The organism is Enterococcus gilvus ATCC BAA-350 (assembly GCF_000407545.1).
In the GTDB taxonomy this organism is placed as follows: domain Bacteria; phylum Bacillota; class Bacilli; order Lactobacillales; family Enterococcaceae; genus Enterococcus_A; species Enterococcus_A gilvus.
The window spans coordinates 955,858-1,005,000 of the sequence record NZ_ASWH01000001.1 but is presented as its reverse complement, the minus strand read 5'-3'; the positions used below and the strand labels follow the sequence as shown (position 1 = coordinate 1,005,000).

Annotated in this window: 50 protein-coding genes, 2 rRNA genes and 1 other annotated feature (2 of these 53 cut by a window edge); of the genes, 17 read left to right on the top strand and 35 right to left on the bottom strand. The window is 42.5% G+C overall.

All coding sequences use genetic code 11. The features are described 5' to 3' along the window. The 4 genes from I592_RS04915 to I592_RS04900 form a co-directional block, all read right to left on the bottom strand. Positions 1-710, bottom strand: a 23S ribosomal RNA gene (locus tag I592_RS04915) (it extends 2,203 nt beyond the left edge of the window). 242 nt (positions 711-952) lie between these two features. Then, a 16S ribosomal RNA gene (locus tag I592_RS04910) occupies positions 953-2,511 on the bottom strand. The 16S and 23S rRNA genes sit together here, the layout of an rRNA operon. A 424-nt stretch (positions 2,512-2,935) precedes the next feature. Beyond that, positions 2,936-3,727: an endonuclease/exonuclease/phosphatase family protein gene (locus I592_RS04905; RefSeq protein ID WP_010781324.1), complete on the bottom strand. Its 792-nt coding sequence runs from the start codon at positions 3,725-3,727 to the stop codon at positions 2,936-2,938. 48 nt (positions 3,728-3,775) lie between these two features. Next, positions 3,776-5,959, bottom strand: a complete 2,184-nt coding sequence (locus I592_RS04900) for a PTS transporter subunit IIBC (RefSeq protein ID WP_010781325.1) — start codon at positions 5,957-5,959, stop codon at positions 3,776-3,778. A 325-nt stretch (positions 5,960-6,284) separates the two neighbouring features. Here I592_RS04900 and I592_RS04895 point away from each other — a divergent pair, with 325 nt between their 5' ends. The 4 genes from I592_RS04895 to I592_RS04880 all read left to right on the top strand — a co-directional run bounded on the left by I592_RS04895 (position 6,285) and on the right by I592_RS04880 (position 11,175). Then, positions 6,285-8,570 carry a glycoside hydrolase family 65 protein gene (locus I592_RS04895; protein ID WP_010781326.1) on the top strand — a complete coding sequence of 762 codons (2,286 nt, stop codon included), beginning with the start codon at positions 6,285-6,287 and terminating at the stop codon, positions 8,568-8,570. Beyond that, the gene (gene pgmB / locus I592_RS04890; protein WP_010781327.1) at positions 8,563-9,222 is read left to right on the top strand and encodes a beta-phosphoglucomutase; all 660 of its coding nucleotides are present in this window, start codon (positions 8,563-8,565) and stop codon (positions 9,220-9,222) included. The genes I592_RS04895 and pgmB overlap by 8 nt, the downstream gene beginning before the upstream one ends. Positions 9,223-9,285: 63 nt before the next feature. Then, positions 9,286-10,293 (top strand): LacI family DNA-binding transcriptional regulator, encoded by a 1,008-nt coding sequence (locus I592_RS04885; RefSeq protein ID WP_010781328.1) that lies wholly within the window; start codon positions 9,286-9,288, stop codon positions 10,291-10,293. 87 nt (positions 10,294-10,380) lie between these two features. Next, on the top strand, positions 10,381-11,175 hold the full coding sequence (locus I592_RS04880; protein WP_010781329.1) for a metallophosphoesterase: 795 nt from the start codon (positions 10,381-10,383) through the stop codon (positions 11,173-11,175). A gap of 94 nt (positions 11,176-11,269) precedes the next feature. On the opposite strand, the gene I592_RS04875 is transcribed toward I592_RS04880, so the two are convergent. After that, positions 11,270-11,905 carry a VTT domain-containing protein gene (locus tag I592_RS04875; protein WP_010781330.1) on the bottom strand — a complete coding sequence of 212 codons (636 nt, stop codon included), beginning with the start codon at positions 11,903-11,905 and terminating at the stop codon, positions 11,270-11,272. Between the two features lie 143 nt (positions 11,906-12,048). Between I592_RS04875 and I592_RS04870 the strand changes: the two genes are divergently transcribed. Continuing rightward, positions 12,049-12,900: a MurR/RpiR family transcriptional regulator gene (locus I592_RS04870; protein WP_010781331.1), complete on the top strand. Its 852-nt coding sequence runs from the start codon at positions 12,049-12,051 to the stop codon at positions 12,898-12,900. Positions 12,901-13,049: 149 nt separating this feature from the next. On the opposite strand, the gene I592_RS04865 is transcribed toward I592_RS04870, so the two are convergent. Genes I592_RS04865 through I592_RS04855 form a run of 3 tightly spaced genes read right to left on the bottom strand, consistent with a single transcriptional unit; the run spans position 13,050 to position 16,957 of the window. Further along, positions 13,050-15,002 carry a glucose PTS transporter subunit IIA gene (locus I592_RS04865; RefSeq protein WP_010781332.1) on the bottom strand — a complete coding sequence of 651 codons (1,953 nt, stop codon included), beginning with the start codon at positions 15,000-15,002 and terminating at the stop codon, positions 13,050-13,052. Between the two features lie 12 nt (positions 15,003-15,014). Continuing rightward, complete coding sequence (gene murQ, locus I592_RS04860) at positions 15,015-15,911, bottom strand: N-acetylmuramic acid 6-phosphate etherase (RefSeq protein ID WP_099046851.1); 897 nt, start codon at positions 15,909-15,911, stop codon at positions 15,015-15,017. Then, the gene (locus tag I592_RS04855; protein WP_010781334.1) at positions 15,908-16,957 is read right to left on the bottom strand and encodes a DUF871 domain-containing protein; all 1,050 of its coding nucleotides are present in this window, start codon (positions 16,955-16,957) and stop codon (positions 15,908-15,910) included. The genes murQ and I592_RS04855 overlap by 4 nt, the downstream gene beginning before the upstream one ends. A 413-nt stretch (positions 16,958-17,370) precedes the next feature. Here I592_RS04855 and I592_RS04850 point away from each other — a divergent pair, with 413 nt between their 5' ends. Further along, entirely contained in the window at positions 17,371-18,312 is a 942-nt protein-coding gene (locus I592_RS04850; protein WP_010781335.1) for a 2-dehydropantoate 2-reductase, read from the top strand. Positions 18,313-18,350: 38 nt separating this feature from the next. Here the strand turns inward: I592_RS04850 and I592_RS04845 are convergent, their stop codons facing one another. After that, positions 18,351-18,593 carry a GlsB/YeaQ/YmgE family stress response membrane protein gene (locus I592_RS04845; protein WP_010781336.1) on the bottom strand — a complete coding sequence of 81 codons (243 nt, stop codon included), beginning with the start codon at positions 18,591-18,593 and terminating at the stop codon, positions 18,351-18,353. Between the two features lie 456 nt (positions 18,594-19,049). Between I592_RS04845 and I592_RS04840 the strand changes: the two genes are divergently transcribed. The 3 genes from I592_RS04840 (at position 19,050) to I592_RS04830 (ending at position 21,154) form a co-directional block, all read left to right on the top strand. After that, a complete protein-coding gene (locus I592_RS04840) occupies positions 19,050-20,384 on the top strand; it encodes an amino acid permease (protein ID WP_010781337.1) in 1,335 nt (444 codons plus the stop codon). A gap of 141 nt (positions 20,385-20,525) precedes the next feature. Continuing rightward, complete coding sequence (locus tag I592_RS04835; protein WP_010781338.1) at positions 20,526-20,726, top strand: helix-turn-helix transcriptional regulator; 201 nt, start codon at positions 20,526-20,528, stop codon at positions 20,724-20,726. Continuing rightward, the gene (locus tag I592_RS04830) at positions 20,726-21,154 is read left to right on the top strand and encodes a DUF6442 family protein (RefSeq protein WP_010781339.1); all 429 of its coding nucleotides are present in this window, start codon (positions 20,726-20,728) and stop codon (positions 21,152-21,154) included. Before I592_RS04835 ends, I592_RS04830 begins: the two co-directional genes overlap by 1 nt. A gap of 109 nt (positions 21,155-21,263) precedes the next feature. On the opposite strand, the gene I592_RS04825 is transcribed toward I592_RS04830, so the two are convergent. Both I592_RS04825 and I592_RS04820 read right to left on the bottom strand, forming a co-directional pair. Further along, positions 21,264-21,917 carry an MIP/aquaporin family protein gene (locus I592_RS04825; RefSeq protein ID WP_010781340.1) on the bottom strand — a complete coding sequence of 218 codons (654 nt, stop codon included), beginning with the start codon at positions 21,915-21,917 and terminating at the stop codon, positions 21,264-21,266. Between the two features lie 234 nt (positions 21,918-22,151). Continuing rightward, positions 22,152-22,553, bottom strand: a complete 402-nt coding sequence (locus I592_RS04820) for an organic hydroperoxide resistance protein (RefSeq protein ID WP_044926436.1) — start codon at positions 22,551-22,553, stop codon at positions 22,152-22,154. A gap of 193 nt (positions 22,554-22,746) precedes the next feature. On the opposite strand from I592_RS04820, the gene I592_RS04815 reads away from it, so the two are divergent. Next, positions 22,747-23,370, top strand: coding sequence for a hypothetical protein (locus I592_RS04815; protein ID WP_010781342.1), 624 nt, complete (start codon positions 22,747-22,749; stop codon positions 23,368-23,370). A 72-nt stretch (positions 23,371-23,442) separates the two neighbouring features. On the opposite strand, the gene I592_RS04810 is transcribed toward I592_RS04815, so the two are convergent. The 6 genes from I592_RS04810 to rplK all read right to left on the bottom strand — a co-directional run bounded on the left by I592_RS04810 (position 23,443) and on the right by rplK (position 27,186). After that, on the bottom strand, positions 23,443-24,396 hold the full coding sequence (locus tag I592_RS04810; protein ID WP_010781343.1) for a hypothetical protein: 954 nt from the start codon (positions 24,394-24,396) through the stop codon (positions 23,443-23,445). A 312-nt stretch (positions 24,397-24,708) separates the two neighbouring features. After that, a complete protein-coding gene (gene rplL / locus I592_RS04805; RefSeq protein ID WP_010781344.1) occupies positions 24,709-25,077 on the bottom strand; it encodes a 50S ribosomal protein L7/L12 in 369 nt (122 codons plus the stop codon). Between the two features lie 55 nt (positions 25,078-25,132). Then, positions 25,133-25,633 (bottom strand): 50S ribosomal protein L10, encoded by a 501-nt coding sequence (gene rplJ / locus I592_RS04800; protein ID WP_010781345.1) that lies wholly within the window; start codon positions 25,631-25,633, stop codon positions 25,133-25,135. A gap of 42 nt (positions 25,634-25,675) precedes the next feature. After that, positions 25,676-25,825, bottom strand: coding sequence for a hypothetical protein (locus tag I592_RS21580; protein WP_167540785.1), 150 nt, complete (start codon positions 25,823-25,825; stop codon positions 25,676-25,678). Further along, positions 25,790-25,916, bottom strand: a sequence feature (ribosomal protein L10 leader region). (Overlaps the previous gene by 36 nt.) A 54-nt stretch (positions 25,917-25,970) precedes the next feature. Beyond that, a complete protein-coding gene (rplA, locus tag I592_RS04795) occupies positions 25,971-26,660 on the bottom strand; it encodes a 50S ribosomal protein L1 (protein ID WP_010781346.1) in 690 nt (229 codons plus the stop codon). 103 nt (positions 26,661-26,763) lie between these two features. After that, positions 26,764-27,186, bottom strand: coding sequence for a 50S ribosomal protein L11 (gene rplK / locus I592_RS04790; protein WP_010781347.1), 423 nt, complete (start codon positions 27,184-27,186; stop codon positions 26,764-26,766). A gap of 297 nt (positions 27,187-27,483) precedes the next feature. On the opposite strand from rplK, the gene sdaAB reads away from it, so the two are divergent. Continuing rightward, a complete protein-coding gene (sdaAB, locus tag I592_RS04785; protein WP_010781348.1) occupies positions 27,484-28,158 on the top strand; it encodes an L-serine ammonia-lyase, iron-sulfur-dependent subunit beta in 675 nt (224 codons plus the stop codon). 21 nt (positions 28,159-28,179) lie between these two features. Next, positions 28,180-29,064, top strand: a complete 885-nt coding sequence (gene sdaAA / locus I592_RS04780; RefSeq protein ID WP_010781349.1) for an L-serine ammonia-lyase, iron-sulfur-dependent, subunit alpha — start codon at positions 28,180-28,182, stop codon at positions 29,062-29,064. Between the two features lie 43 nt (positions 29,065-29,107). On the opposite strand, the gene efaA is transcribed toward sdaAA, so the two are convergent. The 9 genes from efaA to I592_RS21365 all read right to left on the bottom strand — a co-directional run bounded on the left by efaA (position 29,108) and on the right by I592_RS21365 (position 35,217). Beyond that, positions 29,108-30,037, bottom strand: coding sequence for an Mn/Fe ABC transporter substrate-binding lipoprotein EfaA (gene efaA / locus I592_RS04775; protein ID WP_010781350.1), 930 nt, complete (start codon positions 30,035-30,037; stop codon positions 29,108-29,110). Continuing rightward, the gene (locus tag I592_RS04770; protein WP_010781351.1) at positions 30,027-30,881 is read right to left on the bottom strand and encodes a metal ABC transporter permease; all 855 of its coding nucleotides are present in this window, start codon (positions 30,879-30,881) and stop codon (positions 30,027-30,029) included. The genes efaA and I592_RS04770 overlap by 11 nt, the downstream gene beginning before the upstream one ends. Beyond that, entirely contained in the window at positions 30,871-31,620 is a 750-nt protein-coding gene (locus tag I592_RS04765; RefSeq protein WP_010781352.1) for a metal ABC transporter ATP-binding protein, read from the bottom strand. The genes I592_RS04770 and I592_RS04765 overlap by 11 nt, the downstream gene beginning before the upstream one ends. A gap of 139 nt (positions 31,621-31,759) precedes the next feature. Then, complete coding sequence (locus I592_RS04760; protein WP_010781353.1) at positions 31,760-32,866, bottom strand: lactate oxidase; 1,107 nt, start codon at positions 32,864-32,866, stop codon at positions 31,760-31,762. 101 nt (positions 32,867-32,967) lie between these two features. Continuing rightward, positions 32,968-33,837 carry an alpha/beta hydrolase gene (locus I592_RS04755; protein WP_010781354.1) on the bottom strand — a complete coding sequence of 290 codons (870 nt, stop codon included), beginning with the start codon at positions 33,835-33,837 and terminating at the stop codon, positions 32,968-32,970. Positions 33,838-33,985: 148 nt separating this feature from the next. Then, positions 33,986-34,528, bottom strand: a complete 543-nt coding sequence (gene nusG / locus I592_RS04750) for a transcription termination/antitermination protein NusG (protein WP_044926432.1) — start codon at positions 34,526-34,528, stop codon at positions 33,986-33,988. A gap of 96 nt (positions 34,529-34,624) precedes the next feature. Further along, on the bottom strand, positions 34,625-34,795 hold the full coding sequence (secE, locus tag I592_RS04745) for a preprotein translocase subunit SecE (protein WP_010781356.1): 171 nt from the start codon (positions 34,793-34,795) through the stop codon (positions 34,625-34,627). 24 nt (positions 34,796-34,819) lie between these two features. Continuing rightward, positions 34,820-34,972, bottom strand: coding sequence for a 50S ribosomal protein L33 (rpmG, locus tag I592_RS04740; RefSeq protein WP_010739830.1), 153 nt, complete (start codon positions 34,970-34,972; stop codon positions 34,820-34,822). Between the two features lie 107 nt (positions 34,973-35,079). Beyond that, positions 35,080-35,217: a hypothetical protein gene (locus tag I592_RS21365; protein ID WP_010781357.1), complete on the bottom strand. Its 138-nt coding sequence runs from the start codon at positions 35,215-35,217 to the stop codon at positions 35,080-35,082. 192 nt (positions 35,218-35,409) lie between these two features. Between I592_RS21365 and cbpA the strand changes: the two genes are divergently transcribed. Then, positions 35,410-36,051, top strand: a complete 642-nt coding sequence (gene cbpA, locus I592_RS04735) for a cyclic di-AMP binding protein CbpA (protein WP_010781358.1) — start codon at positions 35,410-35,412, stop codon at positions 36,049-36,051. 37 nt (positions 36,052-36,088) lie between these two features. On the opposite strand, the gene I592_RS04730 is transcribed toward cbpA, so the two are convergent. Beyond that, a complete protein-coding gene (locus I592_RS04730) occupies positions 36,089-36,589 on the bottom strand; it encodes a QueT transporter family protein (protein ID WP_010781359.1) in 501 nt (166 codons plus the stop codon). A gap of 198 nt (positions 36,590-36,787) precedes the next feature. Here I592_RS04730 and I592_RS04725 point away from each other — a divergent pair, with 198 nt between their 5' ends. Beyond that, on the top strand, positions 36,788-37,084 hold the full coding sequence (locus I592_RS04725; protein WP_010781360.1) for a hypothetical protein: 297 nt from the start codon (positions 36,788-36,790) through the stop codon (positions 37,082-37,084). A gap of 113 nt (positions 37,085-37,197) precedes the next feature. Continuing rightward, positions 37,198-38,187, top strand: coding sequence for a diacylglycerol/lipid kinase family protein (locus tag I592_RS04720; protein WP_010781361.1), 990 nt, complete (start codon positions 37,198-37,200; stop codon positions 38,185-38,187). 31 nt (positions 38,188-38,218) lie between these two features. On the opposite strand, the gene recD2 is transcribed toward I592_RS04720, so the two are convergent. The 4 genes from recD2 to I592_RS04695 form a co-directional block, all read right to left on the bottom strand. Continuing rightward, positions 38,219-40,621: an SF1B family DNA helicase RecD2 gene (gene recD2, locus I592_RS04715; protein ID WP_010781362.1), complete on the bottom strand. Its 2,403-nt coding sequence runs from the start codon at positions 40,619-40,621 to the stop codon at positions 38,219-38,221. A gap of 252 nt (positions 40,622-40,873) precedes the next feature. Next, the gene (locus I592_RS04705) at positions 40,874-41,530 is read right to left on the bottom strand and encodes a histidine phosphatase family protein (protein WP_010781363.1); all 657 of its coding nucleotides are present in this window, start codon (positions 41,528-41,530) and stop codon (positions 40,874-40,876) included. Positions 41,531-41,557: 27 nt separating this feature from the next. Continuing rightward, positions 41,558-42,064 carry a tRNA (uridine(34)/cytosine(34)/5-carboxymethylaminomethyluridine(34)-2'-O)-methyltransferase TrmL gene (gene trmL, locus I592_RS04700; RefSeq protein WP_010781364.1) on the bottom strand — a complete coding sequence of 169 codons (507 nt, stop codon included), beginning with the start codon at positions 42,062-42,064 and terminating at the stop codon, positions 41,558-41,560. Positions 42,065-42,495: 431 nt separating this feature from the next. Then, the gene (locus tag I592_RS04695; RefSeq protein ID WP_010781365.1) at positions 42,496-43,323 is read right to left on the bottom strand and encodes a methyltransferase domain-containing protein; all 828 of its coding nucleotides are present in this window, start codon (positions 43,321-43,323) and stop codon (positions 42,496-42,498) included. Between the two features lie 206 nt (positions 43,324-43,529). Between I592_RS04695 and I592_RS04690 the strand changes: the two genes are divergently transcribed. After that, complete coding sequence (locus tag I592_RS04690; protein WP_044926431.1) at positions 43,530-44,165, top strand: copper homeostasis protein CutC; 636 nt, start codon at positions 43,530-43,532, stop codon at positions 44,163-44,165. A gap of 52 nt (positions 44,166-44,217) precedes the next feature. Here the strand turns inward: I592_RS04690 and I592_RS04685 are convergent, their stop codons facing one another. Beyond that, positions 44,218-45,666, bottom strand: a complete 1,449-nt coding sequence (locus tag I592_RS04685) for a glycoside hydrolase family 1 protein (RefSeq protein ID WP_010781367.1) — start codon at positions 45,664-45,666, stop codon at positions 44,218-44,220. 177 nt (positions 45,667-45,843) lie between these two features. Between I592_RS04685 and I592_RS04680 the strand changes: the two genes are divergently transcribed. After that, positions 45,844-46,644, top strand: coding sequence for a MurR/RpiR family transcriptional regulator (locus I592_RS04680; RefSeq protein WP_010781368.1), 801 nt, complete (start codon positions 45,844-45,846; stop codon positions 46,642-46,644). Between the two features lie 19 nt (positions 46,645-46,663). On the opposite strand, the gene I592_RS04675 is transcribed toward I592_RS04680, so the two are convergent. The 3 genes from I592_RS04675 to I592_RS04665 all read right to left on the bottom strand — a co-directional run. Next, positions 46,664-47,104 carry an NUDIX hydrolase gene (locus I592_RS04675; protein WP_010781369.1) on the bottom strand — a complete coding sequence of 147 codons (441 nt, stop codon included), beginning with the start codon at positions 47,102-47,104 and terminating at the stop codon, positions 46,664-46,666. Positions 47,105-47,143: 39 nt separating this feature from the next. Further along, positions 47,144-48,514 (bottom strand): magnesium transporter, encoded by a 1,371-nt coding sequence (mgtE, locus tag I592_RS04670; protein WP_010781370.1) that lies wholly within the window; start codon positions 48,512-48,514, stop codon positions 47,144-47,146. Positions 48,515-48,640: 126 nt separating this feature from the next. Next, on the bottom strand, positions 48,641-49,143 hold the 3' portion of the coding sequence (locus tag I592_RS04665) for an RluA family pseudouridine synthase (protein WP_010781371.1). Its footprint extends 391 nt past the window's final position; the window shows 503 of its 894 coding nt (coding positions 392-894); its start codon lies beyond the right edge, outside the window; it ends in the stop codon at positions 48,641-48,643.

Sequence of the window (49,143 nt, the reverse complement as noted above, 5' to 3'; positions counted from 1 at the left end):
GTCTACGACCACTTACTCATTCGCCCTATTCAGACTCGCTTTCGCTGCGGCTCCGTCTTTTCAACTTAACCTCGCAAGTAATCGTAACTCGCCGGTTCATTCTACAAAAGGCACGCTATCACCCATTAACGGGCTCTAACTTGTTGTAGGCACACGGTTTCAGGATCTATTTCACTCCCCTTCCGGGGTGCTTTTCACCTTTCCCTCACGGTACTGGTTCACTATCGGTCACTAGGGAGTATTTAGCCTTGGGAGATGGTCCTCCCGGATTCCGACGGAATTCCTCGTGTTCCGCCGTACTCAGGATCCTCCTAGGTGCCAGTCAAATTTTGTCTACGGGGCTTTTACCCTTTCTAGCAGACCTTTCCAGGTCCTTCGACTATCTCACTGAACTACCATATTGGAGTCCTACAACCCCAAGAGGCAAGCCTCTTGGTTTGGGCTTTTCCCGTTTCGCTCGCCGCTACTCAGGGAATCGATTTTTCTTTCTCTTCCTGCAGGTACTTAGATGTTTCAGTTCTCTGCGTCTACCTCTATTCAGCTATGTATTCACTGAAAAGTAACATCCTATAAAAGATGCTGGGTTTCCCCATTCGGAAATCTCCGGATCAAAGCTTACTTACAGCTCCCCGAAGCATATCGGTGTTAGTCCCGTCCTTCATCGGCTCCTAGTGCCAAGGCATCCACCGTGCGCCCTTATTCACTTAACCTTATCTTGACTTGCGTCAAGGGTCTTACTAATTTCCATGAGCGATCATGTTCCTTAGTAATAAATAAGCAATTGAACTTATTAAAAAACTCATTCAACGCGGTGTTCTCGGTTTGTTTAACATTTTGTTTCTGTATCCAGTTTTCAATGAACGATTTGAGAGTAGACCTCTCAAAACTGAACGAATAAAAGCAAGCCTGTGTAGTTTCCGTAACGTTCATCTAAGATGAACTATTTCCTTAGAAAGGAGGTGATCCAGCCGCACCTTCCGATACGGCTACCTTGTTACGACTTCACCCCAATCATCTATCCCACCTTAGGCGGCTGGCTCCAAAAGGTTACCTCACCGACTTCGGGTGTTACAAACTCTCGTGGTGTGACGGGCGGTGTGTACAAGGCCCGGGAACGTATTCACCGCGGCGTGCTGATCCGCGATTACTAGCGATTCCGGCTTCATGTAGGCGAGTTGCAGCCTACAATCCGAACTGAGAGAAGCTTTAAGAGATTAGCTTAGCCTCGCGACTTCGCGACTCGTTGTACTTCCCATTGTAGCACGTGTGTAGCCCAGGTCATAAGGGGCATGATGATTTGACGTCATCCCCACCTTCCTCCGGTTTGTCACCGGCAGTCTCGCTAGAGTGCCCAACTAAATGATGGCAACTAACAATAAGGGTTGCGCTCGTTGCGGGACTTAACCCAACATCTCACGACACGAGCTGACGACAACCATGCACCACCTGTCACTTTGCCCCCGAAGGGGAAGCTCTATCTCTAGAGTGGTCAAAGGATGTCAAGACCTGGTAAGGTTCTTCGCGTTGCTTCGAATTAAACCACATGCTCCACCGCTTGTGCGGGCCCCCGTCAATTCCTTTGAGTTTCAACCTTGCGGTCGTACTCCCCAGGCGGAGTGCTTAATGCGTTAGCTGCAGCACTGAAGGGCGGAAACCCTCCAACACTTAGCACTCATCGTTTACGGCGTGGACTACCAGGGTATCTAATCCTGTTTGCTCCCCACGCTTTCGAGCCTCAGCGTCAGTTACAGACCAGAGAGCCGCCTTCGCCACTGGTGTTCCTCCATATATCTACGCATTTCACCGCTACACATGGAATTCCACTCTCCTCTTCTGCACTCAAGTTTCCCAGTTTCCAATGACCCTCCCCGGTTGAGCCGGGGGCTTTCACATCAGACTTAAGAAACCGCCTGCGCTCGCTTTACGCCCAATAAATCCGGACAACGCTTGCCACCTACGTATTACCGCGGCTGCTGGCACGTAGTTAGCCGTGGCTTTCTGGTTAGATACCGTCAAGGGATGAACATTTTACTCTCATCCTTGTTCTTCTCTAACAACAGAGTTTTACGATCCGAAAACCTTCTTCACTCACGCGGCGTTGCTCGGTCAGACTTCCGTCCATTGCCGAAGATTCCCTACTGCTGCCTCCCGTAGGAGTTTGGGCCGTGTCTCAGTCCCAATGTGGCCGATCACCCTCTCAGGTCGGCTATGCATCGTTGCCTTGGTGAGCCGTTACCTCACCAACTAGCTAATGCACCGCGGGTCCATCCATCAGTGACGCAAAAGCGCCTTTCAAATAGAAACCATGCGGTTTCTATTGTTATACGGTATTAGCACCTGTTTCCAAGTGTTATCCCCTTCTGATGGGCAGGTTACCCACGTGTTACTCACCCGTTCGCCACTCCTTTTCTTTCGGTGGAGCAAGCTCCGGTGAAAGAAAAAGCGTTCGACTTGCATGTATTAGGCACGCCGCCAGCGTTCGTCCTGAGCCAGGATCAAACTCTCATATAAAGTGTTTGAAACAATCTTGCGATTGTTAAGCTCAATTGTAATAATTGACTTGCTAGCATATTGCTTGCTATGTTGTTTGCTTCTATAGAATAGAAGCGCCCTACACATTTGGTTTGTTTTATTCGTTCAGTTTTCAAAGGTCTACGTTGTTTGTCGCTTTGTTTCAGCAACTTTTATATCTTAACAGGTTACTGAGTGAATGTCAACAAATTTTTTCATTTAATTTTGAAAAAGTTTTGAAACTCAATTGACAACTTTGAAATAATAACACTTAAAAAAAAGCTTGTCAACAATTATTTTTCGTTGTTAAATCAACATGTTTCAGCAACGTTATTGATAATATCATACTGAAAAAATATGTCAAACATTTTTCAGTGCTTTTTCAAAAAAGTTTCAGGCGAACAGAAAATGGACTAGCTTTTCGCTAGTCCATTATTATTTCAATTCCGTAATGATCACTAATTATTCTTCCGTTTTTTCCATTAAAAGCAATGTTATAGCTTTCTATCTTAAATTCCCCAGAGGCAAAAATATAGTCGATCCGAAGGCTGTTCGTATTTTGACCCCACCCATCTATAGAAGTCTCCACTGTGTGCTCGCCTGTTCTTTCTTCGGCAGTATTAAAAGCATCGTGTATGTTTAAAGCACTTTTTCTGACTAAATCATATCCCTCATTGCTTTTCTTTGCATCATTATTAAAGTCCCCCATAATAATCAGCTTGTCTTGTTTTTCCATTAGGGCTTTTTCCAAAGTACGCCATTCGTAAGCAAAGGATTGCTCCAAGTTTTGCCACCAAGAGAAGTGTCCGCTTACTGCTGTAATTTTTTGAGAGCCAAATCTTGTTTCACCGATTATCGCTCTTCGCGTGTGGTAGTCTGACAGGTCCGCACTTTCGGAAAGCAACAGACTTTTTGCTTCTATAGGATTCTTTGATAACAAGCCTATCCCTTCATGATAGACATCGTAACCAATATGATTGTACGTCCAAGACCAGTAATAACGACAGTCTAATTCTTTTAAGCGTTCTGTTAAACAATAGAGGAAATTGTCTTCGTGCACTGTTTTTTGGTCAACAGTGGGTTGAAAATAATGATCTAGCTTAGCGGGAGAACTCGTTCGAAGTTGGTTCACTTCTTGTAAACCAATCAAATCATACTTCTCTTTAGCAATTTTTTTTGCCAATTCCTCAATTTGCTGCCTATCATCTTTTTCCATCCAGCTATGCGTGTTCAATGTTAGTACTTTGATTGCTCTCGCCTCACTTTAATAATCGAATGCTCCGATCGTTTCTCCTCGTGAAACGAGTCCTGTTTTATCATAATGGTAATTTTCGATCTTGTCACCATTAGTGAACACAACGATCATGGTCGTCCTCTTGCCTGCCTCTTGTATTTTCGCTAAATCTGCTGAAGCGACGATTTTTCCAGCTTTTATTTTTTCGCCTTCTTGCACTTTGATGTCGAATGCTTCTCCGCCTAGATCAACTGTATCGATACCCATGTGCAGCAGTACTTCGATTCCGTCCTCTGTCTGGATGCCGATCGCGTGTTTTGTTGGAAATACGGAAACGATCGTCCCGTTGACTGGACTGACGATCACACCATTCTCTGGAACGACTGCAAATCCTTCACCCATCATTTTTTGCGAGAAGACTTCATCTTCTACTCGATCGATTGGGATAAACTCCCCATTTGCTGGTGCTACGATCTTTGCCTGTTTTCCTAAAAATACTTGATTTTCTTCTATTGAATCCTGCATATTCTCTTGAAAATCACTTTTAGGAATTTGAACACCTGAATCTAAAAGGTCTTGAATATCTGATTTAAGGATATCCGCTTTAGGGCCATACACCGCCTGCACCCCGTTGTCTTTGACCAAAAGCCCCATTGCTCCGGCTTTTTTCCAGTCTTCCTCACTGCCTACTGCAGTTTTATCTGCTACTGTTACCCGCAGACGGGTCATGCAAGCATCCACATCGCTAATGTTTTGCGGACCGCCTAGTAAATTGATGATTTTGACGATTTGCGAATCTGCATTCGCTGATTCATTTGACGTTGTACCTGTTGCCTCTTCCGTGTCTACTTCATAATTGCCGTTTCTCCCTGGTGTCGCGTAGTTGAATTTCTTGATCATGAAGTTTGCGAAGAAGTATGTGAATACTCCAAAGGCGATACTCGTGATGACAAAGTTAAGCAAGTCGCTCCCTAACCCAGCCCGAATCGCCATCGGTACTCGCGTAAGCAGCTCGATATTCCCGAATGAATGAACACGCAAATGAATGATATCAGCCATTGCGAAAGCCGCACCTTGGATCACTGCGTAACATGCATACAATGGGACCGCAACAAACATGAACATGAATTCCAGCGGTTCTGTTACTCCTGTTAAAAATACGGCAACTGCTGCAGAAAGGAACATTGATTTGTACTTTTTCTTCTTATCAGGGTCCACATTACGATACATCGCCAATGTCAGTCCCATTAAGATACCGGTCGAACCAATCATCTGACCAACTTTGAAACGAGCGGGAGTCCATTGAGTCAGCACGTCTTGGTATTGAGACATATCTCCGCCGTTCTTCAAATTGACCAAATCAGTCGCCCATGCCAACCATAACGGGTCTTGACCAAACACTTGGCTTCCTGCTTGAGCACCCGTCAGAATCTCGTAGGTTCCGCCGAGTTGTGTATAATTCATCGGAATCGTCAGCATATGATGCAATCCGAATGGTAATAGCAGCCGTTCCAGTGTTCCATATAAAAATGGCGCTAAGATCGGTGCCGTATCTTGAGAGTTCGCGATCCATTTACCAAAGTCGTTGATCCCTGTCTGAATAACTGGCCAAATGATCGCTAAGACCAATGCTACGATCACAGAACGTAAGATGACGACGAAAGGAACAAATCGTTTGCCATTAAAGAAGGTCAAAACTTCTGGGAGTTTTCGGAAATTATAGTATTTATTGTACGCAGTCGCGCCTACAAACCCAGCGATTATACCGACAAACACGCCCATATTCAAAGCAGGAGCTTCTAGAACACTCGTAAAATAGCCATCCACCATGATTTTTTGTCCAAATAATGTTTGCGTTGTTGCCGTTGGATCAGCAAGCATATCAGACGTGACAGAGAAGATTGCGCCGGTGATTCGATTAATTAAAATAAATGATAGCCCTGCCGCGAATGCACCCCCTGCTCGTTCTTTTGCCCAGCTTCCGCCGATCGCTAAGGCAAATAGCAGATGCAAGTTTCCGATAATTGCCCAACCAACATTTTCAACAACGCCGCCGGTCGTAACGAGCCAACCGAGATTTTCATTGATCAATGGTAAAGACTTTCCGATACTGATCATTAGTCCTGCCGCTGGCATCACTGCGATCACTACCATCAAGGCCTTTCCGAACTTTTGCCAAAACTCAAAACTAAAAATCTTTTTGATTCCCTTCATCGTTGTTCCTCCTAAATAATCCGTTGCAGAATTTTACGCAATCGGTTTCGTTAATTTGCATTATATACTCACAATGGAAATTTGTAAACTCTTTCAAACAAATAAATGTTTACAGCCTTATTATTCGATACACGATTATCAATCAATTAAATCAATTAATGTTTGACTTACGCAACCGGTTGCGTGTATGATAAAGCTAAGAAACATTTAGCGTGTTTTTTATTCTTGCATCTGCGCTTTCCCAAAGGAAGAAGCATCGTCACCTGCTGCGTTAGAGTGATTTTGAAAGAAAAGAACACACCTAAAGGAAACTAGGAGGACTATTATGGAAAAAGTACAACGTATTTTTGAAATTGACCCTTGGAAGATTCGGACAACACAACTAGATAAGGAAAATCGTCGTTTGCAGGAATCATTGACCAGTATAGGCAATGGCTACATGGGCATGCGCGGAAATTTTGAAGAAAGCTACAGCGGCGACCATCACCAAGGAACCTACCTCGCAGGAATTTGGTATCCTGACAAAACCCGCGTTGGTTGGTGGAAAAATGGGTATCCCGAATATTTTGGAAAAGTCATCAATGCCATGGATTTTATTCAAATGAAACTTTTTGTTAATGATCATGAAATTGATTTAGCGACGACTGCATTTGAGGACTTCGACCTTGAATTGGATATGGAAAACGGTTTGCTCACCCGCTCTTTTGTCGCAATCGCAGGAGGTGCAACTGTTCGTTTCACTTTCGAACGTTTTCTAAGTATCGTTAAGCAGGAATTAGCGGTGATTCGTTTAACTGCTGAATGCTTAGCCGGCGACGCTCAGATAAGGGTTCTTTCCAAACTAGATAACAATGTTCAAAATGAAGACAGTAACTACGAAGAAATGTTTTGGCTAGAAAAGGAACGCGGTCACCAAATGGAGTGCAGCTTCTTGACGACACAGACCATTCCAAACGATTTTGGCATTGAGCAGTTTTCAGTAACCGGCGCCATGAAGCACGTTAGTTCTGCCGTTGGTGTTCAGCAAGACGATGCGTTAGAAGTTGCAGAAACATTTACCTATGACCTGAAACCCGATGAATCGATGCAATTAGAAAAAAGAGTCGTTATTCTGACCAGCCGTGACGTTCCTGAATCTGAGCAAAGTGAAAAAGCTCTTGCTTTGCTGGAGGCTTATGATGCTTCTTACGAGGAACTTTTAGCCGAACAAAACGCCGCTTGGGCAAAACGTTGGGCGCTAGCAGATGTTTCGATCGGCGGAGACGATGAAGCCCAACAAGGAATCCGCTTTAACATTTTCCAATTATTTTCTACTTATTATGGCGAGGACGATCGTCTAAACATCGGGCCAAAAGGGTTTACCGGAGAAAAATACGGCGGCGCTACCTATTGGGATACGGAAGCTTATGCTGTGCCGATGTATCTTGGAATCTCTGACCCAACGATCACTAAAAACTTGTTGAAGTACCGTCACAATCAATTGCCTCAAGCAAAACACAACGCACGTCAACAAGGTCTAAAAGGTGCGCTATACCCAATGGTCACATTCACTGGGGTAGAATGCCACAACGAATGGGAAATTACCTTTGAAGAAATCCATCGAAACGGTGCTATTGCTCATGCGATCTATAATTACACGACGTACACCGGAGACGAGAGCTACATTCAAAAAGAAGGATTGGAAGTTCTGACAGAGATCTCACGGTTCTGGGCAGATCGCGTCCACTACTCCAAACGCCAACAAAAATACATGATTCACGGCGTTACTGGTCCTAATGAATACGAAAACAATATAAACAATAACTGGTATACAAATTACCTAGCTACATGGGTTCTTTCCTATACTCTTGAAAATTATCAAAAATATCAAGCGCATGCGACAGTCACAATTACTCAAGAAGAGCAGACAAAGTGGCAAGACATTGTCCAAAATATGTACTTCCCTAAAGATGATGAGTTAGGCATTTTTGTTCAACACGATACCTTCTTAGATAAGGACCTATTGCCGACTTCTGCACTCGATCCAGCAGAGCGTCCATTGAACCAACATTGGTCCTGGGATAAGATTTTACGTTCTTGTTTTATCAAGCAAGCCGATGTGCTGCAAGGAATCTACTTCTTCGGGGACAGCTTCACAGATGAAGAGAAACGAAGAAATTTTGAGTTTTACGAACCAATGACTGTCCATGAGTCTTCCCTTTCTGCATCGGTCCATGCTATATTGGCTGCGGAATTGGGCTTGATCGACAAATCAATGGAAATGTACCAGCGAACTGCGCGCTTAGATCTGGACAATTACAATAATGATACAGATGACGGCCTCCACATCACTTCCATGACGGGCAGCTGGTTAGCCATCGTTCAGGGCTTTGCTCAAATGAAGACCAGCACAGGAACACTTAGCTTTGCGCCGTTGTTGCCAAAAGACTGGGATCACTATTCGTTCCACATCACCTATCGTGGAAGACTGCTCGCAGTCACTGTAACCCAGAAAGAGGTCCGCATTGACTTGAAAGATGGCTCTGCCTTCGCTATGATGCTGTATGGGCAAGAAATCACCTTGAAGGATTCAGTCAGCGTTCCTTTAGAACAGGAGGAACCAAATGTTTAAAGGTGTGTTGTTTGATCTAGACGGCGTTATCACAGATACTGCTGAGTATCATTATCTCGCTTGGAAGAAATTGGCTGATGATTTGGGCATCTCGATCGACAGGCAATTCAATGAAAAATTGAAAGGTGTCAGCCGAGAAGATTCTTTGCGGCTGATCTTAGCACATGGTCAGCGCGAAAAGGATATCTCTGAAGCAGAGTTTCAACGATTAGCAAAAATCAAAAATGACAATTATGTAGAAATGATTCAGGCCGTTTCGCCGAAAGACGTCTATCCTGGTATAGTAGACTTGTTAAAAGCATTAAAAGATGCCAATATAAAAATTTCTTTGGCTTCAGCCAGTAAAAATGGCCCCTTTTTATTAAAACAAATGGCCTTGACACCCTACTTTGATGGTATTGCGGATCCCTCGGCTGTCAAAGCAGGAAAACCAGCACCTGATATTTTCCAGTTGGCCGCGAAGGTCGTCGGACTTGCTCCTGAAGAATGTATCGGTATCGAGGATGCCCAAGCCGGTATCACTGCGATCAAGGCCAGCGGCGCCTTCCCTATTGGGGTCGGGTCAGCGGAACAGCTAGGGACAGATATTCCCGTAGTCGCTTCTACTGCCGAGTTGCGTTTGCCTTTTTTGAAACGGTTATGGGATAATTGATTTAAAAAAATAAGGATCTACTTGAAAAATTTATACTATTATTGAGAAAGGGAGATGATTTTCATGGTTACTACAGTTAAGGACGTGGCAAAAAAAGCAAAAGTCTCCCCTTCTACCGTTTCTCGTGTGATCAATGATCATCCGAGTATTTCAGATGAAACAAAACAACGTGTGCGAAAGATCATGGATGAGATGGGGTATTTTCCGAATGTCACTGCTCGAAATCTAGGCAAGCAGCGGGCAAATTCATTAGGCGTGATCCTTCCACCTTTGGATTCGCGTGAGCGTTTAGGAAATCCACTTTATCTGGAGCTGTTGAACGCGATAAATGAAACAGCAGCAGAATTCCAAGTAACTACAGCAGTTGCTTCAGCCAACAACAGTGAAACCTTGTTGGAAAACGTCATTCGAATGCATCGCCAAAAGCAGGTCGATGGCTTTATCTTGGCCTATTCCGAGAAGGACGATCCTGTAGCGGAGTACCTTTTTCAAAACCAGGTGCCCTTTACCCTGATCGGCCGGCCGGCTAAACGAGAGGCGGAGATCGTCTATGTTGATAACGATAACCAACTATTAGGAAAGCAGGCCACCGAACATTTGATTGAAAAAGGCCATAAGAACATCTTGTTCGTTTCAAACGTGACGCAAGAGGTCATTTTCTTTGAGCGATATTTCGGTTATCAGGAGGCGATGATGCTGCAAGGTCTGCCGACCAACCAGCCTTTGACGATGCTTCACCCTGAGGACTACACAAAATTTCCTGAGGTGATCAAAGAAACAGGCGCCACTGCCCTTGTTGTGATCGATGATATTTTTGCGTTAAGAATGATTCAATTAGCCACCTTGCACGGATACAATGTTCCTGACGATCTTTCCGTCATCAGCTTCAATAATTCAATTTTTGCGACGCTGGTCCATCCATACCTCACGACAATCGATATCGACATTTCCGATTTAGGGCGTTTGGGTACCGAAAAATTGATGGAGCAGATCAATCAGAAGCAATCCACTGGTGTACAATTGGTCGTGCCGCATCATTTGATCCAAAGAGAAACGGTTCGTACGATTTAAATTATCCTTAAATACACCCTGTCCAACTTGTGACAGGGTGTTCTTTTTGTATATACTTACGAAAAAATCAGAAAGAAAGTGGTCCGAATGATTCTATTTTTAGCCCTATGCGCTGGGCTCTTTCTGATCTATTGCCGATACTCCACCTATCAATTGACGGAAAAGCATTTTAAGATCAAAAAGAACGACGCACTCTCGATCAAACCCGGAATAAAAGAAGGCGTGACGATTGCTCAAATCAGCGACAGTCATTTTTCTCCCTTCTACTCACCTAAGCGTTTTGATAAGATCGTGACTAAACTCAATCAGGCAGAGCCGGACATCGTCTTGTTCACTGGCGATTTGATTGAAAATTACCAATACTGGCAAACACGTGACTGTGAAGCCATCAGTCAGCAGCTCGCAAAAATCCAAGCTCCAAGTGGAAAATTTGCCATACTGGGCAACCACGATTATCGTTCTGGCGGTCGCGAAGCAGTCAGCAAGATCTTGCGTGCCGGCGGATTTACTTTATTGAACAACCAAAGCACACTCACAGACCAAATCAGTTTAACCGGCATCGATGACGGGCAAGAAGGGCAGCCTGATTACGATACACAGCCGCAAAAAGCTGTTTTCTCTATCTTGATGATCCACGAGCCTGATCAAGTGCAGCAGCTGACAGATTTGAGTCGCTTCGATTTGATCCTGGCTGGACACAGTCACGGCGGACAGATTCGCTTTCCAATTGCGCCCTATAAAAATGTTGGGTCAAAAGTTTACGACCAAGGAATCTATCCCTTGACTCCACAGACAAGTTTGATCGTTAATACCGGTTTGGGGACGACTGGGCCGCCGCTGCGCTTCAGAGTCACTCCGGAGATTTTATACTTTCATTTATAACGAGTCATTGAAAGATCCTTTTGTTATACACAAAATCAGTCTAAGCAAAAAGAGTTTGAACGTTTCCTCATAAGGTGAACGTTCAAACTCTTTTTTATGCACGGATTTTTTGTTTGATATAAGGAATCATGAGTGGGACCAATGAAATGGCTACGATCAGCAGCATGATCAATGAGAAATGATCACTGACGATCGGAATATTTCCTAAGAAGTATCCTGCCAGACTGATTACCGTGCCCCAAACAATGGCGCCAAAAATATTAAAGCTCGAAAAAATTCCCCAGTTCATTTTACTCGAACCTGCAATGAACGGAATAAAGGTCCGAACAAACGGCATGAAACGCCCTAAAAAGATCGTCCACTTTCCCCGCTCGTTGAAAAAATTCTCTGCTTCTTTCACTTTGTCTTCTTTAATGAATCGTGAGATCGGACGATGATACAACGCTCGAACTCCCAGTGTGTGCCCAATCCAATAATTCATCATATCGCCTAAGATTGCTGCGATCACACAAACACCGATCACATACGGCAAATGCAAAACATTTCCTCCTAACGCAGTCAACGCACCCGCTGCAAAGAGAAACGAATCACCGGGTAAAAACGGAAAAATGACAACCCCTGTTTCAATAAAAACAATTGCAAATAAAATAGGATAGATCCCTAACCCATATTGATGAACCAAAGACACCATATGGGCATCGATATGCAAAATAAAATCGATCAAAGCCATTCAATAAACGCTCCTTCATAAAATAGTCTCTCTAATCATACGACTTTTCTCAAAAAAAGAAAGCGTCCGTTGCTCCTTTATAGAAAAAATCAAAAGTAGGCATAAAATGGTATAATAAACAAAAAGGGTAAAAGGAGTAGTTTATGAGCGTTCTTTCTCATATGAAAAGCATGCAGAAGGATATGTCTGCAGCCGAAAAAAAAATTTACTGCTTCATACGCGACAATAGCGAAAAAGCCGCAAGCATGACCGCTAACGAAATCGCAGAAGCTTCTGGATCAAGTGCCCCCACGGTGGTGCGCTTCTCAAAAAAAATGGGCTTCAATAGTCTGACTGATTTCAAGATCGAGCTTTCTGCCGAAACGATGCAAAAACGCAGTAAGAATACCTATAGCGATGTCGACCATGACGAATCTTTCCATAGCCTAAAAAGCAAATTGGCAAGCAACGCCCGCTTTACCATTGATGAGACAACCGCCTTGTTCAGTGAAGAAGAGTTCATTTCTGCCTGCAAATTGCTGGAGGAAAAAGCTTTCTGCTATGTTTTAGGTATTGGCGCCTCTAACTTGGCAGCAACCGACATCGTTCAGAAATGGAGCCGCCTAGGAAAGAATGTCATCAGCGAACCGGATTACAATACTATTTTGCCGCAGCTCGTGCTGCATCAAAAAGAAGCGGTGATTTGGCTGATTTCCAATTCCGGGCTGACTTCTGAATTGATCGCGCTGGCCGAAACGGCGAAGGATTTGGGTATCCCGATCATTACATTGACCCAGTTTGGACAAAATCCGTTGGCGAAGCTTTCGGATGTGAGCTTGCGAACCTCTCGTCCGACAGAAGCAACGTACCGCAGTGCAGCGACGGACTCGATCTTGGCACAGTTTATTACGATCGATCTTCTCTTTTATGTCTACATTAGTCGGAACCAAGAAAATGCCGAAAAAATTTATACAACAAGAGCCATCGTACAAGAATACCGAAAAAAATATTTTTGAAGAAAGGACATAGGGGCACACTTGCCTCCATGCCCTTTTTCTTTCGTTAGTCCGCTCGTTCTTTGATCCCTCTCCTTTTCCTACATAAAAAAACTCTCTTATGTGAGCGACGCATAATCTCACATAAGAGAGTGTATCAAACGATTCTATTATTTCGTTGTTGCTTTGAACACTTCTTCTGATGCCTTGACCGCACCAGTTTTTTCCAACACATGTGTGCCGACATCTGTCATGTTCGTAATCAGGACCATCATAGATGTGCCTTTACCAGCAGCTTTTACCGCTGTTAGATCAACTGTGGCCACTTGTGTGTCTGACGTCACTGTCTGACCCTCTGATACGAGAATCTCAAAAGGCTTGCCGTCTAATTCCACGGTATTGATCCCCATATGCAATAAGACTTCTAGACCGCTGTCCGTCGTGATCCCGATCGCATGTTTCGTAGGGAAGACTGTGGAGATTTTTCCTGAAACAGGGGAAAAGATCGCGCCGTCTGTTGGTTCAACAAAATAGCCTTCACCCATCATTTTTTCAGCAAATACGGGATCTGCCGCTTCTTCTAACGGATGAACAGAGCCATTTGCTACTGCTGTGAAAACATTTGTTACTTGTGCAGAAACAGGGGCAGTTGTTGCTTCTGTTGGTTCAACAACAGGGGCTTCCGCTAATTCTTGTTCTGCTAATTTGTCTTTTGGAATACCAAAGAAATACGTTGCGATAAAGCCGCCGACATACGCTGCCAACAATCCTAGGACATAGCCCCACCAGCGACCATTTGCAATCAATGGAATCAAAGCTGCCCCAGAAGGACCAATCGCGATCGAACCAACGCCGCCGATTGCGCCGATCACAGCACCACCGATACCGCCGCCGATACAAGCAGTGATGAATGGACGGCCTAATGGCAAGGTCACACCGTAGATCAACGGTTCGCCGATCCCCAAGATCCCAACAGGCAACGCGCCTTTGATCATCTCAGTCAATTCTTTGTCTTTACGCAATCTGATCCAAAGAGCAAACGCCGCACCTACTTGTCCAGCACCCGCCATGGCTAAGATTGGCAACAACATGGTCTTTCCAGTTTCATCGATCATTTGTACATGAATCGGTGTCAATATTTGATGCAGACCAAACATTACCATCGGCAGGAACAATGCCCCTAATACAAACCCTGAGAAGGCACCGCCCACTGCTAATACCCAGTTGATACCGCCAACCATGCCATTAGAAATGAAGCCGGCTAAAGGCATGATCAGGAAAATTTCCAGCAACCCGATGACGAGCAAGGAGAGCATGGGGGTTATGATGATATCCACGGCATCCGGTACGATTTGATGCAATTTCTTTTCAACGATCGACAGCAACCACACAGCAAAGATCACACCAATGATCCCGCCTTGTCCAGCAGCTAAAGCATCGCCAGTAAACAGGTTCTTGATTGGTGCTTCAGGATTCATTCCGGTCAATAGTACGACCGCTCCGATAACCCCGCCAAGTGTTGGGTTTGCTCCAAAGACTTGTGCTGCATTGACCCCTGTAAAGATTACTAAGTAGCTGAACATCCCATTTTTCAGAATGTTCAAGACATCTACAAACTGCTGCCAAGTAGCCGCATCCAACGTTCCAGCGGTGATCAGATTGGCCATGATCGCTGCCACACCTGCGACTAACCCTGAACCAACAAATGCCGGGATCATTGGAACGAAAATATTAGAAATATCTTTTAAGACTGCTTTGAAAGGCGATTTCTTTTGTTTGGCCTTCTGAGCGGCTTTCATTTCAGCGGCTTTGGCGTTGACTTTGTCTTTGCCTGAACCTTGAGGCAATTCTTCCCCAAGACTGACACCCGCCATATCAACCATTTCTTTGGCAACTTTGTTCACTTTTCCTGGCCCGATGATGACTTGCAGCTGTTCATCGTCGACTACCCCTAGAACACCAGGAATGCTTTTCAATTTTGATTGATCGACTTTGCTGTCATCTCTGACACTCATACGAACACGCGTCATACAATGAACGACGCTTTGGACGTTTTCCATACCGCCGGCGCCATCGTAGATCTCTTTTGCAATTTGGTTCAAGGTTAGTTCTTCTTTTGCCATTTTTCTTTCCCCCTAAATCGTCTTTTTAACAAATCCATCGGCTTGGATCAATTTTTCTGCTGCTTCTTCTTTTGTACTGTCTGTCAAGATCATCACGATCGCCAATTTCACATTTTGCGCTGCTTCGTCAAAATAGCGTGCGGCTGTTTCGTAGTCCGCATCTGTTGCCTGCATGATAATACGTTTTGACCGTTCAACCAATTTTTCATTGGTCGGTTTCACATCCACCATCAAGTTGTTGTAGACTTTTCCAATACCAATCATGCTGATCGTCGAGATCATGTTTAAAATCAATTTTTGCGCTGTGCCAGATTTCAAACGTGTAGAGCCTGTTAGAAATTCAGGTCCGCAATCGACTTCGATCGGTAATTCTGCATGCTTGCTGATCGCTGCATCTTTGTTACACGCCACTGTTCCAGTAGAAGCACCAATCGAACAGGCGTAATCCAATCCGCCGATGACATAAGGCGTACGTCCGCTAGCTGCGATTCCAATCACCATGTCTTTCGCTGTTAACTGTAAATCTTTTAGATCCTGTGCGCCAAGTTCTGCATCATCTTCTGCTCCTTCAACAGCCACTGTCATTGCCTGTTCACCACCTGCGATCAGACCAACGACCATTTCAGGTTCTACCCCAAACGTTGGCACGCACTCAGCAGCATCTAAGACACCTAACCGACCGCTCGTGCCGGCACCCATATAGATCAAGCGTCCGCCCTTTTTGAAGGAAGCGATCGTAGCGGATACTACTTTTTCAATTTGCGGCAGTTGTTCAGCCACGGCATCCGGTACCTTGTGGTCTTCTTGGTTCATTAGCTTCACGGCTTGTGCCACACTCATCTCATCCAAGCCAAAAGTTGTTTCATTGCGTCGTTCGGTCGTTAAATTTTCTAAATTGATCATTTCTATTCCACACTCTCTAAAATAAATTTCTGTCCTGCTTTTATCTGTTGGATCAATGGACGATCCTTTTCGATCACTTGCGCGACCACATTTACTTTTTCATCTGCGGGCAATGCATGTTTAACAAGTTGTATCTCGCCCATATAGCGCAGATAGTTCACATTGTCGATCGTTACGGCCCCTTCGCTACGTTCCCTCATTTGCAATGGGACGACGTGGGGGATTTTTTTAAAGCGTGCCTCCGCGCTTCGAATTACATCACGTGCTTCATCCTGCCGATTGACATGTTCTCCTAAAATATAAGCCACTTGTTCGTCGAGTGCTTCTACCTTAAGTTTTATCGTTTCTTCTTTAATATAGGAAGAAAATTGTCTTCGGACACCCTCCGATAACCCATTATCTCCGATATACACCTTATCCGTATCTCCACGAAGATCCAATGCAGCAGCCAAAGGATGAACGCCTCGGTGCTCTTCCAGTGTCGGTAAACCTTGATAGAGCGGCCCTCGCAACTGCGCATCGCCTGGTACAAAACCTTGGATCGTAAAGCCGTGAGATTTTAACCAGCCATTTTTTTCGTGGTACCAGCTTTTATCTAAAGCGGTTTCAGGTCTTGGATAGTAATTGTGCCATGCCTCTAAATGATCGATCTTCGCATTTGCTTCTCGTAATTCTTGAATATCCAGCTCAGTGATCGTCGAAGCATTTAATGCGATCGGCAGTTTTCTAGACAATTCAGCGATCTGCTGGTTGCTGATGTGGTAATCCATCCGCAAACCGGTCACACCGATTTCTGTAAGCTCTTCGACACGATCAAAAGAAAAGCCGGCACGTTTCAAAGCGTCACCTGAAATATCGACCATTAGTTCCAAGTCGTATTTTTTTGCGATCGCGCCAAGATCCGTCAAGCGCTTACGATACTGTGCTGCATCGTCTTCCGGGATATGTAACGAAGTGAATATACCAGTAAACCCATTTTGGGCCATTTCTGCAATGTAACTTGTTGTTTCCTTTGATAACTCTTCATTTAGGAATATCGAAAAACCAAACATTTGCTTCCTCCTTCTTTGACATAGTTAGAAAAATAGTTCGGGTCATACCAATGACTTATTTGCTGAACATAAAAGCCTTTAGCGATTGATTGCCTGACCGACTTAAAGGAACGTTTGTTGCTTTCATCACTCTGCTTGCCAGCGTTAGAATTATTTTTTAATGTAAAAGCCACGAAATGATTCCTCACCTGTACCAATTCGATCGATCATTCGATCAAAAGCAGCACCTTGTTAATGAAAACCATTTCAACATTACGAGCTGATTATAACTTCTATTGTCGATGATTGCAATACTATTTCATATATTTTTATTTTTTATGAAATATCATTTCTTATTTTATGAGCAGACATTCCGCTTTTTTTCTTCTTTTTAGGTATACTGGTCAATGGAACTTGAAAGGGGAATCATTGATATGAAAATCGCAATTGCTGGAGCGGGTGCAATGGGGAGTCGCATCGGGTTGATGCTCCATCAAACAGGCAATGAAGTGATATTGATTGATCGCTGGCCGGACCATATTAAGGCCATTCGCGAAAATGGATTGATTGGTGAGTTTGAAGATCACGAAGTAGTCGCTCACCTGCCGATATATTCACCAGAAGAAATCGTAGAGGATCACGCAAACGTTGATTTAGTCGTTGCATTGACAAAATCCATGCAGCTAGAGGCAATGTTTCAGGATATTCAGCCGATCATCGGGAAAGAGACTTTCGTCTTTTGTTTATTAAATGGGTTAGGCCATGAAGAGACTTTGTCGAAATTCGTACCGAGAGAAAATATTATCTTCGGTACCACTACTTGGACGGCCGGACTGTCTGGTCCCGGACATGCAAAGCTGGTGGGAAGCGGAAGTATCGAAATGGAAAATCTGGAGCCGAAGGGCAAAGCCTTCACGCTAGAGGTATTAGAAGTCTTTCAAAATGCTGGATTGAATCCTATCTATAGTAACAATGTTCGTTACTCGATCTGGAAGAAGGCTTGTATCAATGGAACACTGAATGGCTTATGTACGATCTTGGATTGCAACATCGCTGATTTTGGTTCCATGAGTGTTGCCAGAGGAATCATCGAAACAATCGTGGGCGAATTTGCCGCAGTTGCTTCAGCCGAAGGGATCGATCTTGATCAGGAGCAAGTCATTCAAGCGATCGAAGCTACCTATGATGTCAAAACGCAGGGATTGCATTTTCCTTCAATGTACCAAGACTTGATTCGCAATCACCGTAAAACAGAAATCGATTATATCAACGGTGCTGTTTGGCAAAAAGGAAAAATGTATCAGATTTCTACGCCGTACTGTGCTTTCTTGACGCAATTGATCCACGGAAAAGAAGAATTATTGAATGCAAAATAAAAAAAGCGCCTAGGCGCTTTTTTTATTAGGAATGATAGCTATTTTTTTCCAATAAAGAATGAAACGACTGCAACAACAATCACAGCGCCAATAATAGAAGGAACTAAAGCCATACCTGCTAAGCTAGGGCCCCAAGTGCCGAATAGTGCTTGACCAATGGCCGAACCTACCAAACCAGCGACAATATTAGCTATCCAGCCCATAGAACCGCCCTTTTTAGTAATTGCTCCTGCAATAACACCAATAAGTGCTCCGATGATTAATGTCCATAACCAACCCATTCTGTTCTCCCTCTTTCTATAGATAATAATTACATTATCATGTTACAAATAATCTTCATTTTTTCCTATCAATCTGCTCAAAATCTCATGTCCATTTCAGCCAAACATCTAAAAAAGTCTTGATACAACAGGTTTTTCGACTTTTTATCGCCTTACTTCAAAAATTTCTTGAGTGAGGAAAAATCTGACGGAAAAAATCCTCTTTTATCAGTAAATCACGATTTTCAATGCAACGATTTAACAAAAATTGTTTTAAGTCCGTTTTTGTTCATAAATCGGATAAATTGCTTTATAAAATAACTAAGACGTGCTTTTTTGAACAGTACAATGAAAATTAAATGAAATTATTTTCATGAAAATGGAATTGTCAGAATATTTTGGTATTATAGTCAGATATTTATCAGAATCTTTTGAATCTACAAACGATTCTGTTAATTTTAGAAATGAGGCATCTTTATGGAAAATAAATTACAGAAGCAAATGACTTCTCGCCACATTATGATGTTGGCACTAGGGGGAGCGATCGGCGCTGGGCTATTCAAAGGAAGCGGCGAAGCAATCGGCATTGCTGGTCCTTCCGTTATTCTGGCGTTTCTGCTAGGCGGCCTGGTCCTCTTCATTGTCATGAATGGTTTGGGACGTTTGGTCTTAAGCAGCGACAATGTCCAAGGCTTATCCGGTATTATCAAGCCCTTCCTCGGCGACCGCACCGCAGACTTTATCGATTGGCTGTATTGGTCCTTATGGATGGTCAATATTATCGCCGAAGCCGTAGCTGCCGCGAGTTTTATGCAATTATGGTTCCCACATGTTCCTTCATGGATCTTTGTGCTGATTCTGGCGCTGCTGACGACTTTGATCAACCTATACTCTGTGCGCTTATTCGCTGAAACAGAATATTGGTTAGCCTTTATCAAAATTGCCGTCATTATTCTATTGATTGTTTTCGGAGTTTATCTCGTCGGGCACGAAGTATGGAATATCGGACTGGTCGATACTGTCTCACGTATGAACAGCCACGGCGGCTTTGCTCCGCATGGATTAAAAGGTCTCGTGAACTCACTGCTGGTTGTGATCTATTCTTACGGCGGTTCTGAATTGATCGCCATCACTGTCAGTGAAACGGAAGATCCTAAGACAGCGATCCCCAAAGCGATCAAAGGTGTCATGGGACGGATCATCTCTTTTTATATCGTACCAATGATTCTCCTATTGATTATTTACCGTTGGGATACACTGGCTGCAACGACTGCAAGCCCATTCGTGATGGTCTTCCAAAAGATGCATATTCCATTTGCTACTGATATCGTAAACTTCGTCATCGTACTGGCACTGTTTTCTTCAATTAATTCAGGCGTCTATGCTTCTTCAAGAACGCTTTACTTCCGGGTAAAAGATCATTCAGGTTTTACTTCAAAATTAGCCGTACTGAATAAGCACCAAGTACCGCAGCGGACCGTATTATTTTGTACAGGAACACTTTATCTTGGCGTCATCCTCTCTTATTTCTTAGGAGACAAGCTATTCAATTATTTAGTCGGCTCATTGTCTTACTCTGTACTGTTAACGTGGATGCTGATCAGCGTGGCAGCCTTTGTATTAGCCTTGAAGAAAGGCACACGCACGGAACGCTTTTTCAGCGGATTGGTCATTCTCGTTTTAGGATTGATCTTCGTAGGAATCTTGATAAACAATCCTGTGGGGGTCACACTCTTTACTGCATGTATTTATCTAGCGATCCTTTTGAGTTATCGTAAAAAACAAGTGGATACAGCAACCGATCAGATCTAGTCACACCTGTCGAATCAATTTTAACAAATTGATTCGGCTTTTTTGTTGCTTAAAGCACCATTATGGAAAGCTAGCTTTACATAATGGAGATAATGCTTTATACTGATAATGTAAAGCACACTTTCCGTAAGGAGTATACAGATGAAAAATCGTTTAGAGGAAATCCGTAAAGAAAAGGGAATCAAGCAGGAAGACTTAGCCGCAGCTTTAGAAGTTTCTCGTCAGACAATCGGCTCGTTAGAAAACGAACGCTACAACCCTTCTATTCTATTGGCATTTAAAATTGCACACTATTTTGATGTGACCATCGAAGATATTTTCATTTATGAGGAGGAAAAATAATGAGAAAAACAAAAAACTTGGCTGTTGCCTTGCTTGGCCTGCTGTCGATCTTTGCAGGCCTCTATTTGATTCGAACGATTGACGAACCACAACACATCATGAGGACTCTTCCTTATTTATGTATCGGAATCGGCAGTGGCTTGTTCGGCAATGGGATTGCTGCATTCGTTAACAAAAAGGCGCTGGAAAAAGATCCCTTGCTAGCGAAAAAAGAAAAAATCAATTCAAAGGACGAACGCAATATGATGATCGAGAATATGGCAAAAGCGAAGGGCTTTGATTTAATGATTTATATTTACTCAGCGTTGTTATTAACCTTCGCATTGATGGGTGTTTCCTTCAACGTGATCATTCCTCTGGTCATCGCCTATCTATTCGTTGTCGGTTATTTTGTTTACCATCGCTTAAAAATCGAAAAGATTCTTTAATCCCACAAAATTTTTCCTTGAAGCAGAATGTTGAATTCTGCTTTTTTCTTTTCACCATTCATGAGATAAAAAAAAAGAGACGATTCAAACGATCGCCTCTTACAAGAAATTATTTTTCTTCGCTGCCCATGAATTTCGCAACAAATGCAGCAATTGCAGCACCTAAAGTTGGAGCTATTAGATAGACCCAATAATGAGACAGCGCACTGCCGCCAGCAAAGATCGCAGGACCTAAGCTGCGGGCAGCATTCAATGATCCGCCTGTTAAGTTAAGAGCGACGATGATCAAGAATGCTAAAGTGATCCCGATTGCCAATGGGGCCATTTGTGCATTCCCGTATTTTTCGCTCGTTACCATCAAAATGACGAATACGAACAAGAACGTGATCAATGTTTCTACACCAAATGCTTGTGCAGCAGAGATGTTTGGAAAATCTGTTTGTCCAAAACCATCGCTAGGTAAGTTTAACGCGTGAACATACACATATAAAATTGCTGAAGCAACGATTGCGCCTAATGCTTGGGCGATAATATAAAAAATGCCATCCTTCACGGTCAAACGTTTATTGATCATCATTGCCACTGAGACACCTGGGTTAAAGTTTCCTCCAGAGATTCCTCCCACTGCATACGCCATGATCGTGATCGCTAAACCGAATGCTAATCCAATCGTTAACGTACCACCTTTAGCAACAACTACTGTACCAGTTCCTAAAAAAACAAGCATAAAGGTACCTAGAAATTCTGCCAAATATTTTTTCATTTTTATTGCACTTCCTTCACAAATAATTGAGAGTTTAGTTTATTTAATTTCTCAACTTTTGTAAAGCGAATAGATAACACGTCTTATTTTCCTCTCTTTTTCTCTATTTGAAAGAACTTTTCTTCTAGATAAAGATTGTTATTTTGTGCAACCTAAAATCCTTTCATTCTCTTTCATTCAGGATTGAAAAATAAATGAAAGAAAAACCCTCCGAAGATTCGGAGGGTTTCATCATTAGACCAATTCGACTTCTACATCGATATTTCCTCGTGTAGCTTTTGAATATGGACAAAATTCGTGGGCTTCTTCCACGATCTTCAATGCTTCTTCTTTTTCAACACCTGGCAATGACGTTTCTAAGATCACACCAATTTGGTATCCGCCATCGTCTAGTTGATACAACGACACGCGTGCTTTTACTTCTGCATCAGATTCGATCTTGTGCTCTTTCAACATGTGATGCACGGCGCCATTAAAACATGAGGCATAGCCTGCTGCGAATAATTGTTCCGGATTTGTTCCTTCCGCGTGAATAGAAGGTGGCTCGATTTTCATTTTCATGCTGCCGTTTGGTGCTTGAACATCCCCAGTACGTCCGCCATGATTGATCATTGCTGTTTCATACATTTTTTTCAACATTCATCAGTCCTTTTCTTCTTCTTGACTAACAGTCTACGCGTTATCATTAGCCGATTCAATGATATTGCTCAGGAAAAAGATCGTTTGACAGAAAGACACCTTCCTTTTCTTGTTAAAACCTCGAGAAATGTGCAAACGATTACAAAGTGGCGTTTTTTTGCTATAATCAAATACGAAAGGGGGATTGATTTTGAAAAAAATTTTAGTTCTAAGTTTCTTCGTCCTCGTACTGATGTCTGGCTGCGGTAGTGATTCGCCCAACGGAGAATCCTCGGAAGCTTCAAGCAGCGGGGATGCAACGACAGAAAGCTCACTACGCCCTACCGATAATTCTTCAAGCGGCGCTCAAACAAGTGAGTCACCAACAAATAGTACAGAAAACAGTACGACTCAAACGACATCTTCAGAAGATGCCCTCGCGGATACCGTCTCAAGTAGTGAATTTGGCGGGTATGCGACATTTTACTTTAATGGCATGAACGTACCCGATTCAATAAATATCAATACGACGACCAATCAACTCACCTTCAACGTCAATACAGCCACGCAAGCGGTGTATAATTTCACGATGGAAAATGTTCCTGTTCGCCCTGTTCGCCTTTTTTCTGCCAATACAAATGTGATTCGTACAGTCAATGTCAGCACGAGACTAACTATCGGAAGTCAATTGTCTGGTTCGACGAATGCGAATAACCAATCAGGCACCCTTTATTTATTCCACAATGCCAATGGCGGACTCTCCTTGGCTACACCAAATTACGCTGGAAACGTTCCTGCTGACCAAACAGACGTGATGATCGAAGTTCTACAATAAATACGGTATCCCCTTCGAGTGACCATCGTCACTCGAATTTTTTGATTATTCCCGCTGGCTGGTCGTTCGTTTTCAGAATGTCTGGAGTAATCCTTGGACATAGGCTTGCTTCGCGGTCAGCGGTCGCCGTCGCTTCCCTTTTTCTTGCGGGTCGGACCTGATTTCTTCTATTGCTTGTACTTTGGGCTCAAACACCGTATCTTCCTCGACCATGGATTCTTGTTCCTCTTGCCTGAATACCACTTGAATGCCTGCTAAATCGGTAATATCAGGGTGGCCGCCACGAACCAACTTCAATGTCTCTTCCTCGGTCAAATCGGTCAAATCAACTGATGACTGTGCAATGATTTCGATCGTTCGTAGTTCTCTAGTATCTTCTTCGATCGCTGAAGCTGCTTCAATCTGTTCATCGTCAAACGTGTCTGTTGTTCCCGGCCGAGAAACTTTCACGAATTTAGCAAATCGACGAACACCTTTCATTTTAAAAACACTCAGCGTTGTCAGAATCTCTAATATTCCTTCCGCTTCCGACCTGGTGATCATCTCTTCGGCGTCTCGAATGGTCAGCGTGTGCCTTTTCCCAGAAGCATCCTCAAAAATAGCGACCATCCGCAACTGCAAATCCAGATACTTACGCTTTCCATCTCTAGGTGCCTTCAACCGTTGTGCATAAATACGTGTCGTCTTAGTAAACTGATGAAAGTTCTTTTTATTACCAAATAAGCGGCGAATGACTTGCTCCCAGTCCCCACTTTTGAAATAATCTTTAAAATAAACACAGTGCTTCCGTAATTCTTCGCTTGGCTCAGCGTTCATAAAAATACCAACGATCAGCGCCTGGAAAAACCCTGTAAAATCACTAACAACCATCGCATTCCGCACTAGTATCGCTACGGCGTACTCAACTACCGAAGCAGCATCCTGCGTCGCTTCATAATAGTCTATGACCTTCCGCTCCAGATTTTCTTTTTTGATCCCAAAAAGTTGACGTGGTGTTAATGGTTTGATCAGTGATTTCTCCTTCATGCGCTTAAACTTCCTTTCAACAATCGTTTTCTTTCAAAAATCATACCGCTATCCGAACGAGAAAACGAACCCTTTATTATTAAAAAAAATCAATAAAATAAGTATTGGAAATTCGTCGTATGTAAAAAAACAATCGTTATATCGTTTCATTCAACCGAACCCTTTTTAATAAACAGGATTCTTTATTTATAGGTCTCAATAAATAATCATTCTTATTAAAACCTTCTATAAAACAACAATCATGTTGACTAAAAATAGGCACAAAAAAACGAGGATCTACAATGAGATCCCCGTTTGAATAATCAAAAGTGATTATTTTAATGTTACAGATGCGCCAACTTCTTCTAAAGCAGCTTTTAATGCTTCAGCGTCTTCTTTAGATACATCTTCTTTAACTGGTGCAGGAGCGCCATCAACTACAGCTTTAGCTTCTTTCAAGCCTAAGCCAGTTGCTTCACGAACTGCTTTGATAACTTTAACTTTTTGATCGCCAACAGCTGTTAATTCAACAGTAAATTCTGTTTGTTCTTCAGCAGCAGGTCCAGCAGCAGCACCAGCAGCAGCTACAGGAGCAGCAGCAGTTACGCCAAATTCGTCTTCGATAGCTTTAACTAAGTCGTTTAATTCTAAGATTGTCGCGCCTTTAAGTTCTTCGACAATGTTTTCAATGTTCAATGCCATTTTAAATTTCCTCCGTTTAGGTAAGTTTTTTTTAGTTTTATATTTTATGCAGCAATTAAGCTACTTCTTCTTCTTTTTCTGCGACTGCTTTCACAGCGTAAGCCACGTTGCGGACTGGCGCTTGAAGGACAGACAATAGCATAGAAAGAAGTCCATCGCGGTTCGGTAGTTTTGCAAGAGCAGTAATTTCTTCGATAGAAGCTACTTTCCCTTCAATGATACCGCCTTTGATTTCTAGTTTCTCAGCTGTTTTAGCGAATTCATCGATAATTTTAGCTGGAGCAACAACATCCTCATTACTAAATGCAACAGCAGTAGGTCCTGAGAATACTTCTTCTAATCCGTTCAATCCAGCTTTTTCAGCTGCACGAACCAAGATAGAATTTTTGATAACTTTCATTTCAACGTTAGCGTCGCGTAATTGTTTACGTAATTCAGTCACTTGTTCTACAGTCAAACCACGGTAATCAACGATAACGGCTGAAGCTGCTGCGCTGAATTTTTCAGTGACTTCATCAACGATAGCGGCTTTTTTAGCGATTGCTACTTCACTCATTATATATTTCACCTCCTGATTTTGATGGAAGAGTTTTTTGAGCTAAGGAAGAACTTCAGGCAGGTTGTTTCTTTTATAAGGAAACTCCTCTCCCTGCGGTCGACCAGTATTGTTCGACATCGGCTCTGTCGAGAAAATCACTCGCCAATCCCCGTGTTGAGACAACAAAAAACTCCATGCCACCGTAGACATAGAGGGACTATTGAATGTTCTCAATAAACGTCCTCGGTAGGAAATTAAGACTTGCGTCACCTACTGTCTTCGGTACAGTTAATAATTAACCTCGACTAACTTACCATAGATAAGCTAGTCGAGTCAAGTGCTTTTCTAAAATTAATTAGATAGCTGTTTGTTCAACATGGATACCAGGTCCAAATGTTGTAGTCATTGAAATGTTTTTGATGTATTGACCTTTAGCAGTAGCAGGTTTTGCTTTTACTAAAGTTTCGTTGATTGTGTTAAAGTTTTCAACCAATTTAGCATCGTCGAATGATACTTTACCGATTGGCACATGAACGTTACCAGCTTTATCCACACGGTACGTTACTTTACCAGCTTTAACTTCTTCAACTGCTTTTGTAACATCCATTGTTACAGTACCAGTTTTAGGGTTAGGCATTAAACCTTTTGGTCCAAGCACACGGCCTAATTTACCAACTGTAGCCATCATGTCAGGTGTTGCAACAACAACGTCAAAGTCAAACCATCCACCTTGGATTTTTGCAACCATGTCGTCATCGCCAACGAAATCAGCGCCAGCAGCTTCAGCTTCTTTTGCTTTTTCGCCTTTCGCGAATACTAAAACAGTTTGTGTTTTACCAGTTCCGTTTGGAAGCACAACAGCTCCACGGATTTGTTGGTCTGCTTTTTTAGGGTCTACGTTCAATTTGTAAGCAACTTCAACCGTTGCGTCAAATTTCGCGAAGTTAATTTCTTTTGCTAATGCTACAGCTTCCGCAACAGGGTAAGCTTTAGTAGCGTCGATTTTCTTCAATGCATCTTGCATTTTTTTGCTCTTTTTAGCCATTTTGTTTCCTCCTTGATGTGGTTATAACGGTAGAACCTCCCACGTGTTCCGTATCTTTAGATAGGGAGCCAACTGAGAAGCTACTTTCTTGGGTCGTCGAGAATTATTCGACTGTGATCCCCATGCTTCGTGCAGTTCCTTCAACCATGCGCATTGCTGACTCAACGTTAGCAGCGTTTAGGTCTTGCATTTTCAACTCAGCGATTTCTTTTACTTGATCGCTAGTAACTTTTGCAACTTTTGTTTTGTTTGGTTCGCCTGAACCTTTTTCCACGTTAGCAGCTTTTTTCAATAATACTGCAGCTGGTGGTGTTTTTGTGATGAATGTAAATGAACGGTCTTCATATACAGAGATCACTACTGGAATGATCAAGCCTGCTTGGTCAGCTGTACGCGCATTGAATTCTTTTGTGAATCCCATGATGTTGATACCCGCTTGACCTAGTGCAGGACCTACTGGGGGAGCTGGTGTTGCTTTCCCTGCAGGAATTTGCAGTTTAACTAATTTTTCTACTTTCTTTGCCACGAGACATACCTCCTTGAGTCCGTGATGTGGTTAATGGAGATCAAAATTTCTCCTCCCACTTAAAACAGTGTGTACAAAGACACACTTTGGTATCATAGCAGATTATTTATCTGAATGCAAGATGATTTCCTTACTGTTGCAATTTTTTGACAATAATAAAACGCTTCACAATCTCTTTAACTACTATGAGAATAACAAAATAAATTATTCATTTATCTATTTTCAGAAAGCGTATATGTTACACTATGGTCGACTTGATGAGGATTTTCATCGGATAAATTAGGGAGGTTTAAAATAATGGAAGTTTTAAAATATCGTAGTGTTTTTGACATTATTGGTCCAGTGATGGTGGGCCCTAGCAGCTCGCATACTGCGGGTGCAGCGCGAATCGGAAAAGTGTGCCGTATGATTTTTGGGGAACGCCCCGATTCTGTTGAGTTTGATCTGTATGAATCTTTTGCAAAGACCTATCGCGGTCATGGAACAGATATCGCTTTAGTTGGCGGTATTTTAGGGATGGATCCAGACGATCCTCGTTTATCCGATTCATTGAAAATCGCTCACGAACAAGGAATGGAAGTTCTTTTTGTTCCAAAAAAAGAAATTGCTGACCATCCGAATACGGTTACCTTACGCATGATCAAAGGTGAACTTGAGATGTCGATCACTGGTGTCTCGATCGGCGGCGGAAATATCCAAATCACTGAAATGAATGGTTACAGCATCTCCCTAGGCATGGGAAATCCTACCTATATCATTATCAACAAAGACGTACCTGGCCTGCTCTCACGTGTATCAACTATCTTCATGAAGCACGGGTTGAACATCGGTAAAGTTACTATGACTCGGAAAACAAAGGGCGAGAATGGCATCGTTTTGTTGGAGATCGATGATACTCCGGACGATCCAGAAGGATTACGACAAGAAATCAAATGTGAAGATGACGTATTAAGCGTGACCTATTTTAAATAAGCAAATGAAGGAGGAATTGTCATGTTCTATTCGATCCAAGAGCTTGTAGAACAAGCAAAGGATTATTCATCTGTTGGCGAATTGATGATCGCCACTGAAATGGAATTAACTGATCGTACAAGGGAAGAAATCATTGCGTTGATGGAACGCAATTTAGAAGTAATGGAAAGTTCTATTGAAGAAGGCATCCAAGGAGTGACTTCTGTAACGAAGATCACTGGCGGCGATGCCAAACGTATGAATGATTATATCGAAAGCGGCAAATTCATGAGCGGTGACACTATTTTAAAAGCCGTTCGTAACGGGATCGCTGTCAATGAAGTCAATGCAAAAATGGGCTTGGTTTGTGCAACGCCGACAGCAGGAAGTGCCGGTGTATTACCGGGTGTTTTGATGGCGGCGCGAGAAAAATTGAACTTGAGTCACGAGGAGCAAATTAATTTTCTATTTACTGCTGGTGCGTTTGGTTTAGTCATGGCAAACAATGCCTCGATCTCTGGTGCTGAAGGCGGCTGCCAAGCGGAAGTCGGTTCTGCTAGTGCAATGTCAGCAGCGGCTCTAGTCTCAGCCAATGGCGGAACACCTGAAATGGCATCAAATGCTTTGGCAATTACTTTGAAGAATGTCATGGGACTGATTTGTGATCCAGTCGCCGGTCTTGTCGAAGTTCCTTGTGTGAAACGAAACGCAATGGGGGCCTCTCAAGCTTTTATCTCAGCTGACATGGCTTTGGCAGGTATCCGCAGTGTTATTCCGCCGGATGAAGTGGTGGAAGCAATGTATAAAGTCGGCCGTGCAATGCCGCAAATTTTCAAGGAAACCGCTGAAGGCGGCGTCGCAACCACTCCAACCGGCTTGCGTCTGCAACGTCAAGTATTCGGCGAACCAGAAAAAGCGACCGTTTAAAACGAATAGAAAGCAGCTGATTTTTTCAATCAGCTGCTTTTCTTTATTTCATCAATCCATCGTGGATTTTCTCTAAATTCCACTTCATCATGCTGTAATAGCTGTCCCCTGTCTCTCCCTTTTTCGCTAAGGAATCTGTAAACAACTCGCTAGAAATCGGCAAGTCTACTTCCTTCGACAACCGTTCCATGCTGCGCTTGTCAACACTTGTTTCAACGAAGAGCGAAGGAACTTTAGACACACGAACTTTTTCAACGATTTGTTTCATTTGCTCTGGTGTTCCTTGACTTTCTGTATTGATTTCCCAAATATAAGCGGCTGTCAGATCATACGCTTTAGAAAAATACTTGAAGGCCCCTTCACTGGTCACAAGTAATTTTTTCTCATTCGGAATATCTGCAAACTCATTCTTTGCGGATGCATCCAGTGCCTCCAATTTTTTGATGTAGGCTTCCGCGTTTTCTTTGTACGTTTCTTTATTCTTAGGATCTTTTTCGCTTAACACACTTTGGATTTGTTTGACGTATAAAATGCCGTTGGAGATATCCAGCCATGCATGAGGATCTTCTTGCGTACTGTTTCCGCTTAGATGGATCGGTTCAACGTCTTTACTAACTGCGAAATAATCTTCGTTTTCTTTCTTTTTCGCCGTTTCCATCAATTTATCAAACCAGCCATTGCCAGTCTCTAAATTCAAGCCATTATAAAAAACGACATCCGCTTCACTCGCCTTTTTGATATCTTCCGGCAACGGTTCATACTCATGCGGATCGGTTCCTACAGGGACGATACTATGGATCGCTACTTCCCCTTTTCCAACTTCCTTGACCATATCTGCAATAATAGAGTTCGTCGCCACAACGTTCAACTGGCTAGACTCCTTTGACGCACTGCTGCTTCCTCCCTTAGCTCCGCAGCCTGTTAAGAACAACAGTCCCAGAAATCCTATAAAAATAATTTTTTTATACTTCATATAAACGCTCCTTTCGTAATTGTTGGATCAATCCCTTGCTAGGTGAAAACAGAAATGCTGCGATGAAGAAAACTGCCGCTGTCATGACGATCGTAGCCCCAGAAGGAAGATTGTAACTATAGCTAAAATACAATCCTATGATGGCACTTAACACACCAAACAAAGTGGATAAGCCCACCATCACAGACAGTTTATTCGTTAATTGATACGCGGTCGCCGCCGGTGTGATCAGCATGGCGATCACTAAAATCGTGCCGACGGTTTGCAATGAAGTAACGGCCACTAACGTCAGCAAGAACATCAAACCATAATTAATCAGGCTGATATTCCAACCGTAGGATTGCGCCATCGTCGGAGCAAAAGAAGTCAATTTCAGTTGTTTATAAAAAATCCCCACAGCCAAAACAACAATGACCATGACGATCGCTGTTAAATACATATCTGAATCCCGGACTGCCAGCACATTCCCGAAAAGAATGTGGTACAGGTCCGTGGCACTCCTTGCAAAAGAAATCAAAATGATTCCCAGCGCGAAAAAGGAGCTAAATACAATGCCGATGGCAGTATCATTTTTCAACCGTGTATGCTTTCCGACAAAACCAATCAATGCTGCTGAAAAGATACCAAAAAAGGTTGCTCCTATAATGTAACTGCTACCAAGCATATAGGAAATCGCCACACCGGGTAAAACAGCATGAGAGATGGCATCCCCCATTAAAGACATTCCTCGTAAAATAATAAATGAACCGATCACTCCAGCAGAGATTCCTACCATGATGGAGGTAATCAACGCATTTTGTAAAAATTGATAGTCAATCAATCCTTGAAAGAAATCATGTAGCAAAGTCCGCACCCCCAATTCTTAACATTTGTGTAATTTCACTTCCATACGTTTTTTCCATATTCTTCGTCGTATACGTTTGTTCAACAGGTCCTGAAGCAATCAATCCTTTATTAAGTAAAATCACTTCATCAAAATAGTCTGTGACTTTATGCAGGTCATGATGGACGATCACGATCGATTTGCCTTCATCCCGTAATTCTTTTAGCAATTCAATGATGATTTTCTCACTCGTCGCATCAATCCCAGCAAAGGGTTCATCCAATAAAATCCAGTCTGCCTTTTGCGCCAACGCCCGCCCGATAAACACACGCTGCAGCTGTCCACCAGACAATTCACTGATTTGACGATCGGCATAATCTGTCAATCCTACCTTTTCTAAGCACTCATAGGCAAAAGCTTTTTCTTTTTTTCCAGGTCGCTGGAACGTTTTAAGATGCGGATACGTGCCAAATAGCACCACCCCAAAAACATCAATAGGAAAACTCAAATCAATGTCTTGCCGCTGTTCAACATAGGCGATTTTCTCCCTTTGTTTCGTCAACGGCTGATCACCATACAAAATTTTTCCTGATCGTGTTTTTACTAATTGCAGGATTCCCTTCATCAACGTAGACTTTCCAGCTCCATTCGGCCCCACAATCCCCGTCAATTTTCCAGGTGCCAGTTCTAAATCTATTTGTTTCAAAGCGATTTTTCCACGATACGCAACCGATAAATTTTCTATCCGAATCGCATTCATAGTTACCCCTTCTTTCTATTTTAGGTTAACCTAACTTTCATATATATGATATACGAAAAAGAAAGCGTACGCAAGATAAATGCAAAAAAAATACTTCATCAAGAAGAGGTGTCTCCTTGATGAAGTATATATTGAATAATTATTTTGCGTCATGAAGCGTTGTGTTTTTTACTTCTTCAATCGTTTTTGTTCCTGCAAGTTGCATAGTGATGGAAAGCTCTTTATTAAGGTGATCAAAGACGGACTTCACGCCTTCTGCTCCACCAAGATTCAAACCATAGATAACTGGACGACCAATAGCGACTAGATCGGCACCGCTGGCTAAAGCTTTAAAGACATGCTCGCCACGACGAACGCCACTATCGAACACGATTGGAACTCGTTTGTTCACTACACCAGCGATCAATGGCAATACGTTGAAGGATGCAGGACCACCGTCTAATTGACGACCGCCATGATTTGAGATCCAGATACCGTCAGCACCAGCTGCAATCGCAACCTCGGCGTCTTCAGGGGATTGGATACCTTTAACAAAGACAGGCAAATTGGTTAAGTCTTTAATTTTTTTGATATCTTCAGGAACAAGTCCTTGTTTAGCTGCCGCATAAATTTCGGCGATTCCTTTTCCTTCACCGTCTCCACTATCGCTCTTTGCGCTGTAAGCTGCCAAGTTTGGCATAGGCAATGGGAATTGGAAGTGATTGATCACGTCGTCTTCACGATAGCCGCCAAGTGTTGAGTCTGCGGTTAAAATGATGGCTTTTGCTCCTGCTTTAACAGCTTTATCCAAGATAAATTCGTTAAAACCATCGTCTTTACTCATATATAATTGGAAGAATTGCGGTGCATTTGGAGCTGCGGCTGCGGCATCTTCAATCGTTGTATTTGCATAAGTACTGATTGAAAAAATTGAGCCTGCATCTGCCACCCCTTTTGCCGTATCTGCTTCGCCATTTTCATGTGCTAATCCTTGCGCTGCGGATGGCGCTTGGATGATGGGTGTTGCTAAGTCCATATCCCACAGTTTCGTCCGCAAATCTGCACGGTCGATCCCACGCAGTACACGAGGCATAATGGTTTTATTATTAAATGAAGTCGTATTTTCCTTCATTGTCCATTCGTCTTCTGAGCCACCGCGAATGTAGCCGAACGCACCTTTTTCCATGCGTTCTTTTACGTGTTGTTCTAATGAAGCGATGTTTACAATGTCAATTGGATGTTCTTCGTTACTTGCTTGATAAGTCATAATAAATCCTTCTTTCGTTTGATTACATGAGTTATCTTAATACTCTTACAAAAAGTAAGCAAGCATTTTAACTTTTCAATGAAAAACTTTGAATGGATCAGCTATCCCCATAAGAAGGTTGCAACAACGTGATCGACCGCAGGATTTTCGTGTAATTGACTATGCTGAGCATTTGATCCGGTAAATATTTGCTCCTTGATGGGGTTGCCATGAGCTTTTAACAAGGAGTACGTTGCTAATGCACTAGATAAAGGGACCGTACCATCCGAGGGATCTTGTTCATTTAATTTTCCAGCTAGCAATAGAACGGATACGCTGCTTGGGACATTGTTTATGCCATTTCGGTAATCGAGATACCGACTCGATTGAGGGGTAGGTCCGTTTTGCAATACGTCATCGATGGATTGGTCTTTTGCTGTATCGTCGAAGTCATTGAAGGGAGCGCCGATCGCAACAAACTTTTCAATGACGGGGGCATCTTTCGGCTGACCGTATGTCGTTAAATAGCGGAGCGAGCTGACGCCCCCCATTGAATGACCGACAAGATTGACTCGATCGACACCTTCTTCTTTCAAATATTTGAGAACCCCGTAAATCCACTCTGTTTGATTCCACTCGTTGTCTTTATTAGCAGCAAATAACACTTGGATACTAGGATTGTCCTTTTTCTTATTCAATTGTCCGTCTACTTGCAAGGCGCCATCTGGCTGCACAGTGATCGTCAGTTCTTTCCTAGCCACCCCTTCATCCCTGAAACGCTGCAGCATGCCTCCAAATGAATTGACTGTCCCTCCATACCCATGGATGAACAGGGTCGGAACGTCACTCTTATTTACTATATCTCGGGAGGCTTCTGTTGCAGTTGACCCAGTAGACGTGTTCCCTTCTTCGTGGTGGGACTGTTTTGTCCCACAGCCTGATAGCAGCACCACGGTCGTTAATACGAACAACCCATAAATTATTTTTTTCATCTTTTCGACTCCCTTCAGACGATTATTTTTTTGTATCTTTACTATAGGTATTTGTTCCTCATTACTCAACAATAAGAGCACGCTTTTCGAGATTTTTATTGAAATCCATAAAAAAACCGAGACACACGGCCTCGGCTTCAGTAGTTGCTTAAATTTTATCGATTTGATCGAAGTCCAATTCAGTACTTGTTTCACGACCGAACATGTCGATGTTTGCTTTGACTTTGTCACGCTCTTCATCGATTTCAGTGATCACTCCTTCAAGACCAGCAAAGGCTCCTTCGATGATTTTCACTGTTTCGCCGACTTCTACTTCAATATCATTTTGACGTGTGTTCATACCTAATGAACGCAAGATATGATTGATTTCCTCTGGCATCAATGGCGCTGGTTTACTTCCGGCACCGTGAGAACCAACGAACCCTGTCACACCTGGTGTATTACGAACAACGTACCAAGAATCATCCGTCATGACCATCTCCACTAATACATATCCAGGGAAAGTTTTGTGGACGATTTCCTTTTCTTTGCCGCCCTTAACTTCTGTTTCTGTTTCTTCAGGGACAACTACACGGAAAATATAGTCTTCCATCCGCATACTTTGTGCACGTGATTCTAGGTTGGCTTTTACTTTGTTTTCATAGCCGGAATAAGTATGTAACACATACCATTGTTTTTCAAAAGATTCCATTTTCGCCATCGGCTCCTCGTTCTAAAATAAAAAAACCTCAGCAGTCCCAAGGTTTTTTCTCTCAAGTAGTATACCATGCTTTTTTTGAATTGGCTACTAGTGAATAATCAAATTGATCACTGCTTGAATGGCTGTATCCATGATGAAAAACATCAAAGCAAAGATGATCGCTGTTTCGATTACGACAAGCGAATCATGGCGCAATTGTTTTTTTGAAGGCCATGAAACCAACTTCATTTCTTCTTTGACACTACGTAAAAAATTCAAGGGATTATCCTCCTTAATTGATAGTTATTTTGTTTCTTTATGTATCGTGTACTGATTACAATGTTTGCAAAACTTATTGATCTCTAAACGCTCTCCGCGTTTGCCTTCACTCACTGATTTCGTGTAGTTTCTTGAACCACAGACCGTGCAGGCCAGAGCCGCTTTTTTAGTTGCCATAGCGATCTACTCCTAATTCCTATTAATGTATTCATTTTTCTGGTGAAAAATGAGTTTCTTCGTCATGCCGTATACCATCCAACTAAGGGTTGCATTCTATGACTTACTTAGTTGTTGATGACTTCGTTCATGACAAGATGCCTCCTGCAAAAAGTTGGACTGGCATCCTCTAATTCTAAAATATGATAAATCTGAGTTTGACGTTCAGCTCGTGTCCCGCAATCTGCTAATCTATAAAAAAGCATAGCCGGTAACCTCGCAAAGTCACATAGTTACATTATCATCTATCCTTTTGGCTGTCAATCTTCCATTCGAACAATAAATGATTCTTTAGCAGTCGCTTCTTGAATCCGAATTGTTTCTAAAATAAATTTCTTTATCAGGTAGAATATGATAATATGATGAAAGAATGAATAGCTTTATTGGAGGGTTATTGGATGTTATTAAAAAGTCTCGTTTATCCCAAAGAGAATTTGACGACGATCAATGAATCAACGACTTTGCAAGAGGCATTGGACATTTTAGAAGGCACTGGCTTTCGTTGTGTTCCGATCCTTGATGAGAGTGATCAAATTTTCCGAGGCAATATCTACAAAATGCATATTTACCGGCACAAAGCAAATGGTGGCGATATGTCTCTTCCTGTTACTTATTTACTAAAAAATGCAACAAAATTTATCTCGCTAGACACTTCTTTTTTCAAGATTTTTTTCACGATCAAAGAATTGCCATATATTACTGTCCTAGATGAGGACCACCATTTTTATGGCATCTTGACCCACAGCACACTGTTGAACATGCTGTCTCAATCATGGAATATCCAAACAGGCAGTTACGTTTTGACGGTTGTCTCCACAGGTAAACGCGGAGACTTGGCGTTGATGTCAAAAATCATCTCTAAATTCACTACGATCGCAAGCTGCATCACCTTAGATGTCGGTCAAGATTTCAAAGGACGACGTACGCTGTTCACTTTATCAGCAGGCGTGGATGAAAACAAGCTGAATCAAATTATTGATCATCTTGAACGCAAGCACTTCGAGATCCAAGAAGTAGAAGCATTATCGATGCAAGAATAATAAAAAACGACGGTCCTGAAAATCAGGGCCGCCTTTTTTATAGCTGCTTTGCAAAATGCAAACGCGTATCTAAATAGTACATAATCGGTGCTGAGATCGCCATAATGATCGCTTCACTTAAAGCTAGCCAGCCATAAGTCGGCCAAAATGGTAAGCTAAGTGTCACATTCAACATCAATGCAATCAAAAACATACTTGCGCTAAAGAACACAACATTCAACGCCAAACGAACCTTCGTATTTTTTACGACATTTTGTAACATTGCTGTTAGTGTTAACGCCAGCAATGTTTGTCCGCCGCCGAAAACCACATCGAGCCATCCCATGCCAAAAATCGCATTATAAATGACGACTCCGCCGAAGATCCCCCACAAATATTTTCGATTAAATACGACTAAATGATTCAAACTTTCTGAGATACGAAATTGGACCGCACCAGATGCCACCGGTGAAACCAAAATCGTTAGAGCCAAATACAACGCCATAATGATCCCGTTCGTGACCACCACATTGACTCGTTTTCTTTCTACCATATTCATAATTTTCCTTCTTTCTCCGAGTTTTTTTAAAGCGGGATGGTTGATGAACCGCTGTAAACCTTTTTCAGCATACGTTGTTTAGGAAAGTAAGTCAACTCTCAAATTCAACGCCTCAGGTTATCAAAATTGAATTTTTTTTACGGCTGGTGATACAATAGTTCTATAGATTCTTATGCTAGTTCAGAGAAAGGTGATTTTATGCTAGGTATCGACAGTGAGTTGGAACAATTATATCAGCAGGCAGAGCAAGAAGGCGAAGCAATTTTTAAAGACCGCTGGACACCAGGAAACTATGGTTGTTGCAGCACTCGTGCACCGCTAGTTGAAAAGTATAAAATCGTGTTTTCAGATACACGTATTTCTCTTTACCTTTGGGGCACACTCGCCGTAGAAAGCGATGTACAAACTAAAAAAAGTACGGTCAACAAAGGGTATTCAGCATCTAATTATGAGAAAAAAATTATTGACTGGTTTGTTCAAAAATCAACCCTGTAGTGCCTTCCCGCTATGAGAAGGTTTTTTTAACGTCAGATTGATGAAAATTGGGTCGCTTTTCTACAGTTCCTTTCATTACTCTGTTATAATCTTTTTTTGAAAGGATCGAGGTCATGAATTTTCATTATCATATTTTAATCAACCCCGCAGCCGGAAGCGGCAATGCGGCAAAAACAGCCGAAAAAATCATTCACTTACTGGATGATGGTGATTATACATACACACCCTATTATACGGAAAGGCCCGGCGATGAAAGAGAAATCGTCAATCGCTTGTCCGACTTGCTAAGCCCGTGGTCAGAGTTTTGCGAAAAGGATCATGTCGATAATTCATTTCATTTATTGGTGGTCATCGGTGGCGACGGCACGCTGCATCAAGTAGTGAATCAGTTTTTTGCATTGGATCTTCAGTTACCCGTCAGCTATATTCCTGCCGGCTCAGGAAACGATTTCGCTCGGGGAATCGGACTTTCTCGTGACCCTGAGAAGGCGTTTGAGCAAATCACGTCAGCAATACAACCGCAACCTATCAATGTCTTTCACTATGACGAAAAAATAAGTGAAGAACAAGGAATTATTCTAAATAACGTGGGAATCGGATTAGATGCATTGATCGTTGCGACGACCAACGCTTCAAATTCAAAAAAAGTACTGAATAAATATCGTTTAGGCTCCGCTTCTTACGCATTGTATTTAGTCAAGGCGATTTTCACACAAAAGACCTTTCCGATACTGGTTGAATTAAATGGTCAAACGTTGAATTTCGAACGGACCTTTTTATGTACGACGACCAATATTCCTTACTTTGGCGGCGGTATCGCGATCGCTCCTATGGCAGAGCCTAAGAAAGAAGCAATTGATCTTGTCGTCGTTGAGAAGCCTAACATGTTGGCTATTTTGAGATTTCTGCTTCAACTTGTTCGTAAAAAGCATACGCAAAATAAACATTATCGGCATTTTACCAGCAGTAAAATCCGAATCGTTTCTGTCGTTCCGCAATATGGTCAGGCAGATGGCGAGAATATGGGAGAGCGCTCCTTTGACATGAACTTCTCCACCGCGACACAATATATCTGGTACGTAGACAAAAGGACTGAAAAATAAATCCGCGGATTTATTTTTCAGTCCTTTTTACTTACATAAACATCGCCGGCGTAACGTCTTCCATTCCGATCATCGGATCAATGGCTTGAGACGAAATCAATTGCGGCGTCAAAACGGTCGGTCCTGCCTTGACGGGTTCTTCTCTCTTCTTTACTTTAGTGAAGGGTTCTGCTTTGGGCTTTTTGGGAATATCTTGTGTATCTTTCATGATCCGTTCGATCAGCGTCGTTTTTCGTACCGCAGATTCGCGCGTAACACATGCTTGGAAAGCATCTTCTTCCCCCAATAAAATCAGCAAATCCTTGCTTCGCGTTATCGCTGTGTACAGTAGATTTCGCTGAAGCATCCGAGAATACTGTTTGACCATCGGCAACAGGACCATTTTGAATTCGCTCCCCTGTGACTTATGGATCGAACAACAATAAGAAAGCTTGATTTTATTCCATTCTGAACGCTTGTAACTAACCTCGTTACTGTCGAACTGGATGACCAGCTCATCAACTTTGTCTTCAGATTCCTTTGCGGGGATGATCCCGACAATAATCCCCATGTCTCCGTTAAAAACGTTCAATTCTGGGTTATTGACTAGCTGCAGCACTTTGTCCCCAATGCGATAAACGATATCGTTCCATTGAACTTCCTTCTTACGACCGTCATTTGGATTAAAAATCTCCTGCATCATTTTATTGATAGCATCGATACCGGCTGGCCCTCGATACATTGGCGCCAAGACTTGTACATCTTGTGCTGTAAATCCTTTTTTCTTGGCACGTTCGACGACTTGCTTAATGACTTCCTCCATTTGAAAGGCATGACAAGCGATGAATGATCGATCCCGCTGATTTTTCCGAAAATCTTGCGGCAGCTTCCCGTCTTTGATCTCATGAGCCAGTGGAATGATCGAAGAACCGTCTCCCTGCCGATAAATATCGGTTAATTCCATCTTCGGAATCTCTTCGATTTGCAAAAGATCGTGAAAAACCTGACCAGGTCCCACAGAAGGCAATTGATCCTTATCTCCTACAAAGATCACCTGCATATTATCAGGAATTGATTTTAACAGGGTATTCGCGAGCCACGTATCCACCATAGACATTTCATCCACGATCAAAAGGCCGCCATCTAATTCCTTAGCTTCAATATCAGGCGTATCGTCATTCGCATTCAACCCCAGCAAACGATGGATCGTACTTGCCGGCAATCCTGTCGTCTCATTCATGCGCTTCGCCGCACGACCCGTTGGCGCTGCCAAGAGGATTGGGAAGACTGCCTGCGTGTAATCTTTCGGATCTAACGATAACTCATTCAATTCCGCAAACAATTTAACGATCCCGTTGATCACAGTCGTTTTTCCTGTTCCGGGTCCCCCCGTCAAAATGAATAACGGCGAGCGGATCGCTTCCTTGATCGCTTGATCCTGAGAATCACCGTAAGTAATACTCAACTGCTTCTCAATGATCCGCAATTTTTTATCAATTTTTTCTTGAGGATACTTGATTTCTTTCTTTCGAGCCAACAGCCTTTCGATAGAAGAAGCGATTCCCCATTCACTGTAAAACAAGGTGTTTTCATAAATCCTTGTAGCTTCTTGTTGGATTTTCTCCTCTTCCACCAATCGTATGATCATATCCGCCACTTGATTCGGCGCGATTTCCACAGGACGTGTCGTCTCCAAAAGTTGCAGCACTTCTGTCAATAGCTGCTGCGCTTCCACATACGTATCTCCGCTTTGGTTGGCGTCCTCGGTTACCTGATGGAAGATGGCTGCCCGAATACGCTGAGGACTGTCTGCTGCGATCCCTAATTGTTCAGCCAGTGTATCGGCCTTTTTAAACCCGATACCTTCGATATCTTCCACTAATTGATATGGATTTTCCGCGATTATTTCTAGTGCTTCATTCCGATATGTTTGAAAAATCGCAAAAGACAACTGACTTCCAAATCCATAGCGGCTTAGTCCAACAATAATCTGCTCCATCCCATGATTTTGACGGATCGTCTCTACGATCACTTTTTGCTTTTTAGCATTCAAATTGGGAACTTTTACCAACACAGCAGGATTTTCCATGATTTGATCAATTGCTTCTTCACCTAAAACATCAATGATATTTTCCGCAGTTTTTTTACCGATTCCAGGAAATTTATCACTAGAAAGATAGCTGATCAACCCGTTCGCCGAAGTCGGCTGTGCTTGCTCATAGCTCTCAACTAAAAACTGTTTACCATATCGAGGATGATCAACAAAATGTCCAAAAAAACGATACTCTTCGTCCTCTTGCATATCCCCAAAGCTGCCTGTCACAACGATTTCCTGTTCGAGATAATCGCTGTTCGTATCACTCACTTTGATCAACAGAACTTTGTAAAAATTGCTGGGATTTTGAAAAAAGATGGCCTTTAAAGTTCCTACGATATATAGCTGCTCTTCTGACATTTCGCGTCTCCTTATTCGTAGTAATGAAGGATTTTTCTTAAAAAATCCCTGGTTCGAATGCCGCTTATCATTCAACTAAACGCTCCAATCGAAGATCTACCCAACTTTTTTAAGGCAATCATTCTTGTCAAACTGCGAAAAGTTGAACTGACATCCTTATTCGTAGTAATGAAGGATTTTCTTAAAAAATCCCTGGTTCGAATGCCGCTTATCATTCAACTAGTCGTTTTCGTTGAATTGGCGTTCTTCTTTTTAAAGCAATGAATCGGGTTTTGATCCCGTACCCTCCAAGAAATCAACGTTATTCCACTGAATCATTTGATAGGGTGGTTTAATGTCCTTTGCTTCTAAAATCGTCAAACTATTGTTGTACAAGCCGCCCATTTCTCGTAGTTCACTTAATGATTTTCCTGTCAACGCTTGGATGGCCGCAGTCAATGCAGCGCCATGACCAACAAAAAGAAGTGGGCCTTCTTCGGCTTCACTCACTGCTTTTTCCACTAAATCATTGATTCGTTTTAGCATATCCTCAATTTTCTCTCCATTAAATGGCGTTGGATCATAAGCTTCTAAATGGTGGCGCAAATTGACCATGTCTTTAGGGTAACGCTCTTGAATGACCGGAATCAGCTGTCCCTCTAATGAGCCTAAGCCAAGTTCTCGTAAATCATCTGAACGCACGATCTCAGCAGGGTGCACCAGTTGTTTGTTGATCCCCTCGGCTGTTAAATACGCACGCTTTAGTGTGCTTGTATATATTTTTTCAAAAGGAATGTCTTTTAATTCTTTTCCTAATGCTTGAATCGCTTCTAAACTTTCAGGTAATAGTGGGGAATCCCCCATCATCCCCTGAAATCGTTTCTCTTGATTCCAACGTGTTTTTCCATGACGAGTAAAATATAGTTTCATAAAAATCCCTTTCTATGTCCGTAGTATCTAATCTAACTTATCGTTTTCATAATGATGCGTCAATTCCAACTTAGGAAAATCTTGTTGACGCAAGGCTTCATAGACTACTAAAGCGACAGTATTGGAAAGATTCAGCGAACGAACATGTTCGTCATTCATCGGAATACGCAAGCATTTATCTTCGTTGTCTCGCATGAAGGTCTCCGGCAATCCAGTGGTCTCTTTTCCAAACATGAAAAAGTGATCCGCATCGTCAGTATAATCGATTTCTGAATACGTCGAATTGGCAAATTTTGTGATCAAATGTAAGGGCTGTTCCCCTACGAAAGCTAAAAAGGCCGCAAGATCTTTATGATAAGTGATGTTCACATCATTCCAATAATCCAATCCCGCCCGCTTCAAATGCTTATCATTCGTAGAAAAGCCTAAAGGTTCGATCAAATGCAATGGCGAATTCGTTGCTGCGCATGTCCGCGCGATGTTCCCTGTATTTGCGGGAATCTGTGGTTCAAATAATACAATATGGTTTGTCATAGTGATTTCCCTCGATCTAAGTTAGTATTTATTTTCTTAAAAGTTATTAGGTGCTCAGTCCATCTAAAAAAGAAACGTATGAAATCAAACTCCTCTATCTCATACATTAGAAAATTTGTGAAAAGCTGGATTCGTATCTGGCTCACAAGCAAAGAAATCATTTCCCAAAGACCAGAAAAATGAATCGATTTTCGTACGCATACAATTCCACTGCTCGCGCTAAAGACGCGAAGGGGAATTCGCAAAAAAAAAAACGTACCAACTCGGTGTCTAGCACGGCGAGTCGCTACGTTAGTGAAGCACTTTTCACTAACTTTTATCAGAACAGGAACCTGATAAAAACCAATGAAAAACAACTTGTTTGTACTATAACATCACGAAGTCACAAATGCAACCTTCTCTTTTCAGTAATTTGAATGAAAACGATTTCTCTAATGTCCTTTTAATAATTCGATATCAACGGTTATTCTCTTTAGCGGATCTCTTGCTAAATCAGCTTTTACTGCATCAGAAACCTGCCATTCCAATGGCGACATCTCTAACAGATCCAGACGATTTTTTTCAGGTATGTCAAATTCATACGTCACACGTTCCCGGTAGTCAATTGAAAGCTCCTCTGTGAAACGTTGAATGACCGCTTCATTTGAGTAAGGTTCGCCATCTGGGTGATAGACCGCTCGAAGCTCTTTTAAATACCCCGATTGCGGAACCACTTTGATCACACTGCCGCCTGGCTTCATCACACGTTTGAACTCTCGATACTGAGACGGAGAAAAAATGTTCAGGATCGTATCGAACGAATCATTCGCGAAGGGCAAATTGGTCAAATCCGCCACACACCAAAACGTTTCAATGGATTGGTTACTGGCAAGATAAATCCCCTCTTTAGCAATATCGAACCCGACACTCACGGGCGTTTTCTTTATTTCATTAATTTGTTGTAAAAAACTGCCTTCACCGCAGCCAACATCCAGAAGGCTGCCGGTTTCCATTAATGCCGAGATTTTTTCGATCACTGGCTGATACATACCGGAACGAATCATTCGTCCTCTGGGAGCGAACATTTCCTGATCATACTCTGTTTTGATTTGATGATCTAAAAAATAAAGCGTTCCTTTTTTTGATAGATCAAAGCGATGACCGTTAACGCAGCGCAATCCCTTTTCTTGTTTAGTCATTTCCTGATGGCATTTTGGGCAACGAAACAACTCAGCCTGCTTCTCTAAAAACAACGCCCCTCGATCAATTTTTTTAAGCATTTTACACCTGCTTTTTTGCTAATTTTTCAAAGGAAAATCCAATGATTACTCCCGCAGCTATCTTTCCAAACAACGTGAACACAGGGTTTCCCTTTCGCTCTCTCATCATAGCATAGTTCATCTATTCCTACTATCGTCAAGATGTGCTACACTATACGTCGGAATCATCCGCTTTTCAATTTGAAGATAACCAGGAGGATACGATGTTGATTAAAGAATTTTGTGCTGAAAACTATACTGATATTCCTAAAGCAATCCATGCAGGTGCTGGACGTATCGAACTATGCGACAATTTAGCTGTTGGCGGAACAACCCCTAGTATGGGGGTAATCGAAGAAGCGCTCTTGTACGCAGGTGAAAAACAAGTGCCTGTTATGACAATGATCCGCCCCCGTGGTGGAAATTTCGTATACAACGATATTGAATTAAAAATCATGGAGAACGATTTGATTCATGCAAAGAACGCTGGAACAGATGGTGTCGTTTTTGGTTGTTTGACAGAAAAAAATGAGGTTGATGAAGAAGCTTTAGAGATGCTTTTGGGCAATAGCGAAGGATTACTGACAACGTTCCATATGGCTTTTGATGCCTTATCGAAGGAAGAACAATTTAAAACGATCGATTGGTTTGCTCAATTAGGCATTGACCGCATCTTGACTCATGGCGGACCGCTATCAACGTCTATCGAAGAAAACCTTCCACATTTGAAAGAATTAGTCGATTATGCTGCAGGACGTCTTATTATTTTGCCCGGCGGTGGTATTCACTCAGGCAATGCAGATAAAATAACCGCTGCGTTAGGCGTGAATGAGGCTCACGGGACGAAGATCGTGGATTTCTAAACAATATAAGACCTGTTGCAACCATTTGAGTGGCTGCAACAGGTCTTTCTCTTTATTCTAAAGATTCTCCATTTGTAGCAATTACTTCTTGATACCAATAGAAAGAATCTTTCTTCAAACGTTTCAGCGTTCCGTTCCCTTCATCGTCTTGATCCACATAGATAAAGCCATAGCGTTTGGACATTTCGCTTGTACTGGCGCTGATCAAATCAATACAGCCCCACGGCGTGTAGCCCATGAGTTCGACACCCTCATCTATTGCTTTAGCCATTTCTGCGATATGATCTCTTAAATAATCGATGCGATAGTCATCATGGATCTTACCATCCTCAGTAACAACGTCCTTCGCACCCAAACCATTTTCTACCACAAATAACGGAATTTGATAACGATCGTACAATTTATGCAATGTCACCCGCAACCCAACAGGATCGATCTGCCAACCCCAGTCACTTGCAGCAAGATAAGGATTCTTTTTCGATCCCAAAAGATTTCCAACTGTTTTCTCCCCAGCCTGTTCATGAGACGCGATACTGCTCATGTAATAGCTAAAGGACATGAAGTCCACCGTTCCTTGTTTTAAGATTTCATCATCCTCGGCCTCTTTTTTGATCTCAATTTTACGATCACGGAAGAATTTATCCATGTATCGTGGGTAGTACCCTCGAATTTGAACATCTGAATAAAACAAATTGATATGATCTGACTCAACACTTTCCATAACATCTAAGGGATTGGATGTTTCAGGATAAGCCTCTTGCCTAGCCAGCATACACCCGATCTGTGCGTCTGGAATAATCTCGTGACAGGCCTTAACAGCCAATGCACTGGCAACAAATTGATGATGTGCCGCTTGGAATTGGGCTTGGAGCATATTATCCGTTTTATCCGCCAATAAGCCGCCACTTAAGTAGCCAGTCATTCCAATAATGTTGATTTCATTGAAAGTCAGCCAGTATTTGACTTTATCCTTATAACGATTGAATAAGACCTCGGCATACCGTACAAAGGCAGCGATCGTCTCACGACTCTCCCATCCGTTTTGTTTGAAGGACAATCCTAATGGAAATTCATAATGAGATATCGTGACCAACGGTTCAATTCCATAGTTCAGACATTCATCAAAAAGCGCATCATAGAAAGCCAATCCCGCTTCATTGGGTTGTGATTCATCACCATTCGGAAAGATTCTCGGCCAAGAAATGGACAATCGGAAGGTTTTAAAGCCCATTTCCGCGAATAAGGCAATGTCTTCTTTGTATCGATGATACGAGTCGATCCCAAACCGTTTCGGGTAGATACCGACTTTATCATCCATAATATCTTTTACTTTTTCAGTCGTCATTGGTTGTAGCAACGGAAGATTAACTTTATCAGGATTTTTTGTATAAACTGCGGTGTCGGCAGTAGACCAGCCTTTTCCATCTTCTAGGAAAGCCCCTTCCCATTGATTGGCAGCGACCGCTCCACCCCATAAAAAGTTTTTAGGAAATTTTTCCATCGTGTCATCCTCTCTAAACGAATAGTGTATAATTATGATTACTCCATCAGTGTAGCACATAATGGTATCGCTTTAATTCCATCTTCGAGCGGCCATTTTCTTTTTCTTCGTTCATTTTCATATGTATGAAAATGACGACTCGCTGCGCCTGGATTACTTAACTTAAGGAGTCTTATGATGTTCACGACCTACGATTTTTTCGATTATTTAAATAGACACGATTCAGATAAAACCTATGCAAAAATTATTACCTATTTGCTGACGCATCAAACAGAGGTTCAAACATTGACGATCTCGCAAATCGCCGAACGCTGCTTCGTTTCGCCTGCAACCTTGACGCGCTTTTGCCAAGCCTTCAATATCCCTTCATTTGGGGATCTGCGCGAGCTGTTAAATACCAACCAGCAAATGAAAAGCTACAATTACTTGCGGATGAGGGAGACCGACTTTCAACAATTGCAGGAGCAGCCAGACTTGTTCTTAGGTAATTATGCTGCGGAGATCACAAAAGCTCTCCAAGACGTGCTTGGAAAAATCGACTATCCCTCTGTCGATCAGCTACTTGAGAAAATTCAGCAAGCAAAGAAAGTCGTTCTGATCGGCTACACGACCACTTTAGAGCTTGCACGAACGATGCAGACCGGATTTATCGCTTCTAACAAATTGACGCATGTTCCTGAAACGACAGACCTGCAGGAAAAAGCCATTCGTGAGGCAGATGAACAGACCGTTATTCTCGTCCTTTCTTCTTACGGAACCATTCTAACGTCTCATGTTGAGTGGATTACACAAATTAGCAAAGGACCGGCTTATTCCGTTTTGATAACACAACACACGCAAAATTTAATCACCAATCTTTTTGACGAAGTGATCAACGTGACCAACACAAATTATGTACAGATCGGCAATTATCCGTTGGAATTTTTTGGTGATTTCCTTGTTCGACGGTACGCCGCCTTAAACGAAAAAAAGAAATGATCGGTCTAAAACAGACGGATCATTTCTTTTTTTCTTTGATAAAACTGGTGAGTTTGAACACCCATTTATTGACTTTAAAACGTAGACGTACCGGATAATTGCCGCCTTTATAATCTTTTATCTGACGATGACGTTCTGGATAAATGTTCAACGGCAAATTCTGAAGATCAAAAAAATTGTAGGCTATGTAATCCTGTGAGTCCATTTTACTTTGAGAGATTTTCTCTTGTACTTTGTAAACATAGGTGATTTCGTCACTATATTCTTTTGTATAAATACCAATCAAATCCTCGATGGTACTGTCAAAAGAAAGCAGCTCCTTGACCAACCGCTGCATTCCTTCCCGTTCACTTTCATTGGGTAAAAGATTCCCTCCAGGCAAATCCCACACGGGCATCCCTGGCCGACGGACGAGTAAAATCAATCCGTTGCGAATAATTATGGCATAAGCTTTTTTCAAAATTTTCTCACTACTTTCAGCATATGTCTTTTTGAATCATTAACTTCCAATAAATCGTTCCATAAAGAGACTAGCAATATTAAAATAAATCAAAACACTCGTCAAATCACTCAGCGTTGTAATAAAGGGCCCGCTTGCTACAGCCGGGTCAAATCCTAATCTTTCCATGATCATTGGAATCCAACTGCCAGCCAAATTCGCTACTGTAATAGCCGCCATCATCGCTGTTCCGATGACAAATCCTAGAATAAAATTATGCTTCCATATCCCGACGATAATAAAGATCGTTACCCCTGTGACAAGCCCCGTCACTAACCCTGTTAGAATTTCACCAACCACGAGCTTGCCGAAATTTTTCTCCTTGTCATCCGAGATCGCCAAGCGCCTCACAGCCACAGCAAGAGACTGGGTGCCCGCGTTTCCAGCAGTCCCGGTGATCAGTGAGATGAAAACTGCCAAAATACTTGCTTTACTGACCAACGCTTCGTAATGATTGATAAGGGTCGCGGTCGTCATCCCGAGGAACAACAGTGTAATCAACCAAGGCAAGCGTCTCGAAGCCGCCTTAACTGGATTTTCATCAACCTCTTCGACATTGACCCCCGCAAGTCCGGAGTAATCACTCGCCGCTTCATCATCGATTACGTCAATGATATCATCGACTGTTACGATCCCTAATAAGTGATCCTCGTAATCTGTTACAGGCAACGCAAGAAAGTCGTAATCACGGAAGGTTTGCGCCACATCCTCCTGATCATCTCCTACATGCACGGAAATCACACGTTCACTCATTACATCAGAAATCATCGTATCGTCGTCATTCACGATCAGATCGCGGAGCGAAATAACGCCTACCAATTGATTGTCATCATTGACCACGTACGTATAATAAATCGTTTCAGCAATTTGCGCCTCTCTCTTTAATACATACATCGCAGAGCGAACCGTTTGATTAGCGACGATCGAAACGAATTCTGTCGTCATCAATGAGCCCGCAGTGTCATCTTCATAGTGAAGCAATTCTCGAATCTCGTTAGCGTGTTCTGAATCCATCAAACTTAGATATTTCGCGACTGGCTTCTTATCTAGTTCATTCAGTAAATCCACTGCATTATCGGTATACATTTCTGACAGCATGTCCGCAGCATATTGCGGACGCATTTCATTTAAATAATCATCCACATGGTCGTCGTCTTCCTCAATGACGTCAAACATATCCGCCAATTCTTTCGGTGATAAGTAGGAATAGACCTGTTGTCTTTCCTTCTCGGTCAAAGATTGATAAAATTGTCCCTGGTCATAAAAATGCATCTCCAAAAAATGATCACGAAATGCCTGCAGCTCACTCTGGCTCAGTTCCTCCCGTAATTGTTGGAAATGTATCTCTAGCTCTTCTTGGTTTTCATCCATCAATCTCACCTACCTCGTAGTTATGTACTCATTTTCTTGGTTCTCGATCATGTATTCTCATGAAAAGCAATACTGACCACTTACCTCGTAATCTAATAGTGCTTTTGCCTGGCATCGCGCATCGTACTATCGTTTTTTTGCTATATCGGCCATATCTTCTGCTAAAGGCAATTCAAAGGACAATCGTTTTGCATCGAAGGGATGCGGGAACGATAGTGAATAGCAATGCAGAGCTTGACGGTCAATTCCCTGATCCATAGCTCCTCCGTAAAGGTCGTCTCCTAGCAACGGGCAGTCGATCGCCGAAAAATGAACTCGAATCTGATGTGTTCTTCCCGTATGCAGTTGAATATCTACTAAAGCACACCGTTGGTTTCGTTTTTCTAGCCAATACTCAGTTTCAGCTTTCTGTCCTGTCTCGATCACTTGCCGCTTTAACAACGAAGACAAGTCACGGCCGATTGGTAAAGAAATGGTGCCATGATCTCGTAGGGAGGCCACTTCTCCAGAAACCAAGGCTTGGTATTTTTTAACAAATTGCTTCTGTTGCAAGCTTTGATCCAATTTTGAATGAGCAAAGCCGTGTTTCGCAAACAACATCAAACCAGATGTATCTCTGTCTAATCGCG

Bases quoted from the DNA above. Each gene is read 5' to 3' on its own strand.
- I592_RS04905 (WP_010781324.1), bottom strand. From the start codon at position 3,727: ATGGAAAAAGATGATAGGCAGCAAATTGAGGAATTGGCAAAAAAAATT.
- I592_RS04900 (WP_010781325.1), bottom strand. From the start codon at position 5,959: ATGAAGGGAATCAAAAAGATTTTTAGTTTTGAGTTTTGGCAAAAGTTC.
- I592_RS04895 (WP_010781326.1), top strand. From the start codon at position 6,285: ATGGAAAAAGTACAACGTATTTTTGAAATTGACCCTTGGAAGATTCGG.
- pgmB (WP_010781327.1), top strand. From the start codon at position 8,563: ATGTTTAAAGGTGTGTTGTTTGATCTAGACGGCGTTATCACAGATACT.
- I592_RS04885 (WP_010781328.1), top strand. From the start codon at position 9,286: ATGGTTACTACAGTTAAGGACGTGGCAAAAAAAGCAAAAGTCTCCCCT.
- I592_RS04880 (WP_010781329.1), top strand. From the start codon at position 10,381: ATGATTCTATTTTTAGCCCTATGCGCTGGGCTCTTTCTGATCTATTGC.
- I592_RS04875 (WP_010781330.1), bottom strand. From the start codon at position 11,905: ATGGCTTTGATCGATTTTATTTTGCATATCGATGCCCATATGGTGTCT.
- I592_RS04870 (WP_010781331.1), top strand. From the start codon at position 12,049: ATGAGCGTTCTTTCTCATATGAAAAGCATGCAGAAGGATATGTCTGCA.
- I592_RS04865 (WP_010781332.1), bottom strand. From the start codon at position 15,002: ATGGCAAAAGAAGAACTAACCTTGAACCAAATTGCAAAAGAGATCTAC.
- I592_RS04855 (WP_010781334.1), bottom strand. From the start codon at position 16,957: ATGTTTGGTTTTTCGATATTCCTAAATGAAGAGTTATCAAAGGAAACA.
- I592_RS04850 (WP_010781335.1), top strand. From the start codon at position 17,371: ATGAAAATCGCAATTGCTGGAGCGGGTGCAATGGGGAGTCGCATCGGG.
- I592_RS04845 (WP_010781336.1), bottom strand. From the start codon at position 18,593: ATGGGTTGGTTATGGACATTAATCATCGGAGCACTTATTGGTGTTATT.
- I592_RS04840 (WP_010781337.1), top strand. From the start codon at position 19,050: ATGGAAAATAAATTACAGAAGCAAATGACTTCTCGCCACATTATGATG.
- I592_RS04835 (WP_010781338.1), top strand. From the start codon at position 20,526: ATGAAAAATCGTTTAGAGGAAATCCGTAAAGAAAAGGGAATCAAGCAG.
- I592_RS04830 (WP_010781339.1), top strand. From the start codon at position 20,726: ATGAGAAAAACAAAAAACTTGGCTGTTGCCTTGCTTGGCCTGCTGTCG.
- I592_RS04825 (WP_010781340.1), bottom strand. From the start codon at position 21,917: ATGAAAAAATATTTGGCAGAATTTCTAGGTACCTTTATGCTTGTTTTT.
- I592_RS04810 (WP_010781343.1), bottom strand. From the start codon at position 24,396: ATGAAGGAGAAATCACTGATCAAACCATTAACACCACGTCAACTTTTT.
- rplL (WP_010781344.1), bottom strand. From the start codon at position 25,077: ATGGCATTGAACATTGAAAACATTGTCGAAGAACTTAAAGGCGCGACA.
- rplJ (WP_010781345.1), bottom strand. From the start codon at position 25,633: ATGAGTGAAGTAGCAATCGCTAAAAAAGCCGCTATCGTTGATGAAGTC.
- I592_RS21580 (WP_167540785.1), bottom strand. From the start codon at position 25,825: ATGTCTACGGTGGCATGGAGTTTTTTGTTGTCTCAACACGGGGATTGG.
- rplA (WP_010781346.1), bottom strand. From the start codon at position 26,660: ATGGCTAAAAAGAGCAAAAAAATGCAAGATGCATTGAAGAAAATCGAC.
- sdaAB (WP_010781348.1), top strand. From the start codon at position 27,484: ATGGAAGTTTTAAAATATCGTAGTGTTTTTGACATTATTGGTCCAGTG.
- sdaAA (WP_010781349.1), top strand. From the start codon at position 28,180: ATGTTCTATTCGATCCAAGAGCTTGTAGAACAAGCAAAGGATTATTCA.
- efaA (WP_010781350.1), bottom strand. From the start codon at position 30,037: ATGAAGTATAAAAAAATTATTTTTATAGGATTTCTGGGACTGTTGTTC.
- I592_RS04765 (WP_010781352.1), bottom strand. From the start codon at position 31,620: ATGAATGCGATTCGGATAGAAAATTTATCGGTTGCGTATCGTGGAAAA.
- I592_RS04760 (WP_010781353.1), bottom strand. From the start codon at position 32,866: ATGACTTATCAAGCAAGTAACGAAGAACATCCAATTGACATTGTAAAC.
- I592_RS04755 (WP_010781354.1), bottom strand. From the start codon at position 33,837: ATGAAAAAAATAATTTATGGGTTGTTCGTATTAACGACCGTGGTGCTG.
- nusG (WP_044926432.1), bottom strand. From the start codon at position 34,528: ATGGAATCTTTTGAAAAACAATGGTATGTGTTACATACTTATTCCGGC.
- rpmG (WP_010739830.1), bottom strand. From the start codon at position 34,972: ATGGCAACTAAAAAAGCGGCTCTGGCCTGCACGGTCTGTGGTTCAAGA.
- I592_RS21365 (WP_010781357.1), bottom strand. From the start codon at position 35,217: ATGCTTTTTTATAGATTAGCAGATTGCGGGACACGAGCTGAACGTCAA.
- cbpA (WP_010781358.1), top strand. From the start codon at position 35,410: ATGTTATTAAAAAGTCTCGTTTATCCCAAAGAGAATTTGACGACGATC.
- I592_RS04730 (WP_010781359.1), bottom strand. From the start codon at position 36,589: ATGAATATGGTAGAAAGAAAACGAGTCAATGTGGTGGTCACGAACGGG.
- I592_RS04725 (WP_010781360.1), top strand. From the start codon at position 36,788: ATGCTAGGTATCGACAGTGAGTTGGAACAATTATATCAGCAGGCAGAG.
- I592_RS04720 (WP_010781361.1), top strand. From the start codon at position 37,198: ATGAATTTTCATTATCATATTTTAATCAACCCCGCAGCCGGAAGCGGC.
- recD2 (WP_010781362.1), bottom strand. From the start codon at position 40,621: ATGTCAGAAGAGCAGCTATATATCGTAGGAACTTTAAAGGCCATCTTT.
- I592_RS04705 (WP_010781363.1), bottom strand. From the start codon at position 41,530: ATGAAACTATATTTTACTCGTCATGGAAAAACACGTTGGAATCAAGAG.
- trmL (WP_010781364.1), bottom strand. From the start codon at position 42,064: ATGACAAACCATATTGTATTATTTGAACCACAGATTCCCGCAAATACA.
- I592_RS04695 (WP_010781365.1), bottom strand. From the start codon at position 43,323: ATGCTTAAAAAAATTGATCGAGGGGCGTTGTTTTTAGAGAAGCAGGCT.
- I592_RS04685 (WP_010781367.1), bottom strand. From the start codon at position 45,666: ATGGAAAAATTTCCTAAAAACTTTTTATGGGGTGGAGCGGTCGCTGCC.
- I592_RS04680 (WP_010781368.1), top strand. From the start codon at position 45,844: ATGTTCACGACCTACGATTTTTTCGATTATTTAAATAGACACGATTCA.
- mgtE (WP_010781370.1), bottom strand. From the start codon at position 48,514: ATGGATGAAAACCAAGAAGAGCTAGAGATACATTTCCAACAATTACGG.